At 57.3% G+C, this 57671-nt stretch carries 50 protein-coding genes (1 of these 50 running past the window's edge); 31 read left to right on the forward strand and 19 right to left on the reverse strand.

Going from position 1 to position 57671, the window contains the following annotated elements; all coding sequences use genetic code 11:
* The 5 genes from AC13DD_RS02010 to AC13DD_RS02030 form a co-directional block, all read left to right on the forward strand.
* Positions 1-442: SPOR domain-containing protein (locus AC13DD_RS02010; protein ID WP_482930779.1), on the forward strand; the 442-nt coding region annotated here is incomplete at its 5' end.
* Between the two features lie 211 nt (positions 443-653).
* Positions 654-5102: a glutamate synthase large subunit gene (gltB, locus tag AC13DD_RS02015; RefSeq protein WP_092032981.1), complete on the forward strand. Its 4449-nt coding sequence runs from the start codon at positions 654-656 to the stop codon at positions 5100-5102.
* Between the two features lie 72 nt (positions 5103-5174).
* On the forward strand, positions 5175-6593 hold the full coding sequence (locus AC13DD_RS02020; protein ID WP_008170781.1) for an FAD-dependent oxidoreductase: 1419 nt from the start codon (positions 5175-5177) through the stop codon (positions 6591-6593).
* 126 nt (positions 6594-6719) lie between these two features.
* Positions 6720-7784 carry a uroporphyrinogen decarboxylase gene (hemE, locus tag AC13DD_RS02025; RefSeq protein ID WP_482930780.1) on the forward strand — a complete coding sequence of 355 codons (1065 nt, stop codon included), beginning with the start codon at positions 6720-6722 and terminating at the stop codon, positions 7782-7784.
* Between the two features lie 252 nt (positions 7785-8036).
* Positions 8037-8405, forward strand: coding sequence for a PilZ domain-containing protein (locus AC13DD_RS02030; protein ID WP_008170777.1), 369 nt, complete (start codon positions 8037-8039; stop codon positions 8403-8405).
* 170 nt (positions 8406-8575) lie between these two features.
* Here AC13DD_RS02030 and radA read toward each other — a convergent pair whose 3' ends face one another.
* Together radA and ettA are read right to left on the reverse strand one after the other, a co-directional pair.
* A complete protein-coding gene (gene radA, locus AC13DD_RS02035) occupies positions 8576-9952 on the reverse strand; it encodes a DNA repair protein RadA (protein ID WP_482901766.1) in 1377 nt (458 codons plus the stop codon).
* On the reverse strand, positions 9952-11613 hold the full coding sequence (ettA, locus tag AC13DD_RS02040; protein ID WP_104323167.1) for an energy-dependent translational throttle protein EttA: 1662 nt from the start codon (positions 11611-11613) through the stop codon (positions 9952-9954). The genes radA and ettA overlap by 1 nt, the downstream gene beginning before the upstream one ends.
* A 390-nt stretch (positions 11614-12003) precedes the next feature.
* On the opposite strand from ettA, the gene glyA reads away from it, so the two are divergent.
* The 8 genes from glyA (at position 12004) to AC13DD_RS02080 (ending at position 18629) form a co-directional block, all read left to right on the forward strand.
* A complete protein-coding gene (glyA, locus tag AC13DD_RS02045) occupies positions 12004-13257 on the forward strand; it encodes a serine hydroxymethyltransferase (protein ID WP_273070341.1) in 1254 nt (417 codons plus the stop codon).
* A gap of 77 nt (positions 13258-13334) precedes the next feature.
* Entirely contained in the window at positions 13335-13853 is a 519-nt protein-coding gene (nrdR, locus tag AC13DD_RS02050; RefSeq protein WP_273070340.1) for a transcriptional regulator NrdR, read from the forward strand.
* A complete protein-coding gene (gene ribD / locus AC13DD_RS02055; RefSeq protein ID WP_273070339.1) occupies positions 13850-14965 on the forward strand; it encodes a bifunctional diaminohydroxyphosphoribosylaminopyrimidine deaminase/5-amino-6-(5-phosphoribosylamino)uracil reductase RibD in 1116 nt (371 codons plus the stop codon). The genes nrdR and ribD overlap by 4 nt, the downstream gene beginning before the upstream one ends.
* A 64-nt stretch (positions 14966-15029) precedes the next feature.
* Positions 15030-16145 carry a bifunctional 3,4-dihydroxy-2-butanone-4-phosphate synthase/GTP cyclohydrolase II gene (gene ribBA, locus AC13DD_RS02060; RefSeq protein WP_008170765.1) on the forward strand — a complete coding sequence of 372 codons (1116 nt, stop codon included), beginning with the start codon at positions 15030-15032 and terminating at the stop codon, positions 16143-16145.
* A gap of 47 nt (positions 16146-16192) precedes the next feature.
* A complete protein-coding gene (gene ribH / locus AC13DD_RS02065; protein ID WP_273070336.1) occupies positions 16193-16669 on the forward strand; it encodes a 6,7-dimethyl-8-ribityllumazine synthase in 477 nt (158 codons plus the stop codon).
* Positions 16669-17145, forward strand: coding sequence for a transcription antitermination factor NusB (gene nusB, locus AC13DD_RS02070; RefSeq protein WP_202348066.1), 477 nt, complete (start codon positions 16669-16671; stop codon positions 17143-17145). The genes ribH and nusB overlap by 1 nt, the downstream gene beginning before the upstream one ends.
* Before the next feature lie 3 nt (positions 17146-17148).
* Positions 17149-18105: a thiamine-phosphate kinase gene (gene thiL, locus AC13DD_RS02075; protein ID WP_273070332.1), complete on the forward strand. Its 957-nt coding sequence runs from the start codon at positions 17149-17151 to the stop codon at positions 18103-18105.
* Positions 18102-18629 carry a phosphatidylglycerophosphatase A family protein gene (locus AC13DD_RS02080; RefSeq protein WP_273018495.1) on the forward strand — a complete coding sequence of 176 codons (528 nt, stop codon included), beginning with the start codon at positions 18102-18104 and terminating at the stop codon, positions 18627-18629. The genes thiL and AC13DD_RS02080 overlap by 4 nt, the downstream gene beginning before the upstream one ends.
* A 17-nt stretch (positions 18630-18646) precedes the next feature.
* Here the strand turns inward: AC13DD_RS02080 and AC13DD_RS02085 are convergent, their stop codons facing one another.
* The 3 genes from AC13DD_RS02085 to AC13DD_RS02095 all read right to left on the reverse strand — a co-directional run bounded on the left by AC13DD_RS02085 (position 18647) and on the right by AC13DD_RS02095 (position 21833).
* Positions 18647-18850, reverse strand: coding sequence for a DUF6316 family protein (locus AC13DD_RS02085; RefSeq protein ID WP_008170755.1), 204 nt, complete (start codon positions 18848-18850; stop codon positions 18647-18649).
* Between the two features lie 425 nt (positions 18851-19275).
* Entirely contained in the window at positions 19276-20805 is a 1530-nt protein-coding gene (locus AC13DD_RS02090) for a WS/DGAT/MGAT family O-acyltransferase (RefSeq protein WP_008170752.1), read from the reverse strand.
* 116 nt (positions 20806-20921) lie between these two features.
* Positions 20922-21833: a LysR substrate-binding domain-containing protein gene (locus AC13DD_RS02095; RefSeq protein WP_008170750.1), complete on the reverse strand. Its 912-nt coding sequence runs from the start codon at positions 21831-21833 to the stop codon at positions 20922-20924.
* 115 nt (positions 21834-21948) lie between these two features.
* Here AC13DD_RS02095 and AC13DD_RS02100 point away from each other — a divergent pair, with 115 nt between their 5' ends.
* Positions 21949-22935 (forward strand): glutathione S-transferase family protein, encoded by a 987-nt coding sequence (locus tag AC13DD_RS02100; RefSeq protein WP_008170748.1) that lies wholly within the window; start codon positions 21949-21951, stop codon positions 22933-22935.
* Here AC13DD_RS02100 and ispB read toward each other — a convergent pair.
* Positions 22928-23896 (reverse strand): octaprenyl diphosphate synthase, encoded by a 969-nt coding sequence (gene ispB / locus AC13DD_RS02105; protein WP_008170746.1) that lies wholly within the window; start codon positions 23894-23896, stop codon positions 22928-22930. The genes AC13DD_RS02100 and ispB overlap by 8 nt on opposite strands.
* Positions 23897-24139: 243 nt before the next feature.
* On the opposite strand from ispB, the gene rplU reads away from it, so the two are divergent.
* From rplU to proB, 4 genes are all read left to right on the forward strand, one after another.
* Positions 24140-24451 carry a 50S ribosomal protein L21 gene (gene rplU, locus AC13DD_RS02110; protein ID WP_008170744.1) on the forward strand — a complete coding sequence of 104 codons (312 nt, stop codon included), beginning with the start codon at positions 24140-24142 and terminating at the stop codon, positions 24449-24451.
* A 36-nt stretch (positions 24452-24487) separates the two neighbouring features.
* A complete protein-coding gene (gene rpmA, locus AC13DD_RS02115; protein ID WP_008170742.1) occupies positions 24488-24748 on the forward strand; it encodes a 50S ribosomal protein L27 in 261 nt (86 codons plus the stop codon).
* Positions 24749-24892: 144 nt separating this feature from the next.
* A complete protein-coding gene (cgtA, locus tag AC13DD_RS02120) occupies positions 24893-26086 on the forward strand; it encodes an Obg family GTPase CgtA (protein ID WP_482930781.1) in 1194 nt (397 codons plus the stop codon).
* A 36-nt stretch (positions 26087-26122) separates the two neighbouring features.
* Positions 26123-27247, forward strand: coding sequence for a glutamate 5-kinase (gene proB / locus AC13DD_RS02125; RefSeq protein WP_305967149.1), 1125 nt, complete (start codon positions 26123-26125; stop codon positions 27245-27247).
* A 63-nt stretch (positions 27248-27310) separates the two neighbouring features.
* Here the strand turns inward: proB and rpsT are convergent, their stop codons facing one another.
* On the reverse strand, positions 27311-27580 hold the full coding sequence (rpsT, locus tag AC13DD_RS02130) for a 30S ribosomal protein S20 (RefSeq protein ID WP_008170735.1): 270 nt from the start codon (positions 27578-27580) through the stop codon (positions 27311-27313).
* 261 nt (positions 27581-27841) lie between these two features.
* Here rpsT and murJ point away from each other — a divergent pair, with 261 nt between their 5' ends.
* The 6 genes from murJ (at position 27842) to ispH (ending at position 35329) form a co-directional block, all read left to right on the forward strand.
* A complete protein-coding gene (murJ, locus tag AC13DD_RS02135; protein WP_482930782.1) occupies positions 27842-29422 on the forward strand; it encodes a murein biosynthesis integral membrane protein MurJ in 1581 nt (526 codons plus the stop codon).
* A gap of 81 nt (positions 29423-29503) precedes the next feature.
* The gene (gene ribF / locus AC13DD_RS02140; protein WP_482930783.1) at positions 29504-30475 is read left to right on the forward strand and encodes a bifunctional riboflavin kinase/FAD synthetase; all 972 of its coding nucleotides are present in this window, start codon (positions 29504-29506) and stop codon (positions 30473-30475) included.
* Between the two features lie 74 nt (positions 30476-30549).
* On the forward strand, positions 30550-33375 hold the full coding sequence (ileS, locus tag AC13DD_RS02145; protein ID WP_482930784.1) for an isoleucine--tRNA ligase: 2826 nt from the start codon (positions 30550-30552) through the stop codon (positions 33373-33375).
* Positions 33375-33887, forward strand: a complete 513-nt coding sequence (gene lspA, locus AC13DD_RS02150) for a signal peptidase II (protein WP_288367458.1) — start codon at positions 33375-33377, stop codon at positions 33885-33887. Before ileS ends, lspA begins: the two co-directional genes overlap by 1 nt.
* Before the next feature lie 17 nt (positions 33888-33904).
* Complete coding sequence (fkpB, locus tag AC13DD_RS02155) at positions 33905-34357, forward strand: FKBP-type peptidyl-prolyl cis-trans isomerase (RefSeq protein WP_008170725.1); 453 nt, start codon at positions 33905-33907, stop codon at positions 34355-34357.
* An 18-nt stretch (positions 34358-34375) separates the two neighbouring features.
* Positions 34376-35329: a 4-hydroxy-3-methylbut-2-enyl diphosphate reductase gene (ispH, locus tag AC13DD_RS02160; protein ID WP_482930785.1), complete on the forward strand. Its 954-nt coding sequence runs from the start codon at positions 34376-34378 to the stop codon at positions 35327-35329.
* Between the two features lie 21 nt (positions 35330-35350).
* On the opposite strand, the gene AC13DD_RS02165 is transcribed toward ispH, so the two are convergent.
* The 10 genes from AC13DD_RS02165 to AC13DD_RS02210 form a co-directional block, all read right to left on the reverse strand.
* Positions 35351-35797 carry a type IV pilin protein gene (locus AC13DD_RS02165; RefSeq protein WP_349677126.1) on the reverse strand — a complete coding sequence of 149 codons (447 nt, stop codon included), beginning with the start codon at positions 35795-35797 and terminating at the stop codon, positions 35351-35353.
* Between the two features lie 28 nt (positions 35798-35825).
* Positions 35826-36191, reverse strand: coding sequence for a hypothetical protein (locus AC13DD_RS02170; RefSeq protein ID WP_273044323.1), 366 nt, complete (start codon positions 36189-36191; stop codon positions 35826-35828).
* A 74-nt stretch (positions 36192-36265) separates the two neighbouring features.
* The gene (locus AC13DD_RS02175; RefSeq protein WP_273044321.1) at positions 36266-39670 is read right to left on the reverse strand and encodes a pilus assembly protein; all 3405 of its coding nucleotides are present in this window, start codon (positions 39668-39670) and stop codon (positions 36266-36268) included.
* A 64-nt stretch (positions 39671-39734) separates the two neighbouring features.
* A complete protein-coding gene (locus AC13DD_RS02180) occupies positions 39735-40241 on the reverse strand; it encodes a pilus assembly PilX family protein (protein ID WP_421867868.1) in 507 nt (168 codons plus the stop codon).
* Positions 40238-41374 carry a PilW family protein gene (locus tag AC13DD_RS02185; RefSeq protein ID WP_482930786.1) on the reverse strand — a complete coding sequence of 379 codons (1137 nt, stop codon included), beginning with the start codon at positions 41372-41374 and terminating at the stop codon, positions 40238-40240. Before AC13DD_RS02185 ends, AC13DD_RS02180 begins: the two co-directional genes overlap by 4 nt.
* Positions 41374-41862 carry a type IV pilus modification protein PilV gene (pilV, locus tag AC13DD_RS02190; RefSeq protein ID WP_273044315.1) on the reverse strand — a complete coding sequence of 163 codons (489 nt, stop codon included), beginning with the start codon at positions 41860-41862 and terminating at the stop codon, positions 41374-41376. The genes AC13DD_RS02185 and pilV overlap by 1 nt, the downstream gene beginning before the upstream one ends.
* Entirely contained in the window at positions 41859-42341 is a 483-nt protein-coding gene (locus AC13DD_RS02195) for a GspH/FimT family pseudopilin (protein WP_088559228.1), read from the reverse strand. The genes pilV and AC13DD_RS02195 overlap by 4 nt, the downstream gene beginning before the upstream one ends.
* 116 nt (positions 42342-42457) lie before the next feature.
* Complete coding sequence (locus tag AC13DD_RS02200; RefSeq protein ID WP_273044311.1) at positions 42458-43027, reverse strand: GspH/FimT family pseudopilin; 570 nt, start codon at positions 43025-43027, stop codon at positions 42458-42460.
* 121 nt (positions 43028-43148) lie between these two features.
* Complete coding sequence (locus AC13DD_RS02205) at positions 43149-44537, reverse strand: sigma-54-dependent transcriptional regulator (RefSeq protein ID WP_482930787.1); 1389 nt, start codon at positions 44535-44537, stop codon at positions 43149-43151.
* Positions 44538-44593: 56 nt separating this feature from the next.
* Positions 44594-46249 (reverse strand): sensor histidine kinase, encoded by a 1656-nt coding sequence (locus tag AC13DD_RS02210; protein ID WP_482930788.1) that lies wholly within the window; start codon positions 46247-46249, stop codon positions 44594-44596.
* Between the two features lie 93 nt (positions 46250-46342).
* On the opposite strand from AC13DD_RS02210, the gene AC13DD_RS02215 reads away from it, so the two are divergent.
* Complete coding sequence (locus tag AC13DD_RS02215) at positions 46343-48013, forward strand: NAD+ synthase (protein WP_482930789.1); 1671 nt, start codon at positions 46343-46345, stop codon at positions 48011-48013.
* A 90-nt stretch (positions 48014-48103) separates the two neighbouring features.
* Here the strand turns inward: AC13DD_RS02215 and AC13DD_RS02220 are convergent, their stop codons facing one another.
* Positions 48104-48937 (reverse strand): outer membrane protein assembly factor BamD, encoded by an 834-nt coding sequence (locus AC13DD_RS02220; protein WP_482930790.1) that lies wholly within the window; start codon positions 48935-48937, stop codon positions 48104-48106.
* Positions 48938-49071: 134 nt separating this feature from the next.
* On the opposite strand from AC13DD_RS02220, the gene rluD reads away from it, so the two are divergent.
* The 3 genes from rluD to clpB all read left to right on the forward strand — a co-directional run bounded on the left by rluD (position 49072) and on the right by clpB (position 53694).
* On the forward strand, positions 49072-50049 hold the full coding sequence (gene rluD / locus AC13DD_RS02225; protein ID WP_482930791.1) for a 23S rRNA pseudouridine(1911/1915/1917) synthase RluD: 978 nt from the start codon (positions 49072-49074) through the stop codon (positions 50047-50049).
* Positions 50039-50797: a peptidoglycan editing factor PgeF gene (pgeF, locus tag AC13DD_RS02230; RefSeq protein WP_482930792.1), complete on the forward strand. Its 759-nt coding sequence runs from the start codon at positions 50039-50041 to the stop codon at positions 50795-50797. The genes rluD and pgeF overlap by 11 nt, the downstream gene beginning before the upstream one ends.
* A 320-nt stretch (positions 50798-51117) precedes the next feature.
* A complete protein-coding gene (gene clpB, locus AC13DD_RS02235) occupies positions 51118-53694 on the forward strand; it encodes an ATP-dependent chaperone ClpB (protein ID WP_482930793.1) in 2577 nt (858 codons plus the stop codon).
* Between the two features lie 51 nt (positions 53695-53745).
* Here clpB and AC13DD_RS02240 read toward each other — a convergent pair whose 3' ends face one another.
* Positions 53746-54207 carry a DUF4124 domain-containing protein gene (locus tag AC13DD_RS02240; RefSeq protein ID WP_104271781.1) on the reverse strand — a complete coding sequence of 154 codons (462 nt, stop codon included), beginning with the start codon at positions 54205-54207 and terminating at the stop codon, positions 53746-53748.
* A 519-nt stretch (positions 54208-54726) separates the two neighbouring features.
* On the opposite strand from AC13DD_RS02240, the gene AC13DD_RS02245 reads away from it, so the two are divergent.
* The 3 genes from AC13DD_RS02245 to ilvC form a co-directional block, all read left to right on the forward strand.
* Positions 54727-56445 carry an acetolactate synthase 3 large subunit gene (locus AC13DD_RS02245; RefSeq protein WP_008170695.1) on the forward strand — a complete coding sequence of 573 codons (1719 nt, stop codon included), beginning with the start codon at positions 54727-54729 and terminating at the stop codon, positions 56443-56445.
* A 2-nt stretch (positions 56446-56447) separates the two neighbouring features.
* Positions 56448-56939, forward strand: a complete 492-nt coding sequence (gene ilvN, locus AC13DD_RS02250) for an acetolactate synthase small subunit (protein ID WP_008170692.1) — start codon at positions 56448-56450, stop codon at positions 56937-56939.
* A gap of 64 nt (positions 56940-57003) precedes the next feature.
* A protein-coding gene (gene ilvC, locus AC13DD_RS02255) for a ketol-acid reductoisomerase (RefSeq protein WP_008170689.1) crosses the window boundary here: on the forward strand, positions 57004-57671 show its 5' portion. Its footprint extends 349 nt past the window's final position; the window shows 668 of its 1017 coding nt (coding positions 1-668); the start codon lies at positions 57004-57006; the stop codon falls past the right edge of the window.

A 57671-nucleotide genomic window follows, 5' to 3' on the forward strand; every position in this document is an offset into this window, starting at 1 on the left:
AGAGCCAGAGCCAGAGCCAGAGCCAGAGCCAGAGCCAGAGCCAGAGCCAGAGCCAGAGCCAGAGCCAGAGCCAGAGCCAGAGCCAGAGCCAGAGCCAGAGCCAGAGCCAGAGCCAGAGCCAGAGCCAGAGCCAGAGGCCGCGCCGAGCTTCACTCCAGCAAACCCGGCGTATTTTTCGGCGATTGATCAGGTTCGGGCGCGTGGAGGCTGGACCATTCAACTGGTGGCCGGCAATCTCGAACAGACTGCTCTGAACGTTATTTCCCGCTATTCACAGCTTGGTGATCTGGTCTACACCCGCGGGGAAAGGCAAGGCCAGCCCTGGTTTATGGTATTCTATGGGGAGTTTCCTACCCGGGAGGCGGCAAATGCCGCGGCAGCTGGTTTGCCAGAGGAGCTGGCTTCCAGGTCACCCTGGGTGCGTCCGGTCGACAATTTATAGCGCCGCTGTTTCGGCGCTAACTCGTTGTTCCATAACCTTGTCGACTGGTAATCCCGGTTTCGGCTTCCCACAATAACGTCACGCCGATTTGAGTACGTATTTCTACGTGTGTAAAATAGCCAGCCCCCATTTTCAGTGTCGAAGGGTGGTTGTTTGGCTGTGCGCCAATTAACTCTTTGATTGAAAAGCATTTCTACGCGAGAGAACGCTTATGATGACAGGTTTGTATCATCCCGATGAATTCAGGGACAACTGCGGATTCGGTCTGATTGCCCACATGAAGGGCGAGGCCAGCCACAAGTTGTTGCAAACTGCCATCGAGTCTCTGACCTGCATGACCCACCGAGGTGGTATCGCTGCAGACGGAAAGACCGGCGATGGTTGTGGCCTTCTGATCCAGAGCCCGGATGGCTTTCTGAAAAAAGCCGCCAAGGCAGCGTTTGGTAAGGAGCCGGGTGATCTTTTTGCTGTCGGCCAGGTCTTCCTGAACCCCGACGAAGCCAAGGCTTCGGCTGGTCGTGCGGCCATCGAGAAACGGTTGACCGAGCAGGGCCTGGAGATTCTCGGCTGGCGCGAAGTGCCGGTCGATGACAGCTGTCTCGGTCCTATGGCGCTTGATTGCCTGCCCCGTATCGAGCAGGTCTTCGTGGTGCCTGGTGGCAAGGCGGAGCGTGATTTTGCGATCAGTCTGTTCGTGGGCCGTCGCCACGCCGAAAGCGATATGGCCGACGATCCCGAGTTCTACATCTGTAGCCTGTCACACCGCACCCTGGCCTATAAAGGCCTGATGATGCCGGCAGATCTGGCCAACTTCTACAAGGATCTGGGTGACCCCGATCTCGAGACCGCCATCTGTGTTTTCCATCAGCGGTTCTCCACCAACACCATGCCACGCTGGCCGCTGGCCCAGCCGTTCCGGTATCTGGCTCACAACGGTGAGATCAACACCATCGACGGCAACCGTAACTGGGCCATCGCCCGGGCCGCCAAGTTCAGCTCTCCGGAATTGCCAGATCTGCAGACCCTGCAGCCTCTGGTGAACCTCACCGGTTCTGACTCCTCAAGCATGGACAACATGCTGGAAGTGCTGCTTGCCGGCGGTGTTGACCTGTTCCGCGCGGTCCGCATGATGATTCCGCCAGCCTGGCAGAATGTCGACAGCATGGATTCAGAGCTGCGTGCGTTTTACGAGTACAACTCCATGCACATGGAGCCTTGGGATGGTCCTGCCGGTCTGGTCATGTCGGACGGCCGCTATGCCGTCTGTATGCTCGACCGGAATGGTCTGCGCCCGGCCCGGTGGGTCATCACCAAGGATGATTTCATCACGCTGGCCTCAGAGATCGGAACTTACGGTTATCAGCCGGACGATGTGGTAGCCAAAGGCCGTGTCGGACCGGGTCAGATGCTGGCGATCGACACAGAGTCCGGTGAAGTCCTGCACACCAAGGACATTGATCAGCGTCTCAAGACCGCTCAGCCTTACAAGCGCTGGCTGCGGGAAAACGCTCTCCGCGTCGAGACCACTCTGAATCAGGACACCCCGGATTTCAGGCTGATGGATTCCGGCGAGCTTCTGGTGCACCAGAAGATGTTCATGGTCTCCTTCGAAGAGCGTGACCAGGTATTGCGTCCGCTTGCGGAGAACGGCCAGGAAGCGGTTGGATCAATGGGCGACGATACCCCAATGGCCGTGCTCTCGAGCAAGGTACGCCACGTGGCGGACTACTTCCGGCAGAAGTTCGCCCAGGTGACCAACCCGGCGATTGACCCTCTGCGTGAGTCGATTGTCATGTCCCTGGAGACCTGTCTGGGTGCCGAGCGCAACGTATTCGAGGAAACCGCCGATCACGCAGACCGCATTATTCTGACGACACCGGTTCTGTCGCCTGCCAAGTTCCTCAAGATTGCCAACAATGAGCGCCCGGGTTTCGAGGTCGCGCGTATTTCCATGAGCTACCGCCCGGAACAGGGATTGGAGCAGGCGATTCGCCAGGTTTGTGAGGAAGCGGAACAGGCCGTCCGGGATGGTAAGGTGCTGCTGATCCTCACCGACAAAGATTTGAAGGAAGGTGAACTGCCGGTCAATGCCCTGATGGCAACCGGTGCGGTCCACCACCATCTGGTCAAGAAAGGACTGCGTTGCGATTCCAACATCGTTGTTGAAACCGGTTGGGCTCGCGATCCCCATCATTTCGCCGTGCTCTTCGGTTTTGGTGCAACAGCGGTCTATCCGTACCTGGCTTACCAGGTTCTGAACGACCTGATCCGTACCGGCGAACTGCTGATGGATCCGATTGATGCCAAGAATAACTACCGGAAGGGCATCAACAAAGGGTTGCTGAAGATACTGTCGAAGATGGGAATTTCCACCATCACTTCCTATCGTGGCGCCCAGCTGTTTGAGGCGGTCGGTCTGGCCGATGATGTCGTTGACCTGTGCTTCAAGGGTGTGCCCAGCCGAATCCAGGGTGCCGGGTTCTACGATTTCCAGCAGGACCAGGAGCAATTGGCGTCCGTGGCCTGGAAGCCGCGCAAGCCCATCATTCAGGGCGGTCTTCTGAAGTACGTCCATGGCCAGGAGTATCATGCCTTTAACCCGGATGTGGTCGGTAAGCTCCAGGAGGCGGTGACCAGCGGCGACTATGGCCACTACAAGGAATACGCGGGTCTGGTTAACGAGCGTCCGGTTGCGACGCTCCGTGACCTTCTTGTCTTCCGGAAAGACATCAAGCCGATTGATATTTCGGAAGTAGAGCCGGTTGAAAACATCTTCACCCGCTTTGATTCGGCCGGTATGTCACTTGGTGCCCTGTCACCCGAGGCCCACGAAGCCTTGGCGGTGGCCATGAATACCCTGGGCAGCCGGTCTAATTCGGGCGAGGGCGGTGAAGATCCCGCTCGCTATGGCACTGAAAAACGCTCGAAAATCAAACAGATCGCGTCCGGACGTTTTGGCGTTACAGCCGAATATCTGCGTAGTGCGGATGTCATGCAGATCAAGGTGGCCCAAGGTGCCAAGCCGGGCGAAGGCGGCCAGTTGCCCGGTGGCAAGGTCAATGAACTGATCGCCCGCCTGCGTTATTCGGTCCCGGGCGTAACGCTGATTTCACCGCCGCCGCATCACGATATCTATTCCATCGAGGATCTGGCCCAGCTGATTTTCGACCTCAAACAGGTCAATCCGCAGGCTCTGGTGTCTGTGAAGCTGGTCTCTGAGCCCGGCGTCGGTACGATTGCCGCAGGTGTGGCTAAGGCGTACGCCGACCTGATCACGGTGTCCGGGTACGATGGCGGTACAGCGGCGAGCCCGCTGACGTCGATCCGCTACGCCGGTTCTCCCTGGGAGCTGGGGCTTACCGAAACCCAGCAGGCGCTGCGAGCCAATGACCTGCGTGGCAAGATTCGCCTGCAGACTGATGGCGGCCTGAAAACAGGTCTGGACGTGGTAAAGGGCGCGATCCTTGGTGCCGAGAGCTTCGGTTTTGGTACCACCCCGATGGTTGCGCTGGGTTGTAAATACCTGCGTATCTGTCACCTGAATAACTGCGCGACCGGTGTGGCTACACAGAACGACCACCTCCGTGAAGAGCACTTCAAGGGCACGGTGGAAATGGCGATGAATTTCTTCCGCTTCGTGGCCGAAGAGACCCGGGAGTGGATGGCCAAGCTGGGCGTGCGTACCCTGGAAGAGCTTGTGGGTCGCGTTGACCTGCTGGAGCGCCTGCCCGGTGATACCGAACGTCAGAAGAAACTGGATCTGAGTCGCCTGCTGTCTAACGACCATATTCCTGCAGACAAGCCGCAGACCTGTCAGGTCGAACGGAATCACCCGTTTGATGAGGGCAGGCTCGCGGAACAGATGGTTCAGGATACCGCTGCGGCGATCAAAGAGAAGAGTGGAGGCGCGTGGTCCTATCGAGTCACCAACTGTGATCGCTCTATTGGCGCCCGCCTCTCTGGCGAAATCGCCCAGATCCATGGTAACCAGGGTATGGTGGATGCACCGATCACCCTGGACCTGACCGGTACCGCTGGCCAGAGTTTTGGTGTCTGGAACGTGGGTGGTCTCAACCTGATCCTTGAAGGGGACGCCAACGACTACGTCGGTAAGGGCATGACCGGTGGCAAGCTGGTTGTGAAGCCGCCCCGCGGCAGCGCGTTCAAGACCCAGGAAACCTCTATCGTCGGCAATACCTGTCTCTACGGCGCAACCGGCGGCAAACTCTTTGCTGCCGGAACCGCGGGTGAGCGATTTGCAGTTCGTAATTCCGGTGCCCATGCCGTTGTGGAAGGCGCCGGAGACCATTGCTGTGAATACATGACCGGTGGTCTGGTGACGGTGCTGGGCTCTACTGGCCACAACTTCGGTGCTGGTATGACCGGTGGCTTTGCTTACGTCATGGATATCAACAACACGTTCGTGGACAAATACAACCACGAGCTGGTGGAAATTCAGCGGATTTCCAGCGAGGACATGGAGTCCTACCGCAATCACCTGCGTGGTGTAATCCGGGAGCATATCTCGGAAACCGGCAGTGAGTGGGCAGAGCACATTCTTGAGAATTTCGACGACTACATTGGCCGCTTCTGGCTGGTGAAACCCAAGGCTGCGAATCTGCGCAGTCTGCTGGCCAGCACCCGGGCGCGTCCGGAATAAGAGGCTGAGAGGGTTTGGGGCGAGCAGCCTGGCTGCCGCCCTTGTCGAAATCGAGTTGATGAGAGCATCCAGATGAAAGAACGACTGAGTAATGACTTCCAGTTTGTCGAGGTTGGACGTGTCGACCCGAAAAAGGTCCCGGCCAAGAAGCGGAAGAAAGAGTTTGGTGAAATTTACCACCCCTTCACAGCAGATAACGCGGCGTCCCAGTCCCATCGCTGTCTTGAGTGTGGTAACCCCTATTGCGAGTGGAAGTGCCCGGTTCACAACTATATTCCGAACTGGCTCAAGCTGGTTTCCGAAGGCAATATCATGCGGGCCGTCGAGTTGTGTCACCAGACCAACTCCCTGCCTGAAGTTTGCGGCCGGGTTTGTCCGCAGGATCGCCTGTGTGAAGGTGCCTGCACGCTGAACGACGGGTACGGTGCGGTTACCATCGGGTCTGTCGAGAAGTACATTACCGACACCGCCTTTGCCCTGGGCTGGAAACCGGATATGTCCGCCGTGAAGTGGACAGACAAGAAGGTTGCAGTCATCGGCGCTGGGCCTGCGGGTCTGGGCTGCGCGGACGTTCTGGTTCGCAATGGCGTCAAGCCGGTTGTATTCGATATCTATCCGGAAATCGGTGGCCTGCTGACCTTCGGCATTCCCGAGTTCAAGCTGGAAAAATCCGTTATGACCCGTCGCCGCAAGGTGTTCGAGGAGATGGGCGTGGAATTCCGCCTGTCTACCGAGGTGGGCAAGGACGTTCAGCTGCAGGAGATCATTGACGAGTACGATGCCGTTTTCATGGGCATGGGCACCTACACCTACATGAAGGGAGGTTTCCCGGGTGAGAACCTGCCGGGCGTGTACGATGCACTGCCGTTCCTCGTTTCGAACGTCAACCGTCGTCTCGGCTTCGAGAAAGACGAAGCAGACTTCATTGACATGAAAGGCAAGCGGGTTGTTGTCCTCGGTGGCGGCGATACGGCGATGGACTGCAACCGCACCTCGATCCGTCAGCAGGCCGAGAGCGTCACCTGTGCCTACCGCCGGGACGAAGCCAACATGCCGGGTTCTCGCCGGGAAGTGGCCAACGCCAAGGAAGAGGGCGTTAAGTTCCTCTTCAATCGTCAGCCCATCGCCATTATTGGTGAAGACCGGGTTGAGGGTGTGAAGGTGGTTCAGACCCGTCTGGGCGATCCGGACGAAAATGGTCGTCGCCGTCCGGAAGTGGTCCCGGGTAGCGAGGAGGTTATTCCTGCGGACGCGGTTCTGGTCGCCTTCGGTTTCCGTCCGAGCCCGGCCGACTGGTTCGATGAGCTGAAAGTGAATACCGACGATTCGGGCCGGGTAACTGCTCCGGAAGGCGCAGAGTTCATGTTCCAGACCAGCAACGAGAAAATCTTTGCGGGCGGGGACATGGTCCGCGGTTCGGATCTGGTCGTAACCGCTATCTGGGAAGGCCGTCAGGCTGCCGAAGGCATCATGGATTACCTGGATATCTGATTGCACGGTTGATCCTGATGAGAAGGGCGGTTTCCTAAGGGAAAGCCGCCCTTTTTTATTCCCGCAAACCGGGTATTATGGCCTCCATCCAATTTTCCCCTTTGTACAGAACACGCTGGATTTCCTATGACCGAGCTGAAGAATGATCGTTTCCTGCGCGCCCTGATGCGCCAGCCCGTGGACCGCACACCGGTTTGGATGATGCGACAGGCAGGGCGATATCTGCCGGAGTACCGTGCGACCAGGGCAAAAGCCGGCGACTTCCTCAGCTTGTGCAAGAACACGCCGTTGGCCTGCGAGGTAACTCTGCAGCCTCTCGAACGTTTCCCACTGGACGCGGCGATCCTGTTTTCAGACATCCTGACGATTCCGGACGCTCTGGGTCTTGGCCTGTACTTCGAAACCGGCGAAGGCCCGAAATTCCGGAATACGATCCGCTCCGAAGCCGATGTTGCGGCTCTGCCGAAGATCAACGCTGAGGTGGATCTGGACTACGTTATGAACGCGGTTTCCACCATCCGCGGAGCCCTGAACGGCAGCGTTCCCCTGATCGGTTTCTCCGGCAGCCCCTGGACCCTGGCGACTTATATGATTGAGGGTGGCTCGTCCAAGGATTTCCGGGAGGCCAAGAAGCTCATGTACGGTCAGCCGGAGGTGATGCATCGCCTGTTGGACCATCTGGCGGATGCGGTCATTGATTACCTCAACGGCCAGATCAAGGCCGGTGCCCAGGCTGTACAGATTTTCGATACTTGGGGCGGCGTTTTGAGCAGCTGGGCGTACGAAGAGTTCTCGCTCCGCTACATGAAGAAGATCGTTGACGGTCTGATTCGCGAGAATGATGGTCGCCGGGTACCGGTGATTCTGTTCACCAAGAATGGCGGTCAGTGGCTGGAATCCATTGCCGATTCCGGTGCGGATGCCGTTGGTCTGGACTGGACTACCGATATCGGTAATGCCCGGGCCCGGATTGGTGATCGAGTGGCCCTTCAGGGCAACATGGATCCGGCGATGCTGTATGCACCGCCTGAGCGGATCCGGCAGGAAGTGGCTGATATCCTCAAGCGCTTCGGTTCCGGCAATGGGCACATATTTAACCTTGGTCACGGGATTACGCCGGATGTCGATCCGGAGCATGCAAAGGCGTTCATTGAAGCTGTGGTCGAGCTGAGCCCAGAGTATCACCGCTAAGACTTGGATTTTTGCGTCTCCTAGCCTGTGAATATGCGGGCTAGCCTGCTGTAGGGCCCTTTCCAAAAACCGCTACGAGCACGTCCATGTGGCTTGTCTCCGGCCTTCCATGGCCTCCGACATTTTTGGAAAGGGCCCTACAGCAGCCTTGTTTGTTCTGCAGAGATATATCTGCTCAAAAACTCCTCTGGAAGCGATCTTCTGTCCGGTCTATAGTCAGGTAAAACAAGACCGGTAAACAGGAGTAACCACTTGCCCACCAAGACCCCAGAAAAGCGCCGGTTCCACCGGATCGAGTTTGATGCGCCGTGTGAGCTCCACTGCCAGGAATCCGTCTGGACGACGGAGGTGCTGGATATTTCGCTGAAAGGTGTTCTGGTGAAGCGGCCGGAGGGTTGGCAGGTCCCCTTAAAGCAGCCCTGCGAAGTGATTATTCATCTGAATGATCATGAGGCAGGTATTGTTATGGCGGTAGAGCTTAGGCACGTGGAGCCGCACCGGCTGGGTTTCAAATGCCAGTACATAGATCTCGATAGTGCTACCCACTTAAAACGCCTAGTGGAACTTAACCTCGGAGATCAGGCGTTGCTGGAAAGAGAGTTTGCCCACCTCATTGATTAGAGCTTTTGCAGCCGGACTTTGGCACCGCTGCCTGCAGGTCAGGTTGACTTCGGAGCTTTCAAAAATGTCGGAGGCCAAGGATGGCCGAGGACAAGCGCACAGGGATGTGCTTGTAGCGGTTTTTGGAAGCTCCGAAGTCAACCTGACCGTTCACTCCGAAGATGGCAGGCTTAAAGGTCTTCCAGAGCAGTAAGAGCATCACTCAGTTTGGTAACGGGAATCACCTTCATGCCGTCGATGGCCTTGCGCGGGGCATTGGATTTCGGTACCAGAGCCCGCGTGAAGCCGTGTTTGGCGGCTTCGTAGATGCGCTCCTGGCCACTGGGCACCGGGCGGATTTCCCCGGAGAGGCCGACTTCGCCGAAGATCACCAGGTCCTGGGGTAGGGCTCGGTCGCGGAAGGAGGAGACAATGGCGGCCAGCAGCGCGAGATCGGCGCTGGTTTCGTTTACTTTTACGCCACCAACCACGTTCACGAACACGTCCTGGTCGGATACGTGCATGCCGCCATGGCGGTGCAATACGGCAAGGAGCATGGCCAGCCGGTTCTGATCGAGGCCAACTGCGACCCGTCTGGGGTAGCCGCCCTGAGCCATATCCACCAGGGCCTGGATCTCCACGAGCATCGGGCGGGTACCTTCCCAGACCACCATCACCACGCTTCCAGGGGCAGCGTCTTCGCCGCGGTTCAGGAAGATCGCGCTGGGGTTCTTCACTTCCTTTAGCCCCTGTTCCAGCATGGCGAACACGCCCAACTCGTTCACTGCACCAAACCGGTTCTTGATCCCCCGAAGGGTTCGATAACGGCTGTCGCTGGAGCCTTCCAGCAGGATAGAGCAGTCGATCATGTGTTCCAGAACCTTCGGGCCGGCCAGGCTGCCGTCTTTGGTGACATGGCCGACCAGAAACAGAATGGTGCCGGTCTGCTTGGCGAAACGGGTGAGGTAGGCGGCGCTTTCCCGTACCTGCGAGACACTGCCCGGGGCGGACTCGATATCCGCCATGTGCATCACCTGAATACTGTCCACCACCAGAATCCGGGGTTTTTCTGCCTCGGCCACCTGCATGACTCGTTCGACACTGGTTTCGGACAGCATCTTCAGGTCTTTGGTGGGCAGGCCCAGCCGTTTGGCGCGCATGGCGACCTGTTGCAGGGATTCCTCACCGGTGACATACAAAGCGGGGACGCTGGCGGCAAGATGGCAGACGGCCTGTAGCAGCAGTGTGCTCTTGCCGGCGCCCGGATGGCCGCCCATCAGTACGGCAGAGCCTTCGACCAGGCCGCCGCCCAGGACCCGATCGAACTCCTGCATGCCGGAGCTGATGCGAGGCTGCTCGGCCAGGCTGACGTCGTCCAGGCTCTGAACTTCGGATAGGCTGCCGGCGAATCCCTCAAAGCGGGCACCGCGGGCGCCTTTGCTGTTGCTGCTGACGCCGCGGACTTCGCTGATGGTGTTCCAGGCCTGGCATGCCGTGCACTGGCCCTGCCACTTGGAATAGTCTGCACCGCACTCGGTGCAGACAAAGGCGGTTTTGGTTTTCGCCATCAGGCCAGCTTCTTGTACTTCATGCGCTTGGGCTGCATGGCTGAATCGCCCTTACGCTTCTTGAAGTCCTCATCGTACTCCGTGAAGTTGCCTTCGAAGTACACCACCTCGCCATCATCTTCGAACGCCAGAATATGGCTGGCTACGCGGTCGAGGAACCAGCGATCGTGTGAGATCACCAGGGCAGAACCCGGGAAGTTCAGCAGGGCTTCTTCCAGCGCCCGGAGGGTTTCCACGTCCAGATCGTTGGTGGGCTCATCCAGCAGCAGCACGTTGCCGCCCTGTTTCAGCAGCTTGGCCAGGTGCAGGCGGTTGCGCTCACCGCCGGACAGGTCGCCAACCCGCTTCTGCTGGTCGCTGCCCTTGAAGTTGAAACGGCCTACGTAAGCCCGGGAGGGCGTCTCGTAATTGCCAACCTTGATGATATCGTTGCCGTCGGAGAGCTCTTCCCAAACGGTTTTGCTGCCATCCAGGTCACGCATCTGGTCCACGTAGGCCAGTTCCACGGTTTCGCCGACGGTGATGTCACCAGAGTCCGGCTTGTCGAAACCGGCAATCATCTTGAACAGGGTGGATTTGCCGGCACCGTTACCGCCGATAATGCCCACGATGGCACCGGGCGGTACGCTGAAGGACACGTCTTCATACAGCAGGCGGTCACCGAAGGACTTGCTGATGCCGTCCACCTCGATCACCTTGTTGCCCAGGCGAGGTCCGGGCGGAATGTAGAGTTCGTTGGTTTCGTTGCGCTTCTGGAATTCCTGGGAGCTCATCTCCTCAAAGCGGGCCAGACGGGCCTTGCTCTTGGACTGACGGCCCTTGGCATTGCTTCGCACCCACTCCAGTTCCTGTTTGATGGCTTTCTGGTGAGAGGCTTCCTGCTTGGATTCCATCTCCAGGCGCTTCTCCTTGTTTTCCAGCCACTGGCTGTAATTGCCTTCAAACGGAATGCCGTGGCCACGGTCCAGTTCCAGGATCCAGCCGGCGACGTTGTCGAGGAAGTACCGGTCGTGGGTGATGGCGACCACGGTGCCTTCGTAGTCATGCAGGAAGCGCTCGAGCCAGGCCACGGATTCGGCATCCAGGTGGTTGGTGGGCTCGTCCAGCAGCAGCATGTCCGGGCCGGACAGCAGCAGACGGCACAGTGCGACCCGGCGGCGCTCACCACCGGAAAGAACGCTTACTTTCTGATCCCAGGGTGGAAGACGCAGGGCGTCCGCGGCAACTTCCATCTTGCGTTCAATGTCGTGGCCATCGGTGGCCTGGATATAGGCCTCCAGCTCGCCCTGCTTCTTGGCCAGGGCGTCAAAGTCGGCATCCGGTTCGGCGTAGGCTGCGTACACCTGGTCCAGTTCGGCCAGGGCGTCGTGGACGCCGGAAACCGCCTCGTCGACGATCTCCTTGACGGTTTTTTCTTCGTCCAGCTCCGGCTCCTGGGGCAGATAGCCCACGTTGATGCCAGGCTGCGGACGGGCTTCACCGATGTAATCCTGGTCTACGCCCGCCATAATGCGGAGCAGGGTGGATTTACCGGCACCGTTGAGGCCCAGAACGCCGATCTTGGCGCCGGGGAAGAAGCTCAGGGAGATGTCTTTCAGAATCTCGCGCTTGGGCGGGACCACCTTGCCCACGCGGTTCATGGTGTAGACGTATTGCGCCATTTTGTCAGCATCCTTCTTGCGAATTGAGTGTCGAGATCACTGAAGGTGTCTGGCTGAGGCCATCGGGTAGGGCGATCCGGGATCGTCAAAATCAGGGATGATTTTGTCGAGCGTACAGGGATGTATTCACAGCGTATCCCGGATCGCCCTACCCGATGGCCGTAACTCCACAAGCCGCAACCAATGAACGTAGACCGGCTAAGGTATCGAAACCTACCAGTGATAGCAATTGAGCAGAAACCGGAGTTGGCCGCATGCCGGTATCTGCGGACGGTTAAAGGGTGATTTTTCACCCGTTTGTAAGATAGAATAGCGACCCAATTTTTCAGGGAGCCTGCGGAGATCGCCAAAGCTCTCCGGGCCAGCCAAGCACACAGGGGCAGCGCATCCATGTTTAATCGTGAAATGAAAATCGCCGGCTTTGACGACGAACTCTGGAACGCCATGCAGGCGGAAGAGAAGCGCCAGGAAGCTCACATCGAGCTGATCGCGTCCGAGAACTACACCAGCCCCCGAGTGATGGAAGCCCAGGGCAGCGTGCTGACCAACAAGTACGCGGAAGGCTATCCGGGCAAGCGCTACTATGGCGGCTGCGAGTTCGTGGATATTGCCGAAGACCTGGCGATTGAACGTGCCAAAGAGCTGTTTGGTGCTGCCTATGCCAACGTCCAGCCGCATTCTGGTTCCCAGGCCAACTCGGCTGTCTTTATGGCTCTGCTCAAGCCTGGTGATACGGTTCTGGGCATGAGTCTCGCCCACGGTGGCCACCTGACTCACGGCGCCAGTGTCAACTTCTCCGGCAAGATCTACAATGCCGTGCAGTACGGTATCAATACCGACACTGGCCTTCTCGACTACGATGAGATCGAAGCGCTGGCTCTTGAGCACAAGCCAAAAATGATTATTGCTGGCTTCTCAGCCTACTCCCAGGAGCTGGATTTCGCCCGCTTCCGTGAGATTGCCGACAAGGTGGGCGCTTACCTGTTTGTCGATATGGCCCACGTGGCTGGCCTGGTGGCCGCGGGCGTTTACCCGGATCCGGTTCCCCATGCCCACGTGATCGCGACGACTACACACAAGACCCTGCGCGGTCCCCGTGGTGGTCTGATCCTGGCTTGCGATGATGCTGATCTGCAGAAGAAGCTGAACTCTGCGGTATTCCCGGGCGGCCAGGGTGGCCCGCTGATGCACGTTATTGCCGCGAAGGCTGTTTGCTTCAAGGAGGCCATGAGCGAAGAGTTCAAGACCTACCAGCAGCAGGTTGTGAAGAACGCCTCTGCCATGGCTCAGGTTTTTGTGGATCGTGGCTATGATGTGGTTTCCGGCGGCACCAGGAACCACCTGTTCCTGGTCAGCCTTATCAAGCAGGACATTACCGGTAAAGACGCCGATGCTGCATTGGGTCGTGCTCACATTACCGTGAACAAGAACGCGGTTCCCAATGACCCCCGTTCGCCGTTCGTCACTTCCGGCCTGCGTATTGGTACCCCGGCGATCACCACTCGCGGTTTCGGCGAGTCCGAGTGTCGCGACCTGGCCGGCTGGATCTGCGATATCCTCGATAATCTGGATGATGATGCGGTCAACAGCCGGGTTCGCGAACAGGTGAGTGCGCTCTGCGCCCGTTTTCCTGTCTACGGCTAATCGTTTTATAGCTAGACTACAGGCATGACCTGCCGGGCCGAACTTTCGGCCCGGCTTCCTCTTCGGAGTTCCTGACTATGCATTGTCCCTTCTGTGGTGAAGCAGATACCAAGGTGATTGACTCCCGGCTGGTGGCCGAGGGAGATCAGGTGCGTCGCCGCAGGGAATGCCTGTCCTGTCGGGAGCGGTTCACGACCTTCGAGTTTGCCGAGCTGGTGATGCCGCGAGTGGTCAAGCAGGATGGCACCCGGCAGCCGTTTGATGAGGAAAAGCTGCGTTCGGGGCTGATGAAGGCCCTCGAGAAGCGGCCGGTTAGCATCGAGCAGATTGATGCGGCCCTGAACCGGATCAAATACCGTTTGCGGGCGACCGGCGAACGGGAAGTGAAATCCATGCAACTGGGCGAGGAGGTGATGACCGAATTGCGCCAGTTGGACAAGGTCGCCTATGTCCGCTTCGCGTCGGTGTATCGCAGTTTCCAGGATATCAACGAGTTCAAGGAAGAGATTGAGAGGCTGTCGGCAAGCAACGGTGAGGCGGCCGTTGACGTCGCCAAAGCGTTGGCGGATAACCACGCCCCGAAAGGAAAGGCATGATCGACAACCGCGACAGGGCCATGATGGCGCGGGCTGTCCAGCTTGCCTGGCGCGGTCGGTACTCTACCCATCCCAATCCCCGGGTTGGCTGTGTCATTGCCCGCGGCGATCTGATACTCGGTGAGGGCTGGCATGAGCGTGCCGGAGAAGCCCACGCTGAGATCCGCGCCCTGAGTCAGGCCGGTCCGGACGCCCGGGGAGCGACAGCCTATGTAACCCTGGAGCCGTGCAGCCACTTTGGTCGTACACCGCCCTGTGCCAGGGCGCTGATTGATGCCGGTGTTGCCCATGTGTATGCCGCCACCAAGGATCCGAATCCCTCGGTATCCGGACGCGGGCTGGATATGCTGAGGGAGGCTGGCGTTCAGGTTACCGAAGGCTTGCTGGCGGAAGAAGCTGTTCGCCTGAATCCGGGTTTCATGAAGCGCATGAACACCGGGCGGCCCTGGGTGCGGCTGAAAATGGCAGCGAGCCTGGATGGTCGTACTGCCATGGCTTCTGGCGAGAGCCAGTGGATAACCGGTGCTGAGTCGCGCCGGGATGTCCAACGCCTCCGAGCGATCAGCGACGCCATCCTGACCGGTGTTGGTACTGTGCTCGCCGACGATCCCTCGCTGACAGTCCGTCGCGAGGAGCTCGGAGACATTGGCGATGCCACCGAGCCGTCCAGGCAGCCGCTGCGGGTAATTGCCGACCGGGATGCGCGCACGCCCTCCACGGCGAATATTCTTCAGGGCGGCAATGTGCAGGTGTTCTGTGCATCATCAACTCTGGCCACGGCGCCGGCCCAGGATTTGGCGGCACTGGGCATCAGCCTTACCGGCGTCGCCTGGAAAGACAACGGCATTGATCTGGCCGAACTGCTGGACTCGCTGGGGGAGCTGGGTATCAACGAGCTGCTGGTGGAGGCGGGACCGACTCTGGCTGGAACGTTCATTAGCGAAAATCTGGTCGACGAACTCTGGCTCTACCAGGCGCCGGTTTTCCTGGGCAGTACGGGGAGGCCGACCGCCCACCTGCCGCTGGAAACCATGGCAGATAAAGTACAATGGAACGTGCTGGATCGACGTCAGGTGGGTGAGGATCAGCGCCTGATTCTCACTCGCCGGTAATTCATAAACTCAGGATGTTCCGGAAGCCAACATTTGCCGGAGCGCCGCAAGGGTAAAAAACCACATGGCACTGAACAGCATTGAAGACATCATAGAAGATATCCGTCAGGGCAAAATGGTCATACTGATGGATGACGAGGATCGCGAGAATGAGGGCGATCTCGTGATGGCTGCTGAGCATTGCACGGCCGAAGCCATCAACTTCATGGCCCGGTTTGGTCGTGGCCTGATTTGCATGCCTATGACCCGGGACCGCTGCGAACAGCTGGGTCTTCCATTGATGGTGCAGCAGAACGCCTCCGGCTTCGGAACCAAGTTTACCCTCTCCATTGAGGCCGCTGTAGGCGTGACGACTGGCATCTCGGCTGCGGACCGTGCCCGTACTGTTCAGGCGGCAGTGGCGCGCAACGCCAGGGCCAGTGATCTGGTCCAGCCCGGCCATATTTTCCCGTTGATGTCTGATCCCGGCGGTGTGCTGAGCCGCGCCGGGCACACGGAAGCATCCTGTGATCTTGCGGCGCTGGCCGGCTGCGAACCGGCGGGTGTGATCTGCGAGATTATGAATGACGATGGCTCGATGGCTCGTCGGGAAGATCTGGAGCGGTTTGCCGAAGAGCACGACCTCAAGATCGGCACCATTGCCGATCTGATTCATTACCGCACCATGAACGAACGCACCGTGGAGTGTGTGGAAGAGAACGACCTGGACACCGAGTACGGCGTATTCAAACTTCGGACCTATCGCGACAACATCCAGGGAGCCACTCATCTGGCCATGTTGATGGGAGATATTTCCCCCGACGAACCGGCCTTTGTACGGGTCCACATCACCGATACCCTTCGGGATCTTCTGGGGGCCCGCCGCAAGGATTCCCGTAGCTGGCCTCTACATCACGCATTGGAGAAAGTGGCGGAGGAAGGCAAGGGCGTGGTTGTCCTGCTGAACAGTGCCGAGGACAGCTACAATCTGGAAGACCGTATCCAGGAATTCTTTGATGAGGGGAAAGGCTCCTCTGGCAAGGGCAGCTCAGGCGTTTACTTCACCGTAGGCACTGGTTCCCAGATTCTCCGGGATATCGGTGTCGGCAAGATGCGTCTGCTGAGCCCGCCGATCAAATTCTCGGCCATTTCCGGTTTCGATCTGGAAGTTGTTGAATACGTTCCCTATACCCCCGAATGATAAACCCGGTCGTGGCCCCGATGCCGCGACACGTGAAGGAGCCATCAATGGCAGATATCAGAGTAATTGAAGGTGATTTTACCGAGTGCAGTGGGCGCTATGCCCTGGTGGTGGGCCGTTTTAACGGCTTTGTTGTAGAAAGCCTGGTTGAGGGTGCGCTGGACACCCTGCGCCGTCACGGTATTTCCGATGATGACGTCACCATTGTTCGCGTGCCGGGAGCTTATGAAATGCCCCTGGCGGTCAAGCGCGTTGCAGAAACCGGCGAGTACGATGCGATTATCGCCCTGGGTGCGGTCATCCGTGGCGGAACGCCTCATTTCGAGTACGTTGCCGGCGAAGCCTCCAGTGGTATTGGCGCTGTCAGTCTTGATACTGACGTGCCGGTGACTTTCGGTGTCCTGACAGTGGACTCCATCGAGCAGGCCATCGAGCGTTCGGGCACCAAGGCCGGTAACAAGGGTGCGGAAGCGGCGATCACCGCCCTTGAAATGGTCAGCCTTTTCAAGAAGCTGGGTGAGTAATGAGTGACACTGAAGGTACATCACCGCAGCCGGCCCCGTCCGGCAAACCGAAAGCCGGTGATCGACGCCGTGCCAGGGCCCTGGCCATGCAAGGGCTCTATCAGCGCCATTTCAGCAAGACGGCGATTTCTGACATTGAAGCCGAGTTCATGGTCGACAATGACATGACCAAGGTTGATCTGCTGTATTTTCGCGATCTGCTCCGTGGTGTCCATCGTGAGCAGGGCGAGCTGGACAAATTGATCGAGCCTTTTCTTGATCGGCCCATTCACGAGGTGGATCCGGTGGAGCTGGCTATCGTGCGCCTTGGGGCCTATGAGCTGAAGCATCGGCTGGATGTGCCCTATAAGGTGGTTATCAACGAGGGCATTGAAATGGCCAAGCGCTTCGGCGGCACCGAGGGCCATAAGTTCGTCAACAGCATCCTCGACAAGCTGAGCGGCCGACTTCGGCTCGCTGAGACCCGCTCCCGCTAGCCCATGGGCGAGTTCGAGCTGATTCGGCGTTACTTTCTGCCGCTCTCCGGGCGGCAGAAATCCCGAGCCCTGATTCTCGGGCCGGGGGATGACTGCGCGATTCAGCGGATACCCGCCGGCCGGGATCTTGTCTTTTCCGTGGATGCTTTTGTTGAAGGTGTCCATTTCCCCCGAAACTATCGCCCGGATTACCTGGGTTGGCGTGCGCTCGCCGCAGCAGCCAGTGATCTCGCTGCCATGGGTGCCGACCCGGAATGTTTCACTCTTGCGCTGACCCTGCCGGCCCTGGATGAGCAGTGGCTTGAAGACTTCTCGAGAGGGCTGAGAAGTGCCAGCGAGGCGTTCGGTCTTGAATTGGCGGGTGGGGACACCACCTCCGGCCCGCTTACTTTGAGCCTGCAGGTGCATGGCACCGTGGAGCAGGGGGGCGGAATTCGACGCTCGGGCGCCCGTCCCGGCGACTTGATTGCGGTGTCGGGAACCCTGGGCGACGCTGGCGCTGCCCTTGATTATCTCTCTGAACCTGCCCCCTCCGCTGACATGCTCGCCGTGCTGGAGCATTACCACCGGCCCCGCCCCAAGCTGGCTCTTGGGGCAGGGGTTCGCCAGTATGCCAGCGCCGGAATTGATATCTCTGATGGTTTGCTGGCTGATCTTGGGCATATTCTGGATGCTTCCGGGGTGGGGGCCCGGATCGAGAGTGCCAGGTTACCGCTTTCGCCGGAGCTTGTCAGGCTCAAGGGCGAGAAGGCTTTGGACTACGCATTGCGTTCGGGAGACGATTACGAACTGTGCCTGTGTTTCCCCCGGGAAAACTGGGACCGCGCACCGGCCTCTCTCACGAGCCAGCTTACCGTGATCGGTTCGGTCGAGGCTGAGCAAGGGCTGTATCTCGATGGCGCCGACTGCAGTTCGGAGGTGCTACCTGCGGGTTTTGATCATTTCAGGAGTGAATCATGAGTCAGGAAGGCCCGACTCCGGAGCCGGAGGCGCCTGCAGTCATACTGCCGCCGGGCTTTTTGCGGAACCCGGTACACTTGCTCGCTTTTGGTTTTGGCAGTGGCGCGACGGCGAGGGCTCCCGGTACCTGGGGCAGCCTGGCCGCGATTCCGCTGTGGTACGTCTTCGCCTGGTTGCCGCCCGTGGGCTACTGGCTGGTGGTACTGGCTGCTTTTATCGTAGGTATCTGGCTCTGCGGAAAGACCGCTGAAGACCTGAAGGTTCACGACCATGGCGGCATTGTCTGGGACGAATTCGTCGGGATGTGGATTGCCCTTGGCCTCTTCCCTGACACTATCTATGGGGTTCTGGGGGCGTTCGCTCTGTTCCGGCTTTTTGACATTGCAAAACCGTGGCCCATCAGTTGGCTGGACCAGCACCTGCCTGGCGGTTTGGGTATCATGGTTGACGATGTTATTGCCGGCGTCATGGCCCTGATCTGCCTGTGGGCAGTAGACGTGTGGCTGGTGCCCGTCATGGTCTAGACGGGCACGAAGGCCTGTCAGTGAAGCTGTTGTTCTTCCGGCAGCATACGGACCACGTGCAGAAAGCGTTTGAGGCCTGTTTCCGCCCGCTCCCGTGAAGCGAACGGGCCACTGTCAAACCCTTCCCGGGTGGTAAAGTACCATTTGCTCCCTACGCAGAAGAATCGACTACTGCGAAAGGGAACCGGCCCTTCTTCTCCGGTCCTGCGATGGGTGTCCATGGCGTCTCCTGTACTGCCCGCTTTTCGTTCTTGCTTCTCGGGCGCCGCGTTAATATCTGCCGATCTGTTTAAAATTAACCCAATTCGGGGCGAATTCAACATTTTTTTACAATTTTACGGGTTGGGTCTCAATCGGGATCTGCGTTGAAAAAGCCGGAGTGGGTCAGCGAAGCCCGCCGTTGTCTTGCACTCGTCAGAATGCTACCAAAGCGGCGGAAGCCGGGGAGACCTATGGGTTCGAATTTGATCGGCCCGAGTCGCGTCAGGAGGCCGAGCAGGAAATGCCGGAGTTCTCCGGCAAGTGCTGAAAACGCGCTTGAACAGTTGAAAACCATTTGGGAAACAGCGAGTGACGAGGAAAAGAAAGCGTTTCTTCGTTGGGCGTTCGAATAAGCGAGTCTTGCTTGACCGTTTCCGGGTCCGGTTCAGGCCCGGAAACGTTTCAGGGCTTTCTTGAGAAGCCCCTCCATCGCGGTCATGGCATCATCTGCGAGGGTCTGTGTTGGGGAGGCTGCGATGGGTTCTTTGGTTGCCTCTGTTCCGAGCCGTTCCATGGCTGCTTCAATGGCGTTGAGGCTTTCATCCACGTGAGACTGCAATGACTCTCCGTGGGCCACCACATCGGGGCAGGTGGTGAAATTCAGTGTCAGCCTTCCCTCATAGCTCACCGCTACAATAACCAGTCCCATACTGTCGAACAGCGGCGCCGTATTGTATTGCTGAACCAGGCGTGCCCCCTGCAGATACAGTGGAACCTGTGGTCCGGGAACATTGGTGATTGGCAGATTGAATACCGGCTGGTAACGCTGGGCAATTTGCAATTCCGAGTAAAGTCTTGCGGAAAGCGCCAGCATGGTTGAAGGCAGCAGTTCCGTCAGCCGATCTGCAGCAATAGCCTCCCGGTAGGGCTCCGAGGCAACCGCGTTCCAGTGTATGCGCCGTATCCGCTGGGCAGGATCGGTTTCATCGGTCGCGAGATCCAGCAGCATGGCAGACATCTGGTTCCCGGTGGCTCGTCGTAGGCTGTTGGAACGAACCGAAATCGGTGTCATTGCCACCAGGGATTTGTCGGCATTGGCGCCCTCGCTGATCAGATAGCGCTTCAGGGCCTCGGCACAAAGGCCCAAAACCACATCGTTCAACGTTACGTCCCCGAGAAACGCCTTGATCGCCTTCAGGCGCGAAAGCTCCACGCTGGGGGCGACAATCTGCCGATTTGCCGTAATCTGCCGATTGAAAGGGCTGTTTGGGGCGGAAAACAGGGGCAGCGGGAGTGGCAGTTTGCGTAATTGCTTCTGGATCAGTCCCCGGGCTGTAGCCTCGGCTGCGTTGAACGCCAGAGAGGTGAACTGCAGTGGCGTGCGAATGATGTTCGCACCGGCCTGGAGCATGACCCGTTCTTCCGAGGGTTCTGGTCTGGGCTGCCAGGGTCGAGGTGGCGCAATCGGGCTGGGCTCGGGCGTATACTCCAGTAGTTTGCCAATAATCTCCTCGCCACTGAAGGCGTCGATGGCAGCGTGGTGCAATTTGACGATCAAAGCGAAGCCATCACTGCCGGTGTCCTGCTCGTCCAGTTTGAAACCGTCTACGAAGGTGATGTGCCACAGCGGGCGGTCCCTTTTCAGAGGTTCTTCCAGAATCCGTGAGGCCAGCGTCATCAGGCTTGCCTTGCGGCCGTGTTCGCCCAGATTAACGTAGGCAAGGTGGCGCTCGATGCTGAAATCGGGGTCATCAATCCAGTAGGGGCGGCCCAGGCGCAGGGGAATTTCTTTCAGGCGTTGCCGGAAAACCGGCACAACATGCAGGCGGCTTCGAAGGTAGGCGACAAAGGTGCTGAAGGCCAGCGGTTTCTCCCGTTCGGAAGCATCGAAGAGGTAGATGCCTCCGATGTGCATCGGTGTGGTTTCCGACTCGAGATACAGGAACGAGGCATCCAGTTCCGACAGTTGCCGCATCAGAGAGCTCCCTTCGGCGTTGGTTTCAGCTGCAGTATAAACGAAGTGCCCGCGCAAACGGTTGACTCATTTGCCTGGTATGACTTCGAGTTGGAGTCATACCATTTGCTTTATTTTCAGCTTGTTAGCCAGTCTGAAACGGCTCCCTCCGCGCTGAGTCGGTCCCAAAACCACATCAGGGCCTTGCCCTGGTCCTCGGCATGCCTGGCCAGTTGCAGTTTGATTGGTTGTCGCGATTCCTGCACTTCCTTGATGACCAGCTTGCCTTCCTTCAGTTCTGCGCTGATTCGTGCCCTTGGCAACCATCCCACGCCGAGGCCGGCTACCTGTATGGCGATCTTCTGGTCAATGTTGGCCACCGTCAAGGTTCGCTGGCGGTGGAATATGCCGGCGTGGCCCGGGGGCAAGGACCTTGATGTGTCTGCAGCGACGGCTGCCGGATAACGGGAGATTTCGTCCTCGGAGAGCGGCGCTTCGGCATCGGCCAGGGGATGATCGGCGGCAACGGCAAAAACGAACGGCATGTCGCCCAGGGATTGGGTTGTGTAGTTTCCCGCTGGCTTGCTGAAATTATCGGCGCCGATGATCAGATCCACGCGGCGGCTTTGCAGAGCATCCCAGGTTCCGGCAAAGACCTCTTCCACGATTTGTACATCTACCGGTACGCCCAGCTCATAGAATTCCCGGATTGCCGGAAACAGGCATTCCGCCGGCAGCAGTGAGTTGAACCCGATCCGTAACCGCGTTTCCCAGCCCTGGGCGACCTGGCGCGTGGTGTGCGCGAGGTTTTCTGCCGCCTCGAGCAGTGTGCGGCCCTCTTCCAAAAGGTAGCGGCCGGCCGGTGTCAGTCGGGCGCGGTGACCGGTTCGGTCGTAAATGGCGACATTCAGGTCTTCTTCCAGCTTCTGCACGGTGTAACTGATGGCGGAGGGAACCCGGAACAGTTCGTTGGCGGCACCGGCGAAACTGCCTTTGCGGTCAATGGCATCAAGGACTTTGAGGGCGTCAATGGTGATGGCTGTATGCATGTTCGAATTATCTGAGGTTGTTGGCCAGAAATGCTTGTTTGAGAGCGTAGCAGGGTCCCCGGTATTTTGCCTGTATTGATTTCATCATGTTCAGGAATTTTAACGGGAGGGCTTTATGGGCCTGCTGATTGATGGCAAATGGCACGACAAGTGGTATGACACCGACAAGACTGGTGGCAAATTTGAACGGGAAGCGGCGCGTTTCCGGAACTGGGTGACCGCCGATGGCTCGCCGGGGCCGGATGGCGAAGGCGGTTTCAAGGCGGAATCCGGGCGCTATCACCTGTATGTCTCAATGGCCTGCCCCTGGGCGCATCGGACGTTGATTTTCCGGAAGCTCAAAGGTCTGGAGAAGCACATTTCAGTGTCAGTGGTGCACCCTGACATGGTTGAAAACGGCTGGGAATTCCGGCCCGACAGCGAGCAGCACCGGGACCATCTCCATGGATTCCGCTTCATGCATCAGGTCTACACCAAGGCTGCACCGGAATATTCTGGCCGGGTAACAGTGCCGACCTTGTGGGATAAAAAGAAAGAAACGATTGCGAGCAACGAGTCGGCCGAAATTATCCGGATGTTCAATTCGGCATTTGATGGCCTTGAGGGTGTTCGTACCGATCTGGATTTCTATCCCGGGGAGCTGCAAGAAGAGATTGATTCTGTGAACGCCCGGGTTTACGACACGGTTAATAATGGCGTTTACAAGGCGGGCTTTGCCACTGCGCAGGATAAGTACGAGGAAGCCTACAATGCGTTGTTTGATTCTCTCGACTGGCTTGAGGAGCGGTTGTCTTCTCAACGGTATCTGGTCGGTGGCCGGCTGACCGAGGCTGACTGGCGGTTGTTCACCACGTTGATCCGGTTTGATGCAGTGTATTACAGCCACTTCAAGTGCAACCGCCAGCGGATCAGCGATTTCCCGGCGCTTTCTGCCTACGTTCGGGACCTCTACCAGGTGCCAGGCGTGGCGGAGACCGTGGATATTAATCAGATCAAACGCCACTACTACGTAAGCCAGAGAACCATCAACCCGACTCAGATAGTACCGGTTGGTCCGGAGCTGGACTTTGACTCACCCCACGGGCGTGAGTCGCTTAGCTAACTCTCGCGACTGCGACCTCGGTCAGCAGTTCCATGGCTTCTTTATGGCCTGAGTCTGGAAGGGGGTGAAGGCAGGTCTGGGCCAGTTCCGCCTGCTCCCGCGCTTTTGCCATGGTGTATTCGATTGCGCCTGAGCGCTCAACAATATCGAGGATGCGGGGCAGATCGTCCAGGCCGCCCTTGCGGATGGCCTGACGGATCAACTGCCGTTCTTCCCCGGTGCCATGGTTCATGGCGTGGATCAGCGGCAGGGTGGTCTTGCCTTCAGCCAGATCGTCGCCCACGTTTTTGCCCATGGCTTCGGCGTCGCCGCGGTAATCCAGGACATCGTCCACCAGCTGGAAAGCCAGGCCCAGATGCTTGCCGTAGTCTTTCAGGCCCAGCTCCTGCTCTGCATTGGCGTTGGCAAGCAGTGCGCCGGTGTGGGAGGCGGCTTCGAACAGCATGGCAGTCTTGTTGTGGATGACCTTCATGTACTGCTCTTCGGTGAGGTCCGGGTTTTTCACGTTCATCAGTTGCATAACCTCGCCCTCGGCGATTACCGCCGTGGCGTGGGACAAAACGTCCATGATTCGCAGGCTTTTCAGCTCCACCATCATCTCGAAAGCACGGGCGTAGAGGAAATCACCTACCAGAACGCTTGGCGCGTTGCCCCAGCGGGCGTTGGCGGTGCTTCGGCCGCGGCGCATGTCCGAGGTGTCTACTACATCATCGTGCAGCAGGGTGGCGGTGTGCAGGAATTCGATCACGGCTGCGAGCTTGAGGTGGTCGTTTTCCTCGTAGCCGGCGGCCTGGCTGGAAAGCAGAACCAGTAGCGGTCTCAAGCGCTTACCGCCGCTTTCAATGATGTACTGGGCGATTTTCTCCACCAGGGGAACATCTGAGGAAAGCCGCTGGATGATCAGATCATTAACGCGGCTGAAGTCGTCGGCCACGGTGTCGTAAATGCGCTGGGCTGTCATGCGGCTTGTGGATCCCTTGCTGGTGTTATCGTCGTTACGATTGTTGATATTAAAGGCAGGTCGCGGCAATGCTAGGTATTGCCGAAGGTAGTGTCAACTTGGCTTGTGTTGCGGTGCGTCTTTTCGTACAATCACGCGCCCAACTCATCCCAACCTGCGCTCCCTGCTATAGGGTCGCCAGAGCGCCTCCCTTAGAACCAGGTGGATAAGAGCAGGGATGGGTCAATCGTGGAGAACGAGTGAATGTACGCAGTTATTGTTAGCGGTGGCAAGCAGCACCGTGTAAAAGAAGGCGAAACCCTGAAGCTGGAAAAGCTGGAAGTTGAAACCGGCGGTAACGTTGAGTTTGATCGCGTTCTGCTGATCGCCGACGGCGACAAGGTTCAGGTAGGCGCGCCGGTAGTTGATGGTGCCAAAGTGACCGCAGAAGTGGTTAGCCACGGCCGTCATGACAAGGTTCAGATCATCAAGTTCCGTCGTCGTAAGCATCACATGAAGCGTCAGGGCCACCGTCAGTGGTTTACTGAAGTCAAGATCACGGGTATCAAGGGCTGAGGCTCTCGAATTACCCCTTAAATAAGGAGGCTGGTAATGGCTCATAAAAAGGCAGCAGGTAGTACCCGTAACGGTCGCGATTCCGAGTCTAAACGACTTGGTGTGAAGCGCTTTGGCGGCGAGACTGTATCTGCAGGCAGCATCATCATCCGTCAGCGTGGCACTCGTTTCCACGCTGGTAGCAATGTTGGCATTGGCAAGGACCACACCCTGTTTGCGAAAGCAGACGGCCAGGTGAAGTTCGAAACCAAAGGCCCGCAGAGCCGTAAGTTCGTGAGCATCGTTCCGGCTGCGTAAGCAGCGGCGATCCGGTTCTGTCGAACCCTGGGTGGCGCTGATATCCTGATATTATCAGGTGCTCAGAACCATCCGGAGCCCCGCAAAGCTTCCTAGAGGCTGCGGGGCTTTTTAGTTTATGCGCATGGCGCAAAGGGTTGATTCATGAAATTCGTAGACGAAGCCACCATCATTGTGGAAGCCGGCAAGGGCGGTCACGGCTGCCTGAGCTTCCGGCGAGAAAAATACGTTCCCAAGGGTGGCCCCGATGGCGGCGACGGGGGCGATGGTGGTTCCGTATATCTGGAAGCCGAGGAGTCGCTGAACACGCTGATCGACTACCGGTTCCAGCGCAAACACAAGGCCCAGAATGGCGAGCCGGGCTCCGGCCGCAACTGTACCGGCAACAAAGGCGAGGACCTGGTTCTGCCGGTTCCGGTCGGCACCACGGTGGTCGATATGGATACCCATGAGGTCCTGGGAGATCTGACCCACGCCGGCCAGCGCCTCAAGGTGGCCCAGGGCGGGTTTCATGGTCTTGGCAACACCCGTTTCAAATCCTCGGTGAATCGCGCCCCGCGCCAGACTACCAAGGGTTCCGAGGGCGAGTTGCGTAACCTGAGGCTGGAGTTGAAGGTGCTGGCGGACGTGGGTTTGCTGGGCATGCCCAATGCTGGCAAGTCTACCTTTATCCGTTCGGTGTCGGCGGCTCGCCCGAAGGTTGCGGACTATCCGTTTACCACGCTGGTACCCAATCTTGGTGTTGTCAGTGTACAGGCGCACCAGAGTTTCGTGATTGCCGATATCCCGGGTCTGATTGAAGGTGCCGCCGAAGGTGCCGGCCTGGGTATCCGCTTCCTGAAGCATCTCGTGCGCACCCGTCTACTGCTGCACCTTGTGGATGTGGCACCGTACGATGGCTCGTCGCCCGCCGATGCGGTTAGAGCGATCGAGCATGAGCTTGAGAAGTTCAGCGAAACTCTGGCCAACCGTCCGAGATGGCTCGTGCTGAACAAGGTCGACATGGTGGCAGAAGAGGATCGCGATGCTCACTGTCAGGCCATTGTTGATGAGCTCGGATGGGAAGGGCCGGTTTTCTGGATCTCTGCGCTCAGTGGCGAGGGCACCAAGTCTCTGGCTCAGGCCGTTATGCGCTGGATCGAAGAGCAGGCTGAGGAAGAGGCCCAGAATCCGGAATTTGCCGAGCGGGAAGCCGAGCGGCGCCGGCAGATGGACGACGAAGCTCGCGCCCGTATTGAGGCCGAGCGCAAGGCGCGCCGCGCGGCCCGCGAAGAGGACGATGACGACGACTTTGACGACGATGATTATGACGTCGAAGTGGTCTGCGCCCCGGAGTAAACGAAGGACTGATACCAGAGAGATCGCTCAAGCACCATGACTGAACGCCTACAGCTGCGCCAGGCCCGACGCCTGGTTATCAAGATCGGAAGCGCCTTGCTGACCAACGATGGCCGTGGCCTGGACGTGGCTGCGCTGGGTTTGTGGGTGGATCAAATTGCAGAGCTGATTGAAGACGGCGTGGAGGTGGTGATTGTTTCCTCTGGTTCCGTGGCGGAAGGGATGAGTCGTCTGGGCTGGACGGTTCGGCCTGAGCAGCTTCATGAGCTTCAAGCCGCTGCAGCTGTTGGTCAGATGGGGCTGGTGCAGACGTGGGAAGCCCAGTTCAAGCGGCACGACATCCATACTGCGCAGATTCTGCTGACCCATGATGATTTGTCCGACCGAAAGCGATATCTGAACGGCCGAGGCACACTGCGGGCCTTGCTGAACTTTGGTGTGGTACCAATCGTTAATGAAAACGATACCGTTGTTACAGATGAGATTCGGTTTGGCGACAACGACACCCTTGGGGCATTGGTTGCCAATCTGATTGAGGCGGACGGCCTGATTATCCTGACCGACCAGCTGGGCCTGTTTGACAAGGATCCCAGGAAGCATTCGGACGCCCGCCTGGTGACGGAGCGGCGGGCCGAAGACCGCGAACTGGACGCCATGGCCGGTGGTGGCGCTGGAGTTCTTGGTCGTGGTGGCATGCAGACCAAGTTGCGGGCGGCACGGCTTGCGGCAAGGTCCGGGGCTTTTACTGTGATCGTCGGTGGCCGAATCGAGGATGTGATTGGTCGCTTGAGGCAGGGCGATGTAATCGGCACCTTGTTGTTGCCGGAGCAGGGTCGGATTGCTGCCCGAAAGCAATGGCTCGCCAGTCATTTGCAGACCCGTGGCAGGCTGACCCTGGATGATGGTGCTGTGAAAGTGCTCTGTCTGGGAGGCCGCAGTCTTCTGCCGGTTGGGGTCAAGGGCGTGGCAGGGCAGTTCCGGCGTGGGGAGATGGTGTCTTGCTTCGATCAGAGTGGCCGTGAAGTTGCCCGGGGTCTGGTGAATTACGATGCCGATGAGGCCAGGGCCATTGCCGGCCGGTCCAGTGATCGGATTACCGAAATCCTTGGCTATATGTCAGGCGAGGAGATGATCCACCGGGACAATCTGGTGATTGTTTGATAATTATTCGGCCATAAAAAAACCGGCCTACTGGCCGGTTTTTTTATGCCTGAATTGAGCTGATTAGGCGCTCTTCAGGGCCTTGATCTTGGCGCTCAGACGGCTCTTGCTACGAGCGACCTTGTTCTTCGCGAAGATGCCTTTGTTGACCATGCTGTCCAGAATCGGCTGAGCCTGCTGGAAAGCGGCCTGGGCTTCTTCGTAGTTGCCGGCTTCGATCTTGGATTGGATCTTTTTCACATAAGTACGAGCCATGGAACGCAGGCTTGCATTGTGCTTGCGGTTCTTCTCGTTCTGACGTGCGCGCTTCTTGGCTTGCGGGGAATTTGCCACCGTAAAACTCCTGAAAATCTCAAATTCGTTGCTGAATGATTCGTTACATCGCGGGCGCGCCAAAACCAGCGCGTCGAAATAAATGACGCGGAACTATGCCGCTCAAACCTTCAAATGTCAAGGCTAAAACCCATTTCATGCCCCGACACAGAAGGCCTGTGGTAAACTCGCGGCTCACTGAACGCGGGCTAGACCGGGAAGCAGGTAATTCCCGAAATACCCGCGCCAAAAGGATGTCCAGAATGCCAGACAAGGGCCTGCATGTCGTCGGAACCTGAATCAAAACCCGAACAGAAACAATTGCCCAGGGCGCCGGGCCTGCTAAGGTCGTCGGGGCTTGTGGGTATTATGACCATGCTTTCCCGGGTGTTGGGTCTGGTTCGGGATATGGTCATAGCCCGATATTTCGGCGCAGGCGCCGGGGCGGATGCTTTTTTCGTTGCCTTCAAAATCCCGAATTTCCTGCGCCGGCTGTTTGCCGAGGGCGCCTTCTCCCAGGCCTTTGTGCCTGTGTTGTCATCCTACCGGGAGAATCAGTCACTATCGGACGTTCAGCGGTTGGTCAATGCGGTGGCGGGTTCTCTCGGCTTGGTGTTACTGGGCGTGACCTTGGTGGCCATCCTCGGAGCGCCAGTGCTGACGGCGGTTTTTGCCCCCGGCTTTCTGGATGATGAGGTAAAGTTCGCGCTTACCAGCGACATGTTGCGCATCACTTTCCCTTACTTGCTGCTGATATCCCTGACCGCCTTCGCCGGTGGCATTCTCAATAGCTACGATCGTTTTGCTGTCCCCGCTTTTACCCCTGTACTTCTGAATCTGGCGATGATTGCCGCAGCCATCTGGCTGACGCCGTTGATGGATGAGCCGGTGATGGCCCTGGCCTGGGGCGTGTTCATCGCCGGAGCCCTGCAGTTGTTTTTCCAGTTGCCATTTCTGATGCGGTTGGGCCTGCTGCCACGGCCTCGCGTGGATTATCGCCACGAAGGCGTCAGCCGGATTCTCAAGCTGATGGCACCCGCGCTGTTCGGGGTGTCAGTGAGCCAGATCAACCTGCTCCTTGATACGGTTCTGGCGTCCTTTCTCCAGACCGGCAGCGTGTCCTGGCTGTACTATTCTGATCGTCTTTCAGAGCTGCCCCTCGGCGTGTTCGGCATAGCCATTGCCACGGTGATCCTGCCGAGTCTCTCCCGTAAACACGCAGCGGCGTCCGCGGACCAGTTCGCGGCCACCCTGGACTGGGCAGTCAGGGCGGTTCTGCTGATCGGTTTGCCGGCCGCCCTTGCGCTGGCGTTGCTGGCCGAGCCGTTGATTGCGACCCTGTTTCATTATGGCGCGGTAACAGACCGGGATGTTGCCATGTCTGCCCAGAGCTTGAGGGCTTATTCCGCCGGCTTGCTGGCGTTCATGTTGATCAAGGTTCTGGCGCCGGGATTTTTTGCCAGGGAGGACACCAAGACACCTGTCAAAATCGGCATTATTGCCATGGTGGCAAACATGGTGTTCAACCTGATTCTCATTTTTCCGCTGGCCCACGCCGGTCTGGCGTTGGCCACCTCGCTCTCTGCCTGGCTGAATGGCTATCTCCTTTGGCGGGGATTGCGCAAGGAGGGGGCGTGGCAGAGTCAGCCAGGCTGGTCTCGTTTCATGCTTCAGCTTCTGTTTGCCAACGCTGCGTTGGCAGCCATGATTGTCTGGCTCAGCGACCCGGTGTCGGTGTGGCTGGCAAACGGCGGTTACCAGCGGGCAGCGGATATGGCGTTGCTGGTGGGGGCAGGCGTCGCCGTCTACTTCGTCGCACTGGCGCTGGCCGGGGTTCGGGTAAGACATTTCCGCCACAGGTAAGGTATAATCGCGCGTTTTCTCACCAGCGTTGCGGTAAAAGCAGGCGCTGAAAGCTAGCTGGCAATTGAAGGTTCGCATTACATGCGTCTGATCCGGGGCCTGACCAACCTGAAAATGCTTTCCCGTCGGGACGACTCTCCGCTTGCTAACGGGTGTGTGGCCACCATTGGCAACTTCGATGGTGTGCATCTCGGGCATAAGACCATTATTGATCAGGTGAAAAGCAAGGCTGAAGCTCTGGGTGTTCCATCCGTGGTGATGATTTTCGAGCCTCAGCCCCGGGAGTTTTTTCAGGGTAGCGAAGCGCCACCAAGGCTCATGGGGTTTCGGCAGAAGTTCGAGGCCCTGCTGGCGGAAGGCATCGATATCGTGCTGTGCCTGCGTTTCAATCAGGCGTTTCGCAGCTATTCCGCCATGGGCTTTATAGACGATGTTCTGATTGGGGGGCTGGCTGTCCGCCACCTGGTGGTGGGCGATGATTTCCGGTTTGGCTGCGATCGGGCCGGAGACTTCGAGCTCCTTGAAAAGGTCGGAAGGGACACCGGGTTTACCGTTGAGAATACTCTTACGGTTACCGTAGACGGCGAGCGTGTGAGCAGTACCCGAGTCCGGAATTCGCTCACAGTGAACGGGCTGCAGAAGGCTGAAACACTTCTGGGTCACCCCTACCGGATTCGGGGCAGGGTCGTTTACGGTCGTCAATTGGGGCGCCAGATTGGCGCGCCAACCGCGAACATTCTGTTGCACAGGACACCGGCCCTGCGCGGAGTCTATGTGGTTGCGGCCACACTTGATGACGGCTCCCGGTTTGATGGCGTTGCCAATATCGGTGTACGCCCCACCGTTGACGGAAAGCGACCCTCGCTGGAAGTGCACCTGTTTGACTTTGCTGGCACACTTTATGGCCAGCATCTGGAAGTGGTATTCCGCCACGGGCTGCGGGACGAGGAAAAGTTCGATTCGGTGGATGAGCTGAAAGAACAGATTGCCCGGGATTTTGATCATGCCCGAGCGTGGATTGACGAAAACGGTTCTGTGAAAAGCGCGGATTGAAACGCCCGGCTGCGCCCCAACGAATTAATGACCGACCAAAACTGACCAAGACCAAAAGAGTACGCACACAAACCATGAGCGACTACAAGCACACTCTGAATCTGCCGGAAACCGCCTTCCCCATGCGCGGGAACCTGGCCAAGCGCGAGCCGGAAATGCTCAAGCGCTGGCAGGATCTCGACGTCTACGGCAACCTGCGCAAGCAGCGTGAGGGGCGGGAGAAGTTCATCCTTCATGATGGCCCTCCCTACGCCAACGGCAGCATTCACATTGGTCACGCGGTCAACAAGATTCTCAAGGACATGATCGTCAAGTCCCGCAGCTTCATGGGCTATGATGCGCCTTACGTGCCGGGCTGGGACTGTCATGGTCTGCCGATCGAGCACAAGGTAGAGCAGGAGATTGGCAAAGCCGGCGTGAAGGTGGATTACAAGACCTTCCGCCAGGCCTGTCGCGACTACGCCACCAAGCAGATTGCCGGTCAGAAAACCGATTTCATCCGCCTGGGCGTGATGGGGGAGTGGGATAAACCCTACCTGACCATGGATCCCAAAGTTGAGGCGGGTATTGTTCGTGCACTTGGCAAGATTGTCGCCAAGGGCCATCTGGTGCGTGGTTACAAACCGGTTTACTGGAGTGTGGTGGGTCAGTCCGCACTGGCAGAAGCCGAGGTTGAATACCAGGACAAGACCTCGACCCAGATCGATGTGCGCTTTACCGCGGTTGATCAGGCAAAAGCCCTGTCACTGTTTGGCACCGATAATGGCAATGGCAATGGCGATGTGTCCGTGGTTATCTGGACCACCACGCCCTGGACCATTCCCGCTAACCAGGCCGTTTCCCTTAATGCCGATCTGGACTATGCATTGGTACAGACCGATGTCGGGCACGGCCCGGAGCGGATGATCCTGGCTGCCGACATGGTCGATGGCATCATGGCCCGCTGGCAAGTTGAGAGCTACGAAGTGCTGGCAACCTGTGCTGGCGCGGCGCTTGAGAATCTGGTTCTTCAGCACCCGATCTACGACAAGCAGGTCCCTGTTATCCTGGGCGACCATGTTTCCATGGACGCCGGCACCGGCGCTGTTCATACCGCGCCCGATCACGGCATGGAAGACTTTGAGGTAGGCAAGGCCTACAACATCGGCACCATCAACCTGGTTCAGGCGGATGGCACCTACACTTCCGCCGCCGGTGAGCTGGCCGGTGTACACGTTTACAAGGCCGATGAGCCGGTTTGCAGCGCCCTCGAGCGCGAGGGCAAGCTGGTCCGCTCCGAGAAGTTCCGTCACAGCTATCCCCACTGCTGGCGTACCAAGACCCCGCTGATCTACCGGGCCACACCCCAGTGGTTTATCAGCATGGATAAGGAAAACCTGCGCGCTGATGCCCTTGAAGCGATCCAGGGTGTACGTTGGGTGCCGTCCTGGGGTAAGAACCGTATCGAAGCCATGTTCAACCAGTCGCCGGACTGGTGCATCTCCCGTCAGCGGACCTGGGGCGTGCCCATCACCCTGTTTATCCACAAGGAAACCCAGGAGCTGCACCCGGACACCCAGAACCTGATTGAGCAGGTGGCCCAGCAGATCGAAGAGGGCGGTATCGATGCCTGGTACGAGCTGGACGCCTCTTCCCTGCTGGGCAGTGATGCCGAGCAATACGAGAAGGTAACGGATACCCTGGATGTCTGGTTCGATTCCGGTGTCACCCACGAGTCTGTCCTGCGGGTTCGCGAGGAGCTGGGCCAGTTCCCGGCGGATATGTACCTCGAAGGCTCAGACCAGCACCGTGGCTGGTTCCAGTCGTCCTTGAAAACCTCCATCGCCATGAATGGCGTGGCGCCTTACAGGCAGGTTCTGACCCATGGCTTTACCGTCGATGGCAAGGGCCACAAGATGTCCAAATCCCTGGGCAACGTGATCGCGCCCCAGGAAGTCATGAACGAGCTGGGTGCCGACATCCTGCGCCTGTGGGTGGCCGCAACCGACTACAGCGGCGAAATGACCGTGTCCAAGGACATCCTGCGCCAGACCGCCGATGGTTACCGCCGGATCCGGAACACCTCCCGCTTCCTGCTGAGCAACCTGACCGGATTCGATCCGGAGCAGCACATGGTGGCGTCGGAAGACATGATCGCCCTTGACCGCTGGATGGTGGATCGTGCCCTGCAGTTGCAGGAAGAGCTCCATGAAGACTATGGCAACTACGCCTTCCTGCGGATTTACCAGAAGGTGTACAACTTCTGTGAAGCAACTCTGGGCGGCTTCTATCTGGATATCATCAAGGATCGCCAGTACACCACCCAGGCCGACAGTCTGGCGCGGCGTTCCTGCCAGACGGCCCTGTACCATGTGGCCGAAGCGCTCGTTCGCTGGATTGCCCCGATTCTCAGCTTCACCGCTGATGAAATCTGGCAGCATTTGCCGGGTAAGCGCAGCGATACCGTGTTTTATGAAACCTGGTACGAAGGTCTCACAGCACTGCCGGAAAACGCTGAGCTTGGCCGCGATTACTGGCGCGAGATGTACAGCGTGAAAGAGGCCGTCAACAAGTGCCTGGAGGAAGCCAGGGCACGGGGTGAAATCAAAGGCTCGCTCAGTGCCGAGGTGACTCTGTTCTGCGAAGGCGACCTGGCTGCCGATCTGAAGCACCTGGGTGAGGAGCTGCGGTTTGTTCTGATTACTTCCGAGGCCAGTGTCAAACCGGTTTCAGAAGCGGGCGATGCGGAAATGACCTCCCATGAAGGTCTCCGAGTGAAGGTGACACCCGCCGCTCACACCAAGTGCGAGCGCTGCTGGCACCACCGGGAAGATGTCGGCCGTAATGCCAAGTACGACGATCTCTGTGGTCGCTGTGTGACCAACGTGGAAGGGCCCGGCGAAGCCCGCGCCTACGCCTGATGGACGCGACCATGACGGAGCAGGTCACCGGAAGCAAACTGAAGTGGCTTTGGCTGGCGGTACTGGTGATCGCTCTGGATCTCGGCACCAAGGCCATGGCCACCGCCATGCTGACTTACGGCAACCCGGTTCCGGTGATTCCGATGTTCAACCTGACGCTGCTGCATAACACTGGAGCAGCGTTCAGCTTCCTGGCCGGCGCTTCTGGTTGGCAGCGCTGGTTCTTCGTAACCCTGGCGCTGGTGGTCAGTGTGGTACTGATCTACTGGCTGAAAAATCTACAGCGCCATGAGACCTGGACCGCTGTTGCCATCGTACTGATACTCGGCGGCGCCTTGGGCAACGTCTACGATCGGGTGGTGCACGGCTACGTGGTCGACTTCCTGCACTTTTACTGGCAGGACTGGCACTTTCCCGCCTTTAACCTGGCCGACACCGCGATCACTATCGGTGCCGCCATGATGATACTTGATATGTTCCGCAAACCCGCCGATTCGGACGGGGATGCGTAAAGGAGTGAGTAACTCTTATGAATGAACTGCCTGTCGACAAGGGTACCCGGGTAAAACTGCACTTCGCCCTGAAGTTCCCGGATGGCGAAGTGATTGATTCGACCTTTGAGAAAGAGCCGGCGTCCCTGGAAATCGGCGATGACAACCTGCCGGAGAATTTCGAGGCCTACCTGATGGGTATGAAAGCTGGTGATAAAGGCAGCTTCCAGGTGCCGCCCGAGAAAGCCTTTGGCCAGCACAACCCGAATAACGTACAGACGTTCAAGCGCCATGAGTTCAGCCCCGATATGGTGCTGGAACCCGGCGTAATGATTTCCTTTGCCGACGCGCGCCAGAGCGAGTTGCCCGGTGTTGTCAGCCGTGTAGAAGGTGACGAAGTTGAGGTGGATTTCAATCACCCCCTGGCAGGGCGTACACTGACGTTTGAAGTAGAAATCATCGACGTGGAACCGGCAGGCCCGGCCCACTAACCAGAATAGCAGGTTGATATGCAGATCCGACTCGCCAATCCCCGAGGTTTTTGTGCCGGCGTGGACCGCGCCATCGAAATTGTAAACCGGGCGCTGGACGTGTTCGGGGCGCCTATCTACGTTAGGCACGAGGTGGTCCACAATAAATTCGTGGTGGATAACCTGCGCAACCGTGGCGCCATTTTCGTGGACGAGCTGGACGAAGTTCCAGACGACAAGCTCGTTATCTTCAGCGCCCACGGCGTTTCCCAGGCGGTACAGAGCGAAGCCGCCCGCCGCGGCCTGAAAGTCTTCGACGCCACCTGTCCGCTGGTCACTAAAGTGCACCTGGAAGTCATGCGCTACAGTCGCGATGGCAGGGAATGCGTGCTGATCGGCCACCACGGCCATCCGGAAGTAGAAGGCACCATGGGGCAGTACGACCATAGCAATGGTGGCGAAATCTACCTCGTGGAAAACGAGGAAGACGTGGCGAAGCTGGAGGTTAAAGACCCCGGTAAGCTCTCCTACGTTACACAGACCACCCTGTCCATGGACGATACGGCCCGCGTGATCGACGCGCTACGCGCAAAGTTCCCGGAGATCCAGGGCCCTCGCAAGGACGATATCTGCTACGCCACCCAGAATCGCCAGGACGCGGTGAAGCAGTTGGCCGGCGACTGCGACCTGATGCTGGTGGTTGGCTCGCCGAACAGCTCCAACTCAAACCGCCTGCGCGAGCTCGCGGAGAGAATGGGCACGCCGGCCTATCTGATTGATGAGGCCTCCCAGATCGATGCTGCCTGGCTGGAAGGTAAGACTTCGATTGGGGTTACTGCGGGAGCTTCTGCCCCCGAGGTTCTGGTGAACGAAGTTATTACCCGTCTGCGAGAGCTTGGCGGCAGCGTTCCGGAGGAAATTGCCGGGCGTGAGGAGAATATTGTGTTTTCTATGCCGCGGGAGTTGCGGATTGATGCCATTGAGCTCGAATGAGCTCAATGGCGCTTGAGCTTTTTACCAACAACCCGCTTGGCCTGCACCACGGTTTCCTTGTTCATCCACTGTAAGCGTTCCGCAGGGGTCGTTCGTTTGGCCCCCGGTAGGCACAGCTTGCAGTGTGAACGTATCCCTCGTTACGTTTCCCGAAAAGCTAATGTTATAGAAGACTGTGCCATTCTGTGGTGATTGCGTGAACGGCAAAGTCGGATCGGCTCCTCCAACCCTATAGTCAAAGCCATTGGAATACCTTCGCTCCATCCATTGCGCCAATTCAAGCAGGTCAGACTGCGCCGTTGTTCTGCGAGTCCGCTCTACGTGATTCTGATAAGTTGGTAGAGCGACTGCGGCAATGATTGCAATGATAGCAACTGCAATCATCAGTTCTATGAGTGTAAAGCCTGCAACGCCTGCTTTTTTTACTGTTTTATTGGTTCCGGTTCGTGTCACAACTAGGTCACTCACGTTTTAGGAATTTTGTGTGCCAAGAAAGTTATTTGTCTGCAACATCAAGCGATCGTATCAGCCGCGCGCCTCGGCTTGGGTCAACAACTTTGCCAACCTCTATTTTCACCGAGTTTCCTGGCTCCAAACGCCTCAGGACTTGCTCCCGTGACCATGTTGCATTGTTGAAATGAACTACTCGGTCCAGTAAGAACGATCGATCATCAATAATAACAATACCCAGTTCCGGGTTAACCGAATTTACTGTTCCAGAGAGTTCGCTTCCTTCTCTGAGCATTTGAAACTCAGAGTCTGGCATTTCTTCGGCGGTTGAATTGCCTGTAAACATTATTGCTGTCAACAAAAGCGCTACCATGTTGGCCAGAAATCTGGGGGTGAAAGCTTTGAAATTCATGATTTAACCTCTTAATAGGTGCTGTCAAAACCTGTCGCAACATGCCACCAGTGCCGTTGAGGAACAGCTCCGTTTTAACGGAGCTGTTCCCAGGTTTGCCGACCAGTATTCGAATCCAGAGATCTGGCGCACAAAGCGTCTTCACAAGGCGCATCCGGGTCGAGTTGGTTCGGATCAAGCCCGGGTATTATGACCTCTGAATCTCCGTCTCCGGTGGCGATGGTTCGATTCTCACCACCGTAACCATACTGTATGCCACTTGGTGCATAGCCACCGGTGATATCGCCGGAATTGAATATACCATCACTGTTGAGGTCGAAAACCGGGTCGTCAGACGGCTGTCCGCTCGTCAACTTGAGGTCCATTATGAAGCCCGTTCTACCGCTGGAGCAGGGGTCGTCATCAGGAACGACTGTAGTAAATCTCACGCGGTCTGGATTCACCCCGAACGGGAAGGTTGCTCTGCTAATAACCCGCTCTCCGGTCTGGGTGGATCCATAGATCAGGTCCAGATACCAGCCATTTTCAGAGGTAAGCTGGTTCTCGGAGGTTTCGCGCACAGTAAAGGTATTGGTGCCGACTCCGGACGCTTTAGTTACCGTCACAGTCTCTTGCGTTGTGATCGTCTGTTCCAGCAGGTCTGAACGGGTAAGATTGGTTTGCGAAAGGTCATCTTTGATGCTGTAAAGGCTTTGAACGTTGAAGTTACTTTCGTCGCCGTTTCTCAAGAAGCTTCCTGTTCCAAAAGCGAGTACCAGTTCGTCAGAATCGGTTGGGTTTAGGGCTACCCGCGGAGCAACTGTAATGGGTTGGGCTGTGCCGCCGTTGTCCTGGGCTGAGAATACCTTTTCGGTACTCCAGCTATTCGTGTTGGAGCTTGCTATCGCGAAACGCCACATATTGCCCTGGAGGTCGCCTGCATAAACATGGCGGGTGATGGCATCCCTTTCAGGAAAACTCGTAATGACAGGCGCTGCTAGCCCATTTGGAGCCGCGCTGCTACCAGCACCGGTTTCCAGTTCTTTGATCAACGAGCCATCGGCAAGATCAACAACGAAGAGGCTGGATTGGTTGTTGGCGCTGTTGTAGCCGTTACCGAAGATGGCGGCCCATGTGCCATCTGCTAATCGTGCGATTTGGGGGTCGGTTACTCCATAGCCAAGATCCGGATGTGTGAACTCCCAGAGTACGTCTGTCGCGGGTGAGAAAGAACCTGGGTCAGTTACGTCGAGCGCGAAAACAGTTTTACCGCCGAGGCCCATCGTACCGAGAAGAACAGTTCGCCACTCTGCGGACCCGTTTCCGTCCTTGTCAATGTACGCGTCTTGTACTCGGGGCGTACCGTCCATTAAATATTTATGCGAGTAATTTGGAAGCATTAACTCAGAAATGCGAGCGTGACTGTTCGTGCCCTGAGGTAGAAGCAGCTCTCCAGGTACATAACCGAAAAGCTCTGCACCAGTTTCACTGTTGAAAGCATGAAGAATGCCGTCATTCGCGGGCACATAGAGCGCATCGATTCGGTTTTGATAATCCGTCGTTGAACGAAAAGCTCCGTAGCTGCTTCCCTCAGTCGAAGGCAGTCTGCTAAATCCAAAATTGGATTTACCTACAAATTGGGGATTCGCATTGATAATGTCGCCGAGCAGGCGAGTTACGGAAGCACCGGATTGATCAATTGTTTCACGGGACCTGAATGAGCTGTCCGCGTTTGTGTCTCCATGTAGCCATGCCAAACGCTTATAACCAAGGTTGTCCACGGTTGATGCCAGTGTAGGATCGGCGTTCAATGCCTGTTGCTGATTTGTCGAGAGGTTCGAAAGGGAACTTGTGCTGCTGAATGCCAATTCGACGCCTGAGGTGCCATTGTGAGTAATCAGCGTTCGGTTTGCAGGTGTTGTATTAGCCAGTACTGTTTCCGCATTCCAGATCTCGGAACCTTGATCAAAGTTGAAGCCGGTCAACGTGCCCGACCAGTCTTCGCTCCTGAATCCCGCAAAGAAGCCCAACGATTCCGTTCTGAGGACAGCGGAGCTGACCGCAGCAGAGGAAGCGGAGGTTTGGGCGCGAGCAGTCAGATCACCCAGGAATTCCTGGATAGCCAAGGTAAAAGCCCCAGGATCCTGCGCGCTTGCGTAACCGCCCCTGCCGTTGATGGCAGCATGCAACAAGTCATCGATGTTTTCGGGGCTTCGATTATCATCTGGCTCTGGCCAAGTTATCTGATCTCCAGACGCAATCGCAGCGGTTGCATCTGCCTCAGAGATGTCGCCAACGACACCAAGGCCGATGGTAAACGTAACCATGTGTTGCCAGAATGCCGGATCGACAGTTCCTGTCGGGACTTTGTTCGCGAGGTCCGTTCGAAGGTCGTTTTTCCAGTACTCCATTGCCACATCGGCGAGTGTATTGGAATGGCTGTCTGCGAACGGCGAAACTGCCGTATAGGAGAAATCGTCGCCATCAGGGTCGGGGTTCGTATAAGAGGGGCCCGCAGTATTGTCGACGTTGCCAACGCTTGGACTACCACCGTTCCAGATACCATCTGTCATTAGAATGGAGAAACTCTGACGGCACTCTACCTGCGCAGTGGTGTCATTGGTGCCAGGCGTTGCGCCCCAGGGACCCTGGTTGTCGCTTCTGGAGTAATACTCACCAATATCCTTGAGGGCAGTTCTGAGTGGAGTTCCCCCGCTTACACTCTTGCCATGCAACCAGGTAAGAAACTGTTGTCTTCTTGCGCTTGTGTAGGGACGGACGCCACTGACGATAGTGTCAGTGTCGGCCACTCCATCAATGGTATTGTTGTTGACGTTGATGGCACCATAGCCGACCCGAATGTTTTCCGGCAGATTAAAAAAGGCCTCAGTTATCCCCGACTTTGCTGCCTTGTCCCTCGTGCTGTAGTAGGAAAACCAGTTGGCATAATTCTGCTTCACATCGGCTGTCGCGTTATTAAGCAGGACCGTGTTAAAACAGCTGTTGACCTTCGGGTTCGCTATGCACTGGGGCGACTGGATAAGATCCATATAGAAACCTTCTTCAATGGATCCAATCTGATCGAAACGAATGTACGTGCTTAGATTATCCGTCCCCGAGTTCGGGTCAAACCCATTTACCGGGGCGCTGGTATAAGAGGAGTTTGGATAGCGGCCGCTGCCATCAGGCTTATATGGGGGAAGATAGGTAACGTCCGGATCGTAATAAATTTTGTTGACATCGCTCGAATAATACCAGTTTTCGTTTGCGTCTCCCCCTAGATTGTCAGGCATGTAACGCCAGCCCATTGAGCCTGAGTCATCGAAGACAAACATCAGGTTGGGGTCAACGGACTCTTTCAAGAACAGCGGCACCGAAGCCAGGTTTACTTGGGCAAAAGCCGCTTGTGTTGTTGCAAGCGAGAAAAGTAGGCTTGCCGCAAACGTTGATAGCCTGGATAGGTGGATATTTTTCTTGAGTATTCTCGTTTTCTGTTTCATGGCTTAATCTCCAGTTGGAGCAAACGGCAACGATTCGGCTGCGATGTGTGCATGGCGCTCATGATTACTCCGGGGGTAAGAGCACGGTTGACTGTACGACGCTAATAGCGTTCGGGCTGCCGCCCTGGCCGCGAGAGGTTACCTCGAAGCGCTCAAAACAGGGTTGTCCTGGCTCGATTGGACATACATCGGCTAAGCGCGCTTGATGATAAGCAGGTTGAGCGCTGACACCGGCGCCAGCATTCCCGGTTCCAGCAGCCGCAGGGTTATTGCCATCCCAATTCCAGGGCGTGGTCAGCCTGTTGGTTGCGAATGCTGTTTGGCGGCTGGCGAGGCTGCCTATCAGGTCTGCTTCTCCCTGGCGAAGCCCAGCTTCAGAGGCCTGGAAGGACATAGCTCCGTCGTGTGCATTGCTGGCCATCCGCTCCTGCATGATGGAACCCTGCATGCCGCCAACCGCGAGAAGAGAGATAAGCAGAAGCATGAACAGAGCCACTACCAGGGTTGCCCCCCTCTGCGTTGTAGAAAAAGGCGCCGAGTTAATGACTGGTGTGTTTGCACGCTTGATCATTCCATCCGCCCTCTCAATGATGTTGTAGTTACGGAGACGATGCGAACACGGCTGTCTCCGTTATTCGCTTGGCTCACCTCGCTGCCCAGCATGTCGAAACTGCGACCGTTTGGCTGGTCAAGCACATCGTCCTGGCTCCGAGTCAGAACCGAAAAGCGTACACTTGCGACCTCCTCCCAGTCAGTTACCTCGTCAGCGGGAACATAGTCGTCGGCAGCATTGCTTCCGCCAGTATCAACTCCATAAAGAATCTGGAGCGTTTCGACACCGGAGACAAGCTCCTGAGGCGTCTGAAGCGGCGTCATTAGACGTCTGAACAGGGCCGGTTCGCCATTGGTGCCTTGACCAATGTAATAGGCCATCGAGGTGAATTCATAGACTTTGGTTTGTGGCTCATAGGCGAGATTGAAATTGTTGCCATTATTTCCCGGGCTGACATTGCCTCCTGCCATTGTGATTGCGCTAGAATTGGCATTATTGCTCTTTTGGAACAGTTCGCCTTCTGAGCAATCTCCCAAAGTTGCAAGAACAATTCGATTAACTGGAACACCAGAATTGTCGGTCAGGTTGATACTGTTTCCATTCTGGGGATTGCCGGCATCCACCGGCACGCTCAGCGGTGTAAGGCCATTCACGATAATGACATCGGAATTGGTGACGACAGATCCGGCAAGCGATGCCGGCAGGGAGGTGCCCGCTGTGCCAGAAGCCCAGTTCCCTGCGGTCGGCGTTGCCAGGGCCCCCGCCAGAGTGACGCTGTCTCCGGGGCCCGTCCCTGTATAATCCCATCCCTGAACGGGTTGGCTCAGAGGGACAACCAGCCCGCCATTCAGGCGATTGTCAACAACCTGATCCAGGGGCAGCCCCATTTCGGCCAGGCAGCCAAAACTGCCCGCAGATCGCAGATCCGGGGATAAGACCGCCGACACAAAGCGTGTGCTTTCCTGGGCGTGCGCAAGCCCCTGGGTCTGACGATAGGTGTCATTGCCGCTGAGGTAAATTTGCGTGACACCCAGGGTAATAATGAGACCAAGAGCCAGCGAAATGATTAGCTCGACCAGTGACAGGCCAGACTGTGGGGCTAGCGGGGCAGGCCTTGGTAACCGGGCGTAAGATTTCGACTTGTGTATCATCAAATCTGTGTCCTCACTACAACAGGGTTCATAGCGGCATCATCCTGATCCCAGTCGATGGTCACCGTCACGGTATCGCCGTTTACTGCAACCGTTCTCTCGGCTGCAGGTAGTAAACAGGCAAGGTTGTTTTCCCATGCTGCGATGTCATTGGCGCTGACTGAGGCATTTCCGGGAACGAACGACGTATCGCATGCGCCATTGTTTGCCCCTTGCGCATCGCCTTGTGCGAGCGCGTAAGCCCCAGGGTTGTCGGAGTTTGCGCGGATCCTGTCGAGAAGATCCTCAGCCAACAAAACCGCCTGACTGCGATTCTGGGATTGGGTGTTCATTTGTAGCGATATGATTTGGGTTGATGCTATCCCCAGGATCCCGATGCCGAGCACCAACACCGCCACCATTATTTCGATAAGGCCAACGCCCGACTGTTTGTTAACCGGAAAAGCAAAAGATCGTGCTCCGGGTTTCCGTGTTAGAGAATGTTTCATGGGCATGCTCCGCCATCAATCTCGGTTCTGCCTACCGGGCTGATACGGATAGTCCGGAAGGTATTGGCGCCCGAGGCACACCCGTTGGGCGCAATGGTGAAGGACTGCGCAGTCTGCGGGATCAGGAATCCCCTTCGATCAAAAACCAGATCGCCGGCGGTCTCCGTGAATGTCAGGCTCTGAGGGGCTTCGAATGCCCTTATCTGATCATTGGCGCAGTCGCCAGTTGCGTCGCCAGTATGGACGCACCAGCCCCCGCCCAGACCTCCATCGGTACTCAGCGTGACAGCCGTGCCGCGTTTGATGGCTTCGGTTCTCGCAAGTTTGATCGATGACACCAACAGGTTGGTGCCCGATACCAGTCTGTTTCCTTCGATCGCCCGATTAAAGCCAGGGACCGCAACTGCAGCCACAATCGCGAGGAGAACGACGGTAATCATCAACTCTATAAGAGTGAAACCCGAGGTTTTTTTTATCATATCCAATCCTGTTCTTGGCTATCGTCCTATTGAAACAGAGTGTTTTTCACTCTGCATCGTTTCGGCGACGAATGGCAGGATTAAGGGGGCGAGCGGTTCATGCCTGATTTTATGCGTCAACCGGGGCACTTGATTATGGTTCCCCAGGGGAGTGTTATCTTGCCGTCGCGGTTCTTGTCTCTCAGTGATCTCAGGCGACCACCTATATTGATGGCCATATAAGTCATTTCGAATTCGGCTGTATTCAAGCGTGAGCATGCGACGAGGCTTCCCATCGTGCCGTGGCTCATGCCGTCCGATGAAAACTGGAAGTAACCTCTCCCCGCTGTCCTTGAAAAGAGATGGGAGCCGGTTTTAGTGAGTTCAAGGACTTTGTGAACCTTGTTCGAATCCGGACGTTTGTCGTTGTTCATGTCCGGGAAGACTGAGACAGGTTGGTTCCAGTCGTCAACGCACTGCAGTTGCGCAGAGAGTGGGCAGACTGTGGTGAGGGTTCCCTGATGAACGGCAAAGCTGCGAGCGGTTGCGAACAGTCTATGTGTGCCATTAACCAGATCATTATGACGACTGGCGGAAACAACGCCGCTCCACGAAATGCTGGCCACGCTTGCCGTGATGGCAATCAGTGCCACAGTGACAACTGCTTCAACCAGGGTGAAGCCTTGCTTTTTTAGCGAGGAATCCATTGTTACATCCTTGTAGGTAGATCAAGTAATTAACCTCTCACGTCCTGTGATGAGGCATTGAATTATTATATGTCTGAATGCGACCTATAGTTGAAAAAAAGACAACCATCTGTGGAGATAGCTATTCCATGCCTAGCTTCTTTAATCGATATCGCAGTGCCCGAAAACTGATTCCCAGTCTTTTTGCAGCTGCAGTTTTGTTCCACCGGGTCGCTTCGAGCGCCTTCTCAATGGCCTGTCGTTCAATCTTCTCCAGATACCCTTCCAGATCGATTTCCCCATCGGGCACGGCGATTCCTTCTCCCTCGCCAACCTGGCCCTCGGCAATGATCTGCGACGCCGAAGCTGCATGCTGAACACCATTCCCCAGATGCAGATCATCAGCATCGATCTGATCGGCGTCGCACAGGGTAAAAGCCCGCTCCAAGACGTTTTCCAGTTCCCGGACATTGCCCGGAAAGTCATAGCCTCGCAGTCTGTCCACGGCCGCTGGCGTTAACGAGGCAGGGTCACACTCATACTCTTTCGCAATCCGTTCAAGAATGTGATTCGAAAGCAGAGAAATATCATCCGGCCGCTCTCTCAGGGGTGGTACTGCGAGTTCGATCACGTTAATCCGGTAGAAAAGATCCTGACGAAAGCTGCCTTCCTGGACCAGCTCCGGCAGATTCTTGTGGGTGGCGCTCAGTACCCGAATGTCGACGGGCACTTCCTTGGTGTCCCCGACGGGCCGAACGGCTTTTTCCTGTATGGCGCGGAGCAGTTTCACCTGCATGGCCAGGGGCAGGTCTGCCACTTCATCAAGGAATAGGGTACCTCCGTTGGCAGAGCGGAACAGGCCGTCTTTGTTCTCCACGGCGCCGGTAAAGCTGCCTTTCTTGTGGCCGAAGAATTCGCTTTCCATCAGTTCCGAGGGAATGGCGCCGCAATTCACCGCGACGAATGGACCTTCGCGGCGGGGGCCCTGAAGATGAATCATTCTGGCCACCAGTTCCTTACCGCTGCCGGACTCGCCACTGATAAAAACCGGTGCCTGGCTTCTGGCCAGTTTTCGGGTCTGGTTACGGAGTTTGCGGATCTCTGGCGATTTACCCAGCAACAGGCCTGGCTCATCGTCTGCCTCTTCCGCGTCTGCCTTGGGCTCAGCGAGTTTGAGGGCGCTGTTGACCAGTTCCCTTAATCGGGGCAGTTCGACCGGTTTGGAGACGAAGTCAAAGGCCCCGGCTTTGAGCGATTCAATCGCGGTGTCCATATTGCCGTAGGCTGTGATCACGGCGACAGGCGTGGCCGGAGAGTGTTTCTGGATCCACTGGACCAGCTCGATACCATTACCGTCTGGCAAGTTCATGTCGGTCAGGCAGAGGTGGGTGGTGTTCTGTTCCAGTAATGCCCGGGCACTGGTTACGTCGGGTGCCGTGAGGGTTGTGATGCCCATCCGGGTAAGGGTGATTTCAAGTAACTCCCGAATGTCCGGTTCATCATCAACGATCAGCGCTGTGTATGTGGTCATCTTGTGTCGTCGGTTCCATGTCGTTGTTCAAGCGCCCGATATCCGCTGGCGCCGGTTCAGATCATTCGCCCCGGGTGAGCAAATGTAATGCGAAAACAGCAGCCGGGCTTGTTGTCTTCTACCAGGGAAAGATGCGCCTGATTAGCCTCGCACAGTTCCCTGGCCAGATAAAGCCCGAGCCCGGTCCCGGTCTTGTCTGTGGTGAAAAACGGTTCGAACACTGAGTTTCTGTTTTCCGGCGCAATGCCGGGGCCCAGGTCCCGCACATCGATATAGGCCCGCTCGCCATCCTCGGTTGCCCCGGCGTGTATTCCGATCTTTTGCTGGCCCGAGTGCTGCTGACTGTAGCGTAAACCGTTGTCGCAAAGGTTCACCATCACCTGCTCAATCTGGCTTTTGTCGAACCGCGCTGGCGGTAGTTGCGGATCGATTTTCAGAACAATGTTGGCTGTGGTGCAGTCCTCGTCCTGCGTTTGCAGGAAATCTTCCCGAAATTCCTGGAGCCAGGGTGCGACTTCGATCAGATCTGCATTGGCGGCCCGGCGTCTTGAAAGATCAAGAACGTTTTCGATAATCCCGTTCACCCGGCGGGAGTGTCGCTGGATGATCGCCAGCATCTGGCGGTCGCCGGCTTCCAGGTTCGGTGCTTCTTCCATAAGCTGGGCTGCGTGGCTGATTGCACCCAACGGGTTGCGGATTTCATGGGCGATGCCGGCAGTGAGTCGGCCCAGCGATGCCAGTTTCATTTGCTGGGCCTGCTGGGTGACTTTGCTCATGTCCTCGATGAACACAAGAATCTGGTCGCCCCGCTCCTGATCCAGTTGGGTAAAGTTGGCCTGTAACAGCGGGGAGGTGGCTGACGGTTGGAAAGGCTCTATCCGCTGTGTGGGGTCCTTTAACCAAGCGTCCAGACCCTGTTTGAGTGGTTTGGGTAACACGGTTGCGCGCTCTTGGATTGGCACCGAAGTCTTGGGTGAGCCATATAGAAGCTCCTCGGCGGCGGCGTTGGCAACGCGGATCTGGCCAAAACGGTCCAGTACCAGAATACCGGTACGCATGCGTTGGATAATCTGTTTGTTGATCTGTTCCAGTTCGGCAATGCTGCGGGCTCGGCTGCTGGCCAGAGCCTCGCTGCGCATCATTCGTCGGGAGATACTTTGCAGAACGAACGCGGCTGCAAAGTAAAGGATGCCCAGTGAGCCGGCTCGGACGATATCATCAGCGGACTCACCCAGCGCCAGTAAGGCCCATCCGGATATGCCCAGGGAGCAGATAGCAGCGAGAGCCGCATAGAAGGTTCCCATCCGGCTGGGCGTCAGGATGTTACCCGCCGCTACAGACACAATCACCAGGTTGGCCAGACCGTTGGTAATACCTGTACTGGCCAGCAACAGGCCATGCATGATCAGAATGTCAAGCAGGATCGAAAGCGTTATATGGCGTCGGCTGGGGTGAAAACCGGCCACAAGAAGCAGGGCAATGAAGGCATTTAGACCCAGGTAAGCGGAAACGCCGGCCTGATAATAATCCAGCAGTCGGAAGCGCATATCAAAGTTGACGGGATCCACGAATAGCAGTGCCACCAGCATCAGGCTCACCACTAGTCGGTAGTGGTTGTAGATCCTGAACAGCTTGGCCTGTTGGATTCCGGACGGTGTCGAGGGGGCCGGGCCGAGCGCCTCGGCCGATCGTACTGGTGTATCTGCTGCCATGATTTACAGGAATCCGCTGTTGGTCGGAAGAAATCCACGCCTATGCGGGGTTATAATAGCCTTTTCATGGCAATGAGTTACAGGAGCCGATTTATGTCCGTGTCCGGAAACCAGGCAGCGTCCGGGGAGTCTCCAAGAAAATTGCGGGTGGTGATGGCCCAATTGGATTTTCTGGTAGGCGATATTCCTGGCAATACCGAGCTTATCCTTGAGGCTGCCCGCCGGGCATCGTCCGAGCATCAGGCGGACATTGTGGTTTTTCCCGAGCTTTGCCTGACCGGCTATCCGCCGGAGGATCTACTGTTGCGCCCGAGCCTGGAAGTCCGGGTCAACGAAGCGTTGGAAAGGCTGCAGGCGGAAAAGCTGGATCCGGTGATTGTTATCGGTGCTCCTCTTCGCCATGGCGCGCTGCTGTACAACGCGGCGGTGGTCATTGATGGAGGCGAAATCACCGGTCGGTACTTCAAGCGTTTCCCACCCAACTATCAGGTGTTCGATGAGAAGCGTTACTTCGCCGAGGGCCGGGATGTCCTGACTCTGGATATCCGGGGCGTTCCGGTGGGAATTACTGTGTGTGAAGATCTCTGGAAAGAAGGGCCGGTGGAGGACTGCGCCGCTGCAGGCGCCCGCCTTATCCTGAACCTAAATGCCTCGCCCTATGATATCGACAAACAGGCACGCAGGAAGGCATTGCTAGAGCGGAAGTCCCGGGAGAATCTGGTCAGTATCGTGTACGTGAACCTGGTGGGTGGCCAGGACGAGCTGGTTTTTGACGGTGGCTCCATGGTGTTCGACCATTCCGGTGTGCTCACTGCAGAAGCTCCGCAGTTTGGCGAAGGCCTTTATCCGGTCGACTTCCTATGCGAGCACCATTGTCAGCCAGTATCCCAGCCCTTGCCGGAAGAGCCTTCGCTTGAGGCCAATGTCTACAGCGCTTTGGTGACCGGTGTTCGGGATTACGTCAACAAGAACGGATTCAAATCGGTGGTTCTGGGGCTTTCAGGCGGTATCGACTCGGCAGTGACTCTGGCGGTTGCCGTCGATGCACTGGGCAAGGATCGGGTACGCGCGGTGATGATGCCGTTTCGCTACACCTCCAGCATGAGCCTTGAGGATGCCGAAGCGGAGGCCGTCGCCCTGGGCGTGCAGTACGACGTGTTCTCGATTGAGCCCATGTACGACGCCTTTATGGAAACTCTGGCCGGGCCTTTTGAGGGCACTGCGCCGGATACAACCGAGGAAAACCTGCAGGCGCGACTGCGTGGCGTCTTATTGATGTCCCTATCCAACAAGTTCGGTTCCCTGGTGTTGACCACCGGAAACAAGAGCGAGATGGCAGTGGGGTACTCAACGCTTTATGGCGATATGGCGGGCGGCTTTGACGTTCTAAAGGATGTTCCTAAAACCCTGGTGTTCCGTCTGGCCAAATACCGCAACACGCTTTCGGAGGGCGAAGTGATCCCCGAGCGGGTGATCACTCGTCCACCCTCGGCAGAGCTGGCGCCGGATCAGAAAGACGAGGACAGCCTGCCCGGTTATGACGTGCTCGATCAGATCCTGAATCTGTATGTAGAGCGGGATTTCAGTGCCGATGCGATTGTTGCTGAAGGTTTCGAGCGAGTCGACGTTGAACGGGTTATTCGCCTCGTAGATATCAACGAGTATAAACGCAGGCAGGCACCGATCGGCGTCCGCATTACGGAGCGCGGGTTTGGGAAAGACCGTCGTTATCCGATTACGAATGGCTGGAAAAGCGGCAAGTAGACGCGGGAGTTCGGGGTCAGAAGAAAAACCGGTCAGAGGAACAATTCATCAACGGTTTTTCTTCTGACCCCAATTTCACTCTTTCAAACTTTACTCGTCGCCCATCAAGCCAAAGGTTACGACGTTCGTCAGTGACCGGTTTTCGCCCTTCAGCAGGTCCACCTCAAACTCGCCGTCGGCATTGAAGGCGTCACTCTCCGGAAAGTTGGTGCGCAGTATGGCAATGGCATCCTGCGATCCTTTTCTTAGTTCGAGGAAGCGGAAGGTTTCCGCGAGGATAATCAGGGCTTCTTCGGTAACCGTCGCTGTCGGGTAATTCTCGATGATGTATCGTGCCCGGTTGTTGGCTGCGACATAGGCCTGGCGTTTCACATAGTAGCGGGCCGCGTAGAGTTCCAGTTCGGCCATGCGATTGCGCACCGCGATCATTCGCTGGCGGGCATCCGCGACGTACTGGCTGTCCGGATAGCGGTTCAGCAGTTCAGAAAAATCGCGGAAAGACTGCAACTGCTCACCCGGATCCCGAGCCGCGACATCAATCGGGAAATAGCGGGCCGCGAGGCCGATATCCAGGTTATAGGAGGCCAGGCCGCGCATGTAGAGCGCGTAGTCTGCATGGTCGCTTTGCGGATTAAGACGCAGGAACCGGTCGGCGGCTGCACGGGAGCCCTCGAGGTCGAGGTTCTGGTAGCGGGCATAGATCAGGTCAAGCTGGGCCTGCTCTGCGTAGCGACCGAAGGGGTAATAGGTTTCCAGGGCGTCCAGGTTCTGCTCTGCCTCATTGAAGTTTCCAGAGGTCATGGCCTCGCGGGCGTTCTCGTAATAGGTCTTCTCCGGAAGCACTTCCTCCTGCTTGTTGGAGGCGCAGGCACTGACCAGAACAACCAGTGTGGAAAGTAGGAGCAAACGAAGACCTGATCTCATTCCGGAATCCCGTATAATGTCGATTGATTCAAGGGCAGTCATTGTAGCGGGGAAGTGACGCCATGTGCAGAGCAATGCCCCGCTGTTTCCAATAATCTGACCGAAACGTAACACACACAGGCCCTGGGGGCTTAATGTCATCTGAAAAACGAATCCTCGCCAACTTTGTTGTGCCGCCGGAATTGAGCGACAGGCGCCTGGATCAGGCCGCAGCAGAGCTGATGCCCGAACACTCCCGTTCCCGCCTGCAATCCTGGATCAAAAGCGGTGCGCTAACAGTAAATGGCGAGGTGCGAAAGCCTCGGGACAAGGTGATTCTGGACGATCGCCTGGCGCTGGATGCCGAGCCGGAAGCTCAGGTGAGCTGGCAGGCCGAGGAAATCTCGCTCGATATCGTCTATGAGGACGAGCACTTGCTGGTCATCAACAAGCCCGCGGGCCTGGTGGTGCACCCGGCCGCCGGCCATGCCGATGGAACCCTGGTCAATGCCCTGCTGAACTACGCACCGGAGGTCGAGAATCTGCCGAGGGCGGGTATCGTACACCGCCTCGACAAAGACACCTCGGGCATTATGGTCGTGGCCCGTAGCCTGATTGCGCATACGTCCCTGGTCGATCAGCTGCAAACCCGAACCATGGGTCGTGAGTACGAGGCCGTCGTCGTTGGCACCCTCACCGGTGGCGCAACGGTTGATGCGCCCATCGGCCGGCATCCTCGGGAGCGCAAGAAAATGGCGGTCGTCGCCTCCGGCAAACCGGCGGTCACCCATTATCGCCTGGTGGAACGTTTTGCCGCCCACACTCACGTCCGCTGCAAACTGGAAAGCGGCCGAACCCATCAGATCCGGGTTCATATGGCCCATGTAAAACACCCGCTGGTCGGAGATCCGCTCTATGGAGGTCGGCTGAGACTGCCCAAGGGAACCACAGACGAGCTTCGAGAGGCCCTCTCGGCGTTCAACCGCCAGGCTCTCCATGCCCGGCAGCTCACCCTGGAACACCCGGAAACCGGTGAAATCATGACCTGGGAGGTTCCCCTGCCTGAGGATATGGTTGCCTTGATCGAAGCTCTCCGCAAACACGCCCGGGAACTGGAAACCCGTGACTATTGAAGGTGATGCCCTCAAACCGGACTGGCCTGCGCCCGATAGAGTGCGGGCCATCAGCACGACCCGCGCCGGTGGCGTCAGCGGTCGCCCCTGGAACAGTCTTAACCTCGGTGTTCACGTCGAAGACGACCCGGATCATGTGCGACAGAATCGACGAAGACTCGCCGAGTCCACAGGGCTGAAAAGCGAGCAGATCGGTTGGCTCAATCAGGTGCACGGTATCGATGTTGTCGAACTGAACCCTGATAACGTCGGACAAATCGCCAAGGCTGACGCCAGCTACACCCGTCATCCGGGCATCGCCTGCGCCATCCTTACTGCTGACTGCCTGCCCGTTATCCTTGCTGATAGCGAAGGAACAGTCGTCGGTGCCGCCCACTGTGGCTGGCGAAGCCTGTGTGGCGGTGTTATCGAGAACCTGGTGAGCAAGATGGCCGTTGCGCCCGAAGCTCTGCAAGCCTGGCTCGGCCCGGCCATCGGTCCGGACAGCTTCGAGGTCGGCCCGGAAGTGCGTGACGCCTTCCTTGACCATGGTCCCAAAGCGGTCCACGCCTTCAGAGCCGAAGGCGCTCGGTCGGGTCATTTCATGGCAGATATCTATGCCCTTGCCACTTTGCGGCTAAATCATCTCGGTGTTTCCAACGTGACTGGCGGTGGGCTTTGTACCGTTAAGGATTCAGATCGGTTTTTTTCTTACCGCAGGGATGGTCGAACCGGGCGGATGGCCACGCTGGTCTGGCTAACAAGTTAAATGTCCAGCTTGAATTGGCGGCGGCGAGGCGGTTACTGAAAAGTCCGGTGGCTGGTGCGAGGCTGCTTTCCAGAACTGTCTGCAGCATGGATGCTGCAGCCAAGCCTACAGGGATGTATTCACGGCGTGTTCTGGAAAGCAGCCTCGCGCCAGCCTTGCACCCAGCACCAAACTCAAACCTGACGGCCGTCAATTTTCTGACGAATACATCGCAGCCCCGCTTGAAGTCGCTCTACTTGCCCCTACATTAACTGTCAAAGCAATCGAATATCCGCCACCCAAGGCACCATGGTATTCGCAGAAATTTGGGGAAAGTACGCATGAGAATCGACAAGCTGACCAGCAAGCTGCAGACCGCCCTCGCGGACGCACAGTCCATCGCGGTCGGAAAAGATCACAACTTTATTGAGCCGGTGCACCTGATGCAGGCACTGCTTGATCAGGAAGGCAGCGCGATCAAGCCGCTGCTCAAGCAGGCCGGCGCAGAGCCCGGACGCATTCGCCAGGCGATCGCCCGGGAAATCGAAAACCTGCCGGAAGTGCAGGGATCGGCCGGCGACGTCTCCATGTCCAATGACATGGGCCGGCTGTTCAACATTGCCGACAAGCTCGCCCAGAAGCGCAAAGACCAGTACATCTCCAGTGAGCTCATGTTGCTGGCCGCTCTGGAAGACCGGGGTACCCTTGGCCGGGTGCTCAGGGAGCAGGGCGTTGATAAAGCTGCCCTCGAAAAGGCCATTGATGACGTTCGCGGCGGCGAAGCCGTCAACGACGCCAGCGCCGAAGAAAACCGTCAGGCTCTGTCCAAATACACCATCGACCTTACCGAGCGAGCGGAGGCCGGCAAGTTGGACCCGGTGATCGGTCGCGATGATGAAATTCGCCGCACCATTCAGGTATTGCAGCGTCGCCGGAAGAACAACCCGGTCCTCATCGGTGAGCCCGGCGTTGGTAAAACCGCCATCGTCGAAGGGTTGGCCCAGCGTATCGTCAACGGCGAGGTGCCCGATGGCCTCAAGGACAAGAAAGTCCTGTCACTCGATATGGGTGCCCTTATTGCCGGCGCCAAGTTCCGGGGTGAGTTTGAAGAACGCCTGAAAGCTGTTCTGAACGAACTGTCCAAGCAGGAAGGTCAGATCATCCTGTTCATCGACGAGATTCACACCATGGTTGGTGCCGGCAAGGCCGAAGGCTCCATGGATGCGGGTAATATGCTCAAGCCGGCGCTCGCTCGTGGCGAGCTGCACTGCGTGGGCGCGACCACCCTGGACGAATACCGTGAAAATATCGAGAAGGACGCGGCTCTTGAGCGTCGCTTCCAGAAAGTGCTGGTGAGCGAACCCAGTGAGGAAGATACCATCGCCATCCTGCGGGGCTTGAAAGAGCGTTACGAAGTGCACCACGGGGTTGAGGTGACAGACGGTGCCATCATCGCCGCCGCCAAGCTGTCTCACCGTTACATTGCCGACCGGCAGCTGCCGGACAAGGCCATTGACCTTGTGGACGAGGCAGCTTCCCAGATCCGCATGGAAATGGATTCCAAACCCGAGGCCCTGGATCGTCTTGAGCGTCGCCTGATTCAGTTGAAAATCGAGCGTGAAGCTCTCAAGAAAGAGACCGATGCCGCCTCGAAAAAGCGCCTGTCGGAGCTGTCCGACGTGATCACTGGTGTCGAGCGAGAATACGCCGATCTGGAAGAAGTCTGGAATACCGAAAAGGCCGCTCTGCATGGTTCCCAGAAGATCAAGAGCCGTCTGGAGCAGGCTCGCATCGATCTGGAGAATGCCCGTCGTGCCGGTGATCTCGGCAAGATGTCCGAGCTCCAGTACGGGCAGATTCCTGAGCTTGAGCGCCAGCTGGATATGGCCAGCCAGGCAGAAATGATGGAAATGAAGCTGCTTCGCAACCGGGTAACCGACGAGGAAATCGCCGAGATCGTTTCCAAGTGGACCGGCATTCCGGTCTCCAAGATGCTTGAAGGTGAGCGCGATAAGCTGATGCGCATGGAAGAGGCGCTTCATGGTCGGGTTATCGGCCAGGATGAAGCGGTTGAAGCTGTTTCCAACGCCGTGCGCCGTTCGCGGGCGGGGTTGTCCGATCCCAATCGCCCCAACGGTTCGTTCCTGTTCCTTGGCCCGACCGGTGTGGGTAAAACCGAGCTGTGCAAGGCCCTGGCGTCCTTCCTGTTTGATACCGAGGAAGCCATGGTGCGCATCGATATGTCCGAGTTCATGGAGAAGCATTCCGTGGCCCGCCTGATTGGTGCGCCTCCGGGCTATGTCGGCTACGAGGAAGGTGGCTACCTGACCGAAGCGGTTCGCCGCCGGCCGTATTCCGTCTTGTTGCTGGATGAGGTGGAAAAAGCCCATCCGGATGTGTTCAACATACTTTTGCAGGTACTTGAGGATGGTCGCCTGACGGACGGGCAGGGCAGGACCGTCGACTTCCGGAACACGGTCATTGTCATGACCTCAAACCTCGGCTCGGACATCATCCAGCAGAAAGCCGGCGAGGAGAACTACGAGGTGATGAAGAATGCCGTCATGGAAGTCGTCGGCACCCATTTCCGCCCCGAGTTCATCAACCGGGTGGACGAAGTGGTGGTGTTCCACCCGCTGGCGGAGAGCCAGATCCAGGGTATTGCCCGGATTCAGATTGAATCTCTGAGCAAGCGCCTGAAAGAGCAGGACATGAAACTGGATCTGGATGACGCCGCGATGGAGTTGCTGGCCGAAGTCGGGTACGACCCGGTATATGGCGCGCGGCCTTTGAAGCGGGCTATTCAGCGAATGATCGAGAATCCGCTGGCCCAGCGTTTGCTACAGGGAGAGTTTGTACCGGGGGATGTCATCAAGGGTACGGTGGAGGACCACCACCTGGCATTCGCCAAGGCTTGAGCTTGAAACCGGGGTCAGATGAAGGCTTTCATCTGACCCCTTTTTTTCATCTTACTGTTCTTCTGGTCCGCAGTTCTCTTCCGCAATTCGCTCAAATTCTGCCCGCTTTTCGGCAATTTCCTCTGGGCTGAGGTAGCGTTGCTCGCCATTTTCTTCAATGCGGATTCGTGCGTTACGGTCAATCACGTCCAGGTTGGAGCGTGCGGTCGCGCAGTTCGCCTCCCGCTGTTTTCTGCGGGCCTCCTCAACTGCCGTTTCCTGGCGCTGTTCCGCCTGCTCGTTCTGCTGTTCCTGCATATTCTGCAGACGCTCCTGAGGGCTCTGCCGGTTGCCAGAAGCATCGGTAGAAGTGCCGGAACGCACATTGACCCGCTCGGCCTTCGAGCCCGTGGGCTGTCGGTCGCCAAAGTGGGTAACTCCGTTTTCATCGGTCCATTTATAGACAGAGGCGCTCGTGGCGACACCTGGTACAACGGCCAGCAATAAGGTCAGCGTCAGGATTTTTCTGTTCATGGCTCAACTCGCGTATGTTCACTGCTCCCGGGCAGGCAGACAAACTGGATAGACCGGGCCCGTTTTTTAATTTCAATGTTGCCTATCATGCCATCGCTATTGCGGATTTTCTTCTGTCTGGTTCAAATCTTTGTATCGGATTTGTTCCAAGTATGGCAGACCTTCGGCCAGTATAGGCACAGAAACCTGCAGCGGCTATTGACAGGGAGTTTCGCGCTGTCAGAATTACCGATTGCCTGAAGACTGGGGTCAATACGGCAGGCAATCCCGAGCGAGTATCCCCCATCAATTACCACACTGAACGCGCCGCGCATCCGTCGCGGGATGGTTGTTGCTTACGTGCAACCCGTTGATTGGCCGTTCTCCGCAACCCTCAGGAGGGCGGCTGGCCAGGAGACAACCTCTTAACAAGGTGTGGAGGAGCAGCCGGTTCCGCTTTCAAAAGAAGCATGGACACCGTGAATCCAGGCAACCGGGAGCCTTCCCGGCTCATTCACTCGTAGAAGAGGGTAGAAAATCGTGGAGTTATTGTCTGGCGCCGATATGCTGATCCGGTCCCTTCAAGATGAAGGTATCGAATACATATACGGCTATCCGGGTGGTGCAGCCCTTCATATTTATGATGCGCTGTTCAGGCAGGACAAAGTCAAACACATTCTGGTAAGGCACGAGCAGGCGGCGGTCCACATGGCCGACGGTTATGCCCGCGCGACCGGAAAACCAGGTACCGTACTGGTGACCTCGGGTCCTGGAGCCACCAACACCATCACCGGCATTGCCACCGCATTCATGGATTCCATCCCGATGGTGGTTCTTTGCGGCCAGGTTGCGTCCACCCTCATCGGCGAGGACGCGTTCCAGGAAACCGATATGATGGGGGTCTCCCGTCCGGTGGTTAAGCACAATCTCAGTGTCCGTCATCCCGAGGAAATCCCGGAGATTATCCGCAAGGCGTATTACATTGCCGCGACCGGTCGCCCCGGTCCTGTGGTCGTGGACATTCCCAAGGATATGACCACGCCGAACGAGCGTTACGAGTACGCCTATCCCAAGAAGGTCAAACTGCGCTCCTACAACCCCGCTATTCGCGGCCATGCCGGTCAGATCAAGAAAGCGGTCGACATGATGCTGGCGGCGAAGCGCCCAATTATCTACGCAGGTGGTGGGGTTGTTCTGGGCAAGGCATCGGATCAGCTGACCGAGCTGGTACGGCTGCTGGGCTATCCGATCACCAATACCCTGATGGGCATTGGCTGTTACCCAGCCAGCGATAAACAGCACCTGGGCTGGCTTGGCATGCACGGCACCTACGAAGCCAACATGGCCATGCACCACTCGGACCTCATCCTCTGCGTGGGAGCCCGTTTTGATGATCGGGTGACCAACGCTACCGAGAAGTTCTGTCCGGGCGCGCGCATCATCCATATCGACATTGATCCAGCCTCGATTTCCAAGACCGTCGATGCCGATGTGCCCATCGTTGGCCCGGTTGACGCTGTGCTCAAGGAAATGCTGTCGCTGGTGAAGGAAGCCAAGGAAAAGCCGGACGCGGACGCAATCGCTTCCTGGTGGAAGCAGATCGACGAGTGGCGGGCATTCCATGGCATGCGCTATGAGACCAGCCCGGATGTGATCAAGCCCCAGGAAGTCATTGAAATGCTGTGTCGCTTGACCAACGGCGAGGCCTTCGTGACTTCCGATGTGGGTCAGCACCAGATGTTCGCGGCCCAGTACTACAAGTTCGATAAGCCCAACCGCTGGATCAATTCCGGTGGTCTCGGCACCATGGGCTTCGGCCTGCCGGCGGCCATGGGGGTAAAGCTGACCCATCCGGACGACGAAGTGCTGTGCATTACCGGTGAGGGCAGTATCCAGATGAACATCCAGGAGCTGTCGACCTGCAAGCAGTACAACCTGCCGGTTAAGATCATTAACCTGAATAACCAGGCTCTGGGTATGGTCAAGCAATGGCAGGACATGAACTACGAGTCCCGCCATGCCGAGTCCTACATGGAATCCCTGCCCGACTTCATCAAGCTGGCGGAAGCCTACGGCCACAAGGGTGTCCGGATTGAGAAGAAGGAGGATCTGGAGACCAAGCTGAAAGAAGTGCTGGCCATGAAAGACGAGCTGGTATTCGTGGATATCTACGTGGACCGTTTTGAGCACGTGTATCCGATGCAGGTTGCCCGAGGTTCCATGAAAGATATGTGGCTCAGCAAGACGGAGAGGGTCTGATCATGCGTCGAATCATTTCTGTTTTGCTTGAAAACGAACCTGGCGCCCTGTCGCGGGTGGTAGGTCTGTTTTCCCAGCGCAACTACAACATCGAAACACTCACCGTGGCGCCAACCGAGGACGAGACGTTGTCCCGTCTTACGGTGACCACCACGGGTTCTGACAAGGTGATCGAACAGATCACCAAACAACTGAACAAGCTGATTGAAGTCGTCAAGCTGGTGGATCTCACCGAAGGCGCCCATATCGAACGCGAACTGATGCTGGTCAAGCTGAAAGCCACGGGTTCCCAGCGTGCCGAGATCAAGCGTACGGTGGACATTTTCCGCGGCCAGATCGTGGATGTGACCAGCTCCGTTTACACGGTTCAGTTGGCAGGTGACAGCGAGAAGCTGGACGGCTTTATTCAGGCTGTTGGCACGTCGGGCGTACTGGAAGTGGTGCGCAGCGGTGTATCCGGTATCGCCCGGGGCGAGAAGGTGCTCAGCCTTTAAAGATTTCAAACAGGGTTTGAACAATATGGCTCTTCGGGGCCATCACAAATAACAGAGGTTTCTCATGCAGGTTTACTACGATAAGGATTGCGATCTTTCCATCATCCAGGGCAAGAAAGTTGCCATCATTGGTTTCGGCTCCCAGGGCCACGCTCACGCGTGCAACCTGAAAGAGTCCGGCGTTGACGTGACCGTGGGCCTGCGCCCGGGTTCTTCTTCCATCGCCAAGGCGGAAGCCTATGGTCTGAAGACCAGCGACGTGCCCTCTGCCGTTGCCGCCGCCGACGTTGTCATGGTTCTGACTCCGGACGAATACCAGGCCCAGCTGTACAAGGCGGAAATCGAGCCGAATCTGCAGCAAGGCGCCACCCTGGCGTTCGCCCACGGCTTTGCTATCCATTACAACCAGATCGTTCCGCGTAAGGATCTGGACGTCATCATGATTGCTCCCAAGGCACCGGGACACACAGTGCGCACCGAATTCGCCAACGGCGGTGGTATTCCTGACCTGATCGCCATCTTCCAGGATTCCTCCGGCAACGCCAAGAACCTGGCGCTGTCCTACGCCAGCGGTATCGGTGGCGGTCGTACCGGCATCATTGAAACCACGTTCAAGGATGAGACCGAAACCGATCTGTTTGGTGAGCAGGCCGTTCTGTGCGGTGGTACTGTGGAGCTGGTTAAAGCCGCGTTCGAAACGCTGGTGGAAGGCGGTTACGAGCCGGAAATGGC

The organism is Marinobacter sp. L-13 (assembly GCF_056857715.1).

Bases quoted from the DNA above. Each gene is read 5' to 3' on its own strand.
- gltB (WP_092032981.1), top strand. From the start codon at position 654: ATGATGACAGGTTTGTATCATCCCGATGAATTCAGGGACAACTGCGGA.
- AC13DD_RS02020 (WP_008170781.1), top strand. From the start codon at position 5,175: ATGAAAGAACGACTGAGTAATGACTTCCAGTTTGTCGAGGTTGGACGT.
- hemE (WP_482930780.1), top strand. From the start codon at position 6,720: ATGACCGAGCTGAAGAATGATCGTTTCCTGCGCGCCCTGATGCGCCAG.
- radA (WP_482901766.1), bottom strand. From the start codon at position 9,952: ATGGCGAAAACCAAAACCGCCTTTGTCTGCACCGAGTGCGGTGCAGAC.
- ettA (WP_104323167.1), bottom strand. From the start codon at position 11,613: ATGGCGCAATACGTCTACACCATGAACCGCGTGGGCAAGGTGGTCCCG.
- glyA (WP_273070341.1), top strand. From the start codon at position 12,004: ATGTTTAATCGTGAAATGAAAATCGCCGGCTTTGACGACGAACTCTGG.
- nrdR (WP_273070340.1), top strand. From the start codon at position 13,335: ATGCATTGTCCCTTCTGTGGTGAAGCAGATACCAAGGTGATTGACTCC.
- ribD (WP_273070339.1), top strand. From the start codon at position 13,850: ATGATCGACAACCGCGACAGGGCCATGATGGCGCGGGCTGTCCAGCTT.
- ribBA (WP_008170765.1), top strand. From the start codon at position 15,030: ATGGCACTGAACAGCATTGAAGACATCATAGAAGATATCCGTCAGGGC.
- ribH (WP_273070336.1), top strand. From the start codon at position 16,193: ATGGCAGATATCAGAGTAATTGAAGGTGATTTTACCGAGTGCAGTGGG.
- nusB (WP_202348066.1), top strand. From the start codon at position 16,669: ATGAGTGACACTGAAGGTACATCACCGCAGCCGGCCCCGTCCGGCAAA.
- thiL (WP_273070332.1), top strand. From the start codon at position 17,149: ATGGGCGAGTTCGAGCTGATTCGGCGTTACTTTCTGCCGCTCTCCGGG.
- AC13DD_RS02080 (WP_273018495.1), top strand. From the start codon at position 18,102: ATGAGTCAGGAAGGCCCGACTCCGGAGCCGGAGGCGCCTGCAGTCATA.
- AC13DD_RS02085 (WP_008170755.1), bottom strand. From the start codon at position 18,850: ATGGACACCCATCGCAGGACCGGAGAAGAAGGGCCGGTTCCCTTTCGC.
- AC13DD_RS02090 (WP_008170752.1), bottom strand. From the start codon at position 20,805: ATGCGGCAACTGTCGGAACTGGATGCCTCGTTCCTGTATCTCGAGTCG.
- AC13DD_RS02095 (WP_008170750.1), bottom strand. From the start codon at position 21,833: ATGCATACAGCCATCACCATTGACGCCCTCAAAGTCCTTGATGCCATT.
- AC13DD_RS02100 (WP_008170748.1), top strand. From the start codon at position 21,949: ATGGGCCTGCTGATTGATGGCAAATGGCACGACAAGTGGTATGACACC.
- ispB (WP_008170746.1), bottom strand. From the start codon at position 23,896: ATGACAGCCCAGCGCATTTACGACACCGTGGCCGACGACTTCAGCCGC.
- rplU (WP_008170744.1), top strand. From the start codon at position 24,140: ATGTACGCAGTTATTGTTAGCGGTGGCAAGCAGCACCGTGTAAAAGAA.
- rpmA (WP_008170742.1), top strand. From the start codon at position 24,488: ATGGCTCATAAAAAGGCAGCAGGTAGTACCCGTAACGGTCGCGATTCC.
- cgtA (WP_482930781.1), top strand. From the start codon at position 24,893: ATGAAATTCGTAGACGAAGCCACCATCATTGTGGAAGCCGGCAAGGGC.
- proB (WP_305967149.1), top strand. From the start codon at position 26,123: ATGACTGAACGCCTACAGCTGCGCCAGGCCCGACGCCTGGTTATCAAG.
- murJ (WP_482930782.1), top strand. From the start codon at position 27,842: ATGTCGTCGGAACCTGAATCAAAACCCGAACAGAAACAATTGCCCAGG.
- ribF (WP_482930783.1), top strand. From the start codon at position 29,504: ATGCGTCTGATCCGGGGCCTGACCAACCTGAAAATGCTTTCCCGTCGG.
- ileS (WP_482930784.1), top strand. From the start codon at position 30,550: ATGAGCGACTACAAGCACACTCTGAATCTGCCGGAAACCGCCTTCCCC.
- lspA (WP_288367458.1), top strand. From the start codon at position 33,375: ATGGACGCGACCATGACGGAGCAGGTCACCGGAAGCAAACTGAAGTGG.
- fkpB (WP_008170725.1), top strand. From the start codon at position 33,905: ATGAATGAACTGCCTGTCGACAAGGGTACCCGGGTAAAACTGCACTTC.
- ispH (WP_482930785.1), top strand. From the start codon at position 34,376: ATGCAGATCCGACTCGCCAATCCCCGAGGTTTTTGTGCCGGCGTGGAC.
- AC13DD_RS02170 (WP_273044323.1), bottom strand. From the start codon at position 36,191: ATGAATTTCAAAGCTTTCACCCCCAGATTTCTGGCCAACATGGTAGCG.
- AC13DD_RS02175 (WP_273044321.1), bottom strand. From the start codon at position 39,670: ATGAAACAGAAAACGAGAATACTCAAGAAAAATATCCACCTATCCAGG.
- AC13DD_RS02180 (WP_421867868.1), bottom strand. From the start codon at position 40,241: ATGATCAAGCGTGCAAACACACCAGTCATTAACTCGGCGCCTTTTTCT.
- AC13DD_RS02185 (WP_482930786.1), bottom strand. From the start codon at position 41,374: ATGATACACAAGTCGAAATCTTACGCCCGGTTACCAAGGCCTGCCCCG.
- pilV (WP_273044315.1), bottom strand. From the start codon at position 41,862: ATGAAACATTCTCTAACACGGAAACCCGGAGCACGATCTTTTGCTTTT.
- AC13DD_RS02195 (WP_088559228.1), bottom strand. From the start codon at position 42,341: ATGATAAAAAAAACCTCGGGTTTCACTCTTATAGAGTTGATGATTACC.
- AC13DD_RS02200 (WP_273044311.1), bottom strand. From the start codon at position 43,027: ATGGATTCCTCGCTAAAAAAGCAAGGCTTCACCCTGGTTGAAGCAGTT.
- AC13DD_RS02205 (WP_482930787.1), bottom strand. From the start codon at position 44,537: ATGACCACATACACAGCGCTGATCGTTGATGATGAACCGGACATTCGG.
- AC13DD_RS02210 (WP_482930788.1), bottom strand. From the start codon at position 46,249: ATGGCAGCAGATACACCAGTACGATCGGCCGAGGCGCTCGGCCCGGCC.
- AC13DD_RS02215 (WP_482930789.1), top strand. From the start codon at position 46,343: ATGTCCGTGTCCGGAAACCAGGCAGCGTCCGGGGAGTCTCCAAGAAAA.
- AC13DD_RS02220 (WP_482930790.1), bottom strand. From the start codon at position 48,937: ATGAGATCAGGTCTTCGTTTGCTCCTACTTTCCACACTGGTTGTTCTG.
- rluD (WP_482930791.1), top strand. From the start codon at position 49,072: ATGTCATCTGAAAAACGAATCCTCGCCAACTTTGTTGTGCCGCCGGAA.
- clpB (WP_482930793.1), top strand. From the start codon at position 51,118: ATGAGAATCGACAAGCTGACCAGCAAGCTGCAGACCGCCCTCGCGGAC.
- AC13DD_RS02240 (WP_104271781.1), bottom strand. From the start codon at position 54,207: ATGAACAGAAAAATCCTGACGCTGACCTTATTGCTGGCCGTTGTACCA.
- ilvN (WP_008170692.1), top strand. From the start codon at position 56,448: ATGCGTCGAATCATTTCTGTTTTGCTTGAAAACGAACCTGGCGCCCTG.